Here is a 57,671-nt window from a genome sequence, read left to right as displayed (position 1 = left end):
TGATCCGGACCAAGCAAATTAGACCAGAATTCTGTTGCACTAGATAGTTTTTGCATTCAAAAATGCCCTCCACAGCCAAACTGAGGTTCCATCCTGAGGGGTCTGTCAAGAAAATGAATGAAAACGTCACCCCCGGCACAGACCTGCTTTACGAGGTCCGCGACGGCATCGGCCGGATCATCTTCAACCGGCCGCAGGCGAGAAACTCGCTGACCTTCGGCATGTATGAGCGGCTGTCGGCGATCTGCGAAGCCGCCGCCGGCGACCGCAGCCTCAAGGTGCTGATCCTGAGCGGCGCAGGCGACAAGGCTTTTGCGGCCGGCACCGACATCAACCAGTTTCGCGCGTTCAAGACTCCGCAAGACGCCATCGGCTACGAGGCCCGGATCGACCGCGTGCTGACCACGCTCGAACAATGCGCCGTGCCGACCATTGCGGCGATCAACGGCGCTTGCACCGGCGGCGGCGCCGCGATCGCCGCGTGCTGCGACCTGCGCATCGGCACCAGGACCGCGAAATTCGGGTTTCCGATCGCGCGCACGCTCGGCAACTGCCTGTCGGCATCCAGCATCGGCCGGCTCTCGGGCCTGATCGGGGCGACGCGGCTCAAGGAGATCATCTTTACCGCGCGGCTGATCGAAGCCGAAGAGGCCGCCGGCATCGCACTGCTGCACGAAGTCGTGGAGGATCTTTCCGCCCTCGAACGGCGGGCCGATGATCTGGCGCGGCTTGTCGCCAGCCATGCACCGTTGACGCTGCGCGCCACCAAGCAGGCGCTGCTTCGCGCGCAGCCGAAGCCAGCCGAAGACGAGGACCTGATCCTGATGTGTTACCAAAGCCGGGATTTCCGGGAAGGCATGGACGCGTTCCTGGGTAAGCGCCAGCCGCAATGGACCGGCGACTAAGCAACAAAAACAACAACAAAAATTGCGGGAGAAACAATGGGTCCGCTGAGTGGATTGAAGGTTGTCGATCTGACGCACGTCATGGCAGGCCCGACCTGCACGCTGATGCTCGCCGACATGGGCGCCGAGGTCATCAAGATCGAAAAGATTCCGGCCGGCGACGACACCCGCTACATGGTTCCTCCCAAAATCGGCGACGTCGCGGCCTCGTTCCTGATGATGAACCGCAACAAGAAGGGCATTGCGCTGGATCTGAAGACAGCGGGCGGCGCAAAGGTGCTGCGGCGCCTGATCGGATCTGCGGACGTGCTGGTTGAGAATTTCGGCCCCGGGGTGATGGACAAGCTCGGTTTCGGTTACGCCGACATCAAGAAGGCGCACCCTGCCCTGATCTACTGCTCGCTGTCAGGCTTTGGCCGCACCGGCCCCTACAAGCATCGCCGCGGCTTCGATCTGGTGGCGCAGGCGATGAGCGGCATCATGAGCTTCACCGGCGAGCGGTCCGACGGACCACCGGTCAAATGCGGCGCGCCGCTGTCCGACATCACCGCGGGAATTCTCGCGGCCATGGGCATTCTCGCCGCCTATGCGCACCGTCTCAAAACCGGCGAGGGGCAATGGGTCGAAACCTCCCTGTTCGAGGCCGCCCTCGTTCAGACCTACTGGCAGGCTGCGATTGCGATGGCCACCGGCGTGGCGCCGCAGGCGATGGGTTCGGCCCATCCGCTCAATGCGCCCTACCAGGCGTTCGAAACATCAGACAAGTGGATCGTGGTCGGCGGCGCCAACCAGAAAAACTGGATGCGCACGCTCGAAGTGCTTGATGCAACCGAACTGGCGCGGGATCCGCGGTTTGCGACCGGCGCCGATCGAATGGGGCATTTGAAGGAACTGGAAGCCGTCCTCACGGCGCGCTTCAAAACCAAATCCGCCGAATACTGGCTGGCTGCGCTCGAGGAGGCCGGCGTCCCCTGCGGGCCCGTCAACGACATGCTGCAGGCGCTCGCCGACCCGCAGACGATCGCGCGTGAAATGGTAGTCGAGGTCGGGCATTCCACGCTCGGCCAGGTGAAGACGATCGGATTGCCGATCAAGTTCTCGCAGACGCCCGGCAAGGTGCGGTCGGGCGCGCCGCTCTACGGCGAGCATACCAATGCAATCCTCGGCGCATACGGCTTTGACGCCGACGAGATTGCCGCGCTTCACAAGGAGGGCGCAATCGCCGCGCCGGAGTTTGCCGGGGATGAAGTAGGCTGACGCAAAAGCCCCGCAAACGCCAAGACCAAGAAAACAAAAATCAAAAGACACATGGCAAAACATTTGGGAGGACTAGATGTCTCAGAAGCCGACATTCGCTGCGATTGCCTTCGGTCTCGCAATCGCCTTCACGGGAGCGGCCAATGCCGCCTGGCAACCGGCCAAGCCGATCGAATTCATTGCAACGGCAGGCCCGGGCGGCGGCACGGACAACTTCGCACGTGCCGTCCAGAACATCGTCACCAAATACAAGCTGGTCGAGCAGCCGATCGTCGTCGTCAACAAGGCCGGCGGCAGCGGCGCAGAAGGCTACACCTACACCAAGGCGATGGCGGGCGATCCCTACAAGGTCGTGTTCGGCACATCGAACGCCTGGAACCAGCCGATGGTCTCCAAGGTCGCCTATAACTACACCGACCTGACGCCGATTGCCGCGATGGTGCAAGACGAATTCCTGCTCTGGGTGAAGCAGGATGCGCCCTACCAGAACGTGCAGGATTTTCTCAAAGCCGTTGCCGCCAAGCCGCCGGGCGATGTCAAGATGGGGGGCGCGCAGTCAAAGGACACCGATGAAACCCTCACCCGCATGATCGACAAGGCGGCCAAGGTGAAATTCGTCTACATTCCCTTCAAGAGCGGCGCCGAAGCCGCGGTGCAACTGGCCGGCGGCCATATCGACGCCCATGTCAACAATCCCAGCGAAAGCATCGGACAGTGGAAGGGCAGCACGCAGCGTCCGCTATGCGCCTTCAGCCCGCAGCGCCTGCCCGACGGGCCGAAGGTCACGGCAACGCAGAACTGGCACGATATCCCGACCTGTGTTGAATCCGGCCTTGCCATTCCGCAATTCCAGCAACCGCGCACGGTGTGGCTGCCGGGAAAGGTGACATCAGATCAGACCGCCTTCTATGTCGACCTGATGAAGAAAGTGCAGGCCACGCCGGAATGGAAGGAATATATCGAGCGGACGTCGCAAACCGACACTTTCCTGATCGGCGACGCCTTCAACAAGTTCATCAAGGAAGACATCGAACGCACCCGCAAGGTTGCGGTCGATGAAGGTTGGCTGATCTCCAACTAGAGTTTTGGTCATGGTCTCTGGACGCAGCCTGGAAGCGGCGACGGCGCTCATTACCGGGGCGTTCGGCGCCGCCGTGATCGTCTCCAGCCTCGACAACGGCATCGGCTGGTCCGCAGCCGGCGTCGAGTCCGGCACCTTTCCGTTGATCGTCGGCGTCGTCATTTTGGCCGGCAGCCTGTTCAATCTCGTGCAGGGATGGCTGCACGCCCGCGCCGTCATCCTTGGTCCAAGCGAACTCCGGCGACTAGCGATCCTGTTCGTCCCGGCCGCGGTCTTTGTCGGGGTCATTCCGCTGATCGGGATGTATGTGGCGGCGGCCTTGTACATTTTTGGTGCGATCGCCTGGAACAAGCGCGGATCATTGCTGCTTGCGGCGGCCGCCGCGATCGGCACGGCGCTGGCGCTCTATCTGATGTTCGAGAAGACATTCCAGATCTCGTTGCCGCGCGGCGCGCTCGGCACCTGGCTCGGCTTCTAGGGGAGCGCTTCGTTGGAAAATCTCGAAGCCCTGATGCACGGCTTTGGCATCGCGCTGTCAGGCAATCATATTTTCCTGATGGTGATCGGCGTGCTGCTCGGCATTCTCGTTGGCGTGCTGCCCGGCCTCGGCGCCCCCAACGGCGTTTCGCTGCTGCTGCCGCTCACCTTCGGAATGCAGCCGGTATCGGCCATCATCCTGCTCTCGTCGATGTATTGGGGCGCCTTGTTCGGCGGCTCGGTCACATCAATCCTGTTCAACATTCCCGGCGAACCCTCCTCGGTCGCGACCACGTTCGACGGCTATCCGATGGCGCGCGACGGCAGGCCGACCACGGCGCTGGCGACGGCGTTCGGCTCGGCTGCCTTTGGCGCGCTCGCCGGTGTCGTTCTGATTACGCTTGCGGCGTCATGGGTGGCGCAAGTGGCGCTGGCGTTTGGACCACCGGAATACTTCGCGGTCTATTTTCTGGCGTTTGCGAGTTTCATCGGCATGGGCGGCTCGCCGCCGATCAAGACGCTGGTGTCGCTCGCGATCGGCTTCGCGCTGGCGGCCGTCGGGATCGACACGGTCTCCGGCAGCGTGCGGCTCACCATGGGCATCGACGAGATGGTGAAGGGCGTCAGCTTCGTGGTCGCCGTCATGGGGCTGTTCGGGATCGGCGAGTTGATGATTGCCGTGGAAGAGGAATTTCACGTCAAGGCGATCTCCTCCAAGGTGGAGTGGCGCGAAGTCTTCCGTACGCTCGTGGGCCTTCCAAAACATGGCTGGGCGCTGCTGCGCAGCGCGGCGATCGGCTGCTGGATGGGTATCACGCCGGGAGGCCCGACCGCCGCATCCTTCATGAGCTACGGCATCGCCAAGCGTCTTTCGCCCCGGCACGCGAATTTCGGCAAGGGCGAGCCGGAAGGCATCGTCGCTCCGGAAGCCGCGGATCATGCCGCCGGCACCAGCGCCCTGCTTCCGATGCTGTCGCTGGGCATCCCGGGATCGGCGACCGCGGCCGTCATGATGGGCGGCCTGATGATCTGGGGCCTCAATCCCGGACCGATGCTGTTCGTCGAGCAAAAGGACTTCGTCTGGGGACTGATCGCCTCGATGTATCTCGGCAACGTCGTCGCCGTGGTGCTGGTGCTGCTGACGGTGCCGATCTTCGCGGCGCTGATGCGCGTGCCGTTCTTCATCATCGCGCCTGTGATCGTCATCATCTGCACCGTCGGAGCGTACTCGGTTTCCAATTCCTACCTCGACGTCATGTTGATGATGGGATTCGGCGTGCTCGGATATCTGTTCAAGAAGCTTCATTATCCGCTGGCGCCACTGGTGCTCGCGATCGTGATTGGCGACAAGGCGGAAGACGCATTTCGCCAATCCATGCTGATGTCGAAGGGCTCGCTTGGAATATTTTTTGCCAAGCCGCTGGTGACAACGCTGATCCTGCTTGGCGCGGCGCTGCTGCTGATGCCGACAATCTGGCGAACGATCGGCCGGATGATGCCGCGATCGGAAGTAAAGCCATGATCGTCGCACCGAACAAATTGACCGCAGATAAGGCCCGGAGATCCTGATGAGACCGATCATAGCGCTTGCGATGGGCGACCCCGCCGGCATCAGCCCGGAACTGACGGCCCGGCTCCTCGCCCTCGATGACGTCGCGGCCCGGGCCCGGATCGTCGTCATCGGCGACCGCCGCGTCCTCGATGATGGCGCGCGCGTTGCCGGCGTGAAGCTCGACCTGGTAACCGCGTCGCCCGACGCCGACCTGTCGAAGGAAGAGCGGGCCCCGGTTTTCATCGATCTCGGCCACCTCGATCCGGCATCGGTCGCGCGAAGCACCGCGACAGCCGAAGGCGGCCGGTTTGCGCTGACGAATTATCGTCAGGCGCTGACGATGGCACGCGACGGCCGGGCCGACGCCGTTTGCTTTACGCCATTCAACAAGAACGCCATGCGGCTCGCACATCCCGTCTATGACGACGAGATCAGCTTTTCGGCCGACGTGGTCGGGCTCGACGGCCCCGCAAGCGAATTCAACGTGTTGGATGGGCTTTGGAACGCCCGCGTCACATCGCATATCCCGCTTGCGGAGGTCGCTTCGCACATCACCCGGGAACGCGTCCTGCGTGCGCTGCGGCTAACGGATGCCTCGATGCGGTCAGCCGGGTTCAATCGTCCGCGCATCGCGGTCGCCGGCCTCAACCCCCATGCCGGCGATGGCGGGAATTTCGGGCGGGAAGAGATCGACGCGATCGGCCCCGCGGTAGATGAGGCCCGCACAGACGGGATCGCAACCGAAGGCCCGTTTCCCGCAGATACCGTGTTCCTCCGCGCCAAAGCCGGCGCATTCGATGCGGTGCTGACGATGTATCATGACCAGGGCCAGATCGCGATGAAGCTGATGGGCTTCGATCGCGGCGTGACGCTGCTGGGCGGCTTTCCGTTTCCGATCTGCACGCCGGCCCACGGAACGGCCTACGACATCGCCGGGAAGGGAATCGCGGGGATCGGAGCCGCCCATGCGGCGATCCTGCTTGCGGCGGAAATGGCGCAGAGAAAGCTGCAGGCTTGAATCAGTGTTGGGCAACCAACTCGTACGGGAGAAGCCACGCGCCAGCGGCTAGCGTCTGGTCACGACGCGAGGCCTATGCGCGTTCGCCGTCGTTCTGCAGTTCCCGGAATATCTGCTGATCTTGCAGGATGACATCAGCCGTTTGCTGGTAATGCGTCGTGAGCAGGGCCACGGCATCGTCCGCCTCCTTGCTCAATACGGCTGTCATGATCGCCTGATGTTCGTCGCTCACGTGCCTCGATGGAAAGGCCCTTTGGATCGACAGGCGCCGATACCGGTACAGCTGGTCGGCAAGTTGTCCGCAAAAGGCCATCAGTGACTGCGACCCGCAATTTCCGATCAGGGTCCTGTGGAAGACGCGATGCAATCTCTCCCACTCCGGATTGTCTTCGAAATGCTCTGACTTGAGCGAACGAGGTGTCCTGGCGAGACGGTGCTGCGCGAGCAGCAGCAGCTCTTCCCATTGCGGCGTCGAGGCCGCCATGGATTCCCGCAGCGCAAGGCTTTCGACCCAGCACCGGGTCTTGGTCAGTTCGATCAATTCGTTCCGGCTGATATCCGCGACGTAAAACCCGCGCTGTTCGCGGCATTCGACCAGGCCATCGGCGGTCAGGCGATTGAGCGCCTCGCGCAAAGGCGTCTGGCTGGTCTGATACGTCTCGGTCAGGAAGCGCATCTGCAACTTCCGGCCTGGCTCAAGCCTCCCGGAAAGCAGGTCTTCCCTCAGCCGATCATAGACCGTGCTCGCTTGCGTGGAGGATGGCGTAACTGACGCCAAGCGAAGCGCTGATGTGGTGACCACGCCCAAATTCTCCTTTCGGTCCTCAACCCGGTGACCGATTCTTTCTATATACACTCTATCGCATTTCCAAGAAATATATAAATTATTGTTGCCAAGATCATTTTTTATAGGTTAGGAGTCTCCGAGAACCTAGGAAACGGCCAGCGGGACCGAAAGCCACGCGGTTTACGACAACGCTCATCGTTTCCAGGATTTGGGAGCACGCTACGGAATGACCCATTTTCCCGTCACGGCATTGCGCAGCGTCGAGCTCGAAACGCCTGAGATCGGCCGGTCGGAGCAGTTCTACACGTCCGTCTGGGGGCTTGATCTCGTGACGCGCCATGAGGGCGTGACGTATCTGCGGGCCAGCGGCACCGATCATCATGTGGTCGCCTTGCGGCAGGGCGATCGCCCTGCGCTCAGGGCTGTCACCTTCCGACTCGATTCCGATGCGGAGTTCGACTCGATCGTTGCGGCATCACAGCAGCAGGGCGCGACACTGCTGCACGGTCCCGTTCAAAATCCCGCTCCCGATGGTGGGACGGTCATGGCCATTCGGGCACCCGGCGGCGGCGTGCTGCGCTTCGTTTACGGAGACCTGCAGCATGCCGCATCTCTTCCGTCCTCGAACCGGCCGACGAGACTGGCTCACGTCAACCAGAACGCCGCAGATGTCGACGGCCTGGCCTCGTTCTATCAGCGCGCGCTTGGCTTTCGCCTGACGGATCGCACCAAAGCCATGGCGTTCGTCCGCTGCAATGACGACCACCATGCGATCGTCATCGCCGATGCCGCCGTGAACGGACTCAATCACGTCGCCTTCATGATGCCGGACCTGGAAGCTGTGATGCGGGGCTCGGGCCGCATGATCGACGCCGGATTTCCAATCGCCTGGGGCGTCGGCCGCCACGGCCCTGGCGACAACGTCTTCGCTTACTTCATCGATCCGGTCGGGATCGTCATCGAATACACCGCCGAAGTTCTGCAGGTCGACGACAACTACGTGGTGCGCGGACCGTCGGAATGGGTCTGGCCACCGGGCAGGACAGATCACTGGGGCATCGCCCCTCCCAAGGCCGATCACGTCAAGGCGGCCCAGACGGCCGTGCCCTACGCCGATGCTTAACCGCGCGATCCGCTTCGTCTTAAAATCTCGACTGGAGTCCTGAGTGACGCTTTCATCGGAGCAACACCGCAGCGATTACAGCGTTGTCGTGGTCGGTCACGGCCCGTCGGGCGCGATCGCGGCCAGCCTGCTCGGGGACAGGAATATCCGTACCCTCGCGATCGACCGCCAGCGCGACGTCTACGACAAGCCGCGCGCGATCGCGATCGACCATGAGATCCTGCGCCTGCTCGACAACCTCGGCGCCGCGGAGCGCGTGCTGCCTTTCATCGCACCGTTTCCTGCCTCCCAGCATTTTGGCGCCAAGGGTCAGTTGATACGCCGGATCGATATGGTCCCCGAACCTTTTCCGCTTGGCTACACCCCCAGCATGGTCTTCACGCAGCCGCCGGTCGAGGCGGCGCTGCGCGCGCACGCCGCGGCCTATGACAGTGTCGACGTCGAACTCGGAACAGAGCTAGCCGGTTTCGATCAATCGCCGGACCGTGTGACGCTGCAGCTGCGCGACGACAAGGGAGCGACACGCGTCGTCACCGCCGACTATATGATCGCGTGCGACGGCGCCTCGAGTGGAACGCGCCAAGCGCTTGGCATCACCTTCGAAGACCTCGTATTCGACGAACCCTGGCTTGTCGTCGATCTCCGGGTCAACGATGCCGCACTCGGCAAGCTGCCGGAGACGGCGGCGCAATTCTGCGATCCGTCCCGGCCGACGTCCTTCATCGTCGGCCCCGGCAATCATCGCCGGTTCGAGATCATGCTGCTGCCGGGTGAAGATCCCCGTGAGATGGAAGCGCCTGATCAAGTCTGGCGGCTGCTCAGCCGATGGATCGGGCCTGATGACGCTACGCTGTGGCGTGCCGCGAGCTACCGGTTTCATGCGCTCGTCGCCGAGGAGTGGCGGCGGGGCCGCATATTCCTGGCCGGCGATGCCGCGCATCAGCAGCCCCCCTTCATCGGCCAGGGCATGTGCCAGGGCATTCGCGATGTCGGAAATCTGGTCTGGAAGCTCGATCGCGTCCTGAAAGGACAATCCGGCGCCGCGCTGCTCGACACCTATGGCGAGGAGCGAAGTGAGCATGTTCGCCAACTCACCACCCGGATCAAGGCGATCGGGCACGTGATTTGCGAGCGCGATCCCGTCGCGGCCGCAGCGCGCGATATCCGCATTCTTGCCGAAGGCGGCGGTGTTCCCCGCACCTTCACCCGCCAGGAGATCGTCCCGCCGCTTCAGAAAGGCCTGCTGGCGTTCCCGCTGCATCCGGCGCACGGCACGCTGTTTCCGCAGCCCTGGATCAGAACGGCAGAAGGGCGGCGCCTGCTCGATGTTGCCGCAGGGACCGGATGGCGGCTCGTGCTGGACCAGCGCTACGCGCCGGACCTGACCGCTGATCTGCGGGCGCATCTGACCGGGCTCGGCATGCGCCTGATCCGAATCCGTCCTGCTGACGCGGCGGATCAGACCGGGCACGACGCATTCGCTGAAGAAGATGGCGTTCTCGCCGCCTGGTTCGACCGCCACGGCTGCCGCGCCGCGATCGTCCGGCCGGACCATTACGTCTTCGGTGTCGCGAACGACGAAGGTGAGCTCGGCAGGATGCTGTCAGAGCTTGCGACGCGGCTTCAATGATTTCATCGGGGTTCAAACACTCACACCGTTACGCGGTTCCAAAAGCGAGGACATCACAATGAAATTAGCCAGTTTCAAAATCGGCAACAGCCGCACCTGGGGCGTGATCGAGGGCGAGGAAGCGATTGACGTCGGCGCGCTGCTTGGGGATCGCTATCCCGATCTCAAATCGGCGATCGCCGCCGACGCATTGCCGGCTGTGCGCGACACCATCCGCACGGCAAAGCGCACCCCCACGGCCGAGATCATTTGGCTGCCGGTCATTCCAAATCCCGACAAGATTCTCTGCATCGGCCTGAACTACGAGATGCACCGCAAGGAAACCGGACGTGCCGAAGTCGAGAACCCCACCGTGTTCGGCCGCTTCGCCAACAGCCAGACCGGGCACCTCGCCAACATCATCCGGCCAAAGCTCTCACACGATCTGGACTTCGAAGGCGAACTCGCGATCATCATCGGAAAGCCCGGACGCCATATCGCGCGTTCTGACGCGTGGAACCACATCGCCGGCTATGCCTGCTACAACGAAGGCAGCGTGCGCGATTTTCAACGCCACACGCATCAGTTCACGCCCGGCAAGAACTTTCCGGAGACCGGCGCTTTCGGTCCCTGGATGATGACGCCGGACGAACTCGGCGACGTTGCGCCGCTGCGGCTGCAGACGCGCGTCAACGGTCAGATCGTCCAGGACGCGACGATCGATCAGATGATTTTCGATATCCCGCGTCAGATCGAATACTGCTCGTCCTTTACGCGCCTCGAACCGGGCGATGTGATCGTAACGGGGACGCCCGGCGGTGTTGGCGCCAAGCGAACCCCGCCGCTCTGGCTGAAGCCGGGCGATACCGTCGAGGTCGAAATCGATCGCCTTGGCGTGCTGCGCAATGGCGTCGCCGACGAAATTTGATTTGTCCGAGAGAACGCCGCCTCAAGCGATCAGAAATCGCAGGCGAATATTTCAGGGAGGATCACCATGCCAAAACTATCCCGCCGCGTGCTGTTGACCGGCATTGCGCTTTGCCTCTCGGTCCCTGTGTACGCGCAATCATGGCCGCAAAGGCCGGTGTCGGTCGTGGTGCCGCAGGCGGCGGGCAACAGCCCGGATGTGCTGTGCCGCCTGATCGCCGAAAAACTCTCGCGGGCGCTCGGGCAGCAGTTCGTCGTCGAGAACCGCCCAGGAGCTGCGAACCTCGTTGGCACGCAGGCCGTCGCCCGCGCCGCCCCCGACGGATACACCTTCCTGTTTGCCACGTCGGCCGCGCTGGTCACCAACCCCTATACGTTCAAGAAGCTTCCCTACGATCCGATGAAGGATTTTGTGCCGGTCGCGATGATGGCCCGCAGCAACCACGTCCTTCTCGTCAATCCCGAGGTCAAGGCGAAGACGCTCGCAGAGCTGATCGCGCTGGAAAAGTCGGCACCGGGTTCGCTGAGCATGGCGGTCGACGGCCCGCGCAACCTCTCGGGCCTGATCGCACAATCCATCAACAAGCAGGCCGGGACCGGCTTTGTTCTGGTCCCCTACAATACGACCACGAACGCGGTGCAGGACAGCATCACGGGACGGGTCCAGGTGACGATACAAGCCGCATCGATCGCAGAATCCTTCATCGCGGCGGGCACGCTTCGACCTGTTGCCGTTGCGGGCAGCAAGCGCATCGGTTCGTTGCCGGACGTGCCGGCGATCGCGGAAACGTTGAAGAGCGTCGACCTGCAAGGCTGGTTCATGTTGATGGCGCCTGCCGGCACGCCCACCGACATCATCCAGAAACTCAGCTCCGAGATTGCGGGCGCACTAAAGTCCCCCGAGGTACAGGAGCGCGCTCCCGCCCTCGGCTTTGATGTCGGCATTGGTGACGCGGTGACGCCTGCGGGTGCGAAGCGCTTTCTCGATGCCGAGCATGCGTCCGCAGGCAAGGTCATTCAGGACCTCGGCATCCAGCCTGAATAGCAAGCAATTGGGGTGCGGACTAGCGCGCAGCATGAGCCGCCCGGTCAGGAGATGAAATCAGGTCTGACTCCGGGCGAAAGCGGACACCGGACCTGCCTGGCGGCAAGCACAGGTTAAGCGATTGACCCAACCCGGACATTGGGCCTAGCGGCCGTGTAGCCATTCATGCTTTGATGGATTTGGCTGAACCTACCAAGTTCGAGGCTCTTTTGACCGACGAGCGTGTAGTACGGCGGCTGGCGGCGGTGCTGGCGGCGGATGTCGCCGGCTACAGCCGTTTGATGGGACGCGACGAAGAACGTACGCTTGCTGACCTGAAGTCGTTGCGGAAGATCCTCTTCGATCCGGCCATCACTGCGCATCACGGCCGTATCGTCAAAACCACCGGCGACGGCATGCTGGTGGAGTTTGCCAGCGCTGTCGATGCTGCGCGCTGTGCGATCGAAGTTCAGCGTGGCATGGCCGCCCAGAATGCTGGCGTCTCACAGGACGTCAGGATCGAGTTTCGCATCGGCATTCACGTCGGCGACATCATCATCGACGATAACGACATTTTCGGCGACGGCGTCAATATTGCCGCGCGTGTCGAGAATGAGTGCGAACCGGGCGGTGTTTACGTCTCTGGAAATGCCTTTGAGCAGATTAGAGGCAAGACCAAGTTCGAATTCGATGATTTGGGCGAGCGCACACTGAAGAATATAGAGCGCCCCGTGCGGCTATACTCTGTACGAGGCGCGAGTATATCTGCGACAACGACCACCGAAGCAGCTTCGACGATGCCGTCGAATGCCAATGATCCTTTGCCGCTTCCTGACAAGCCATCTATCGCCGTCCTCCCGTTTCAGAACATGAGCGGCGACCCCGAGCAGGAGTATTTCGCTGACGGCATGGTCGAGGACGTCATTACTGCGCTGTCGCGGTTCAAGTCGCTGTTCGTCATCGCGCGCAACTCATCGTTTTCCTACAAGGGAAAGTCTCCCGATATACGACAAGTGGGTCGCGAGCTCGGTGTGAGGTACGTTCTCGAAGGCAGCGTGCGTAAAGCCGGCAGCCGAATAAGAATCACCGGCCAGCTTATCGACACCAGCACCGGCGCGCATCTTTGGGCGGACCGCTTCGACGGCGCCCTCGAAGACGTCTTCGAATTGCAAGACAAGGTCACAGAGAAAGTCGTCACGGCGATTGCGCCGCGTCTCGAGCAAGCCGAGATCGACCGTTCGAAGCGCAAGACGGCTGGAAACCTCAGCGCCTACGATTGCTACCTTCGAAGCCTCCCCTATCTGCGGCTTCCATCAAAGCAGAGCCTTGAAGAGGCGATGCCGCTGCTGAGGCAGGCCATTGAGCTCGGCCCGGAGTTTGCCCCCGCCTACGGCCTGCTTGCTCAGTGCTATGCCTACCGGAAGGGCGCCGGGCTAGTGTCGAGTCCCGACGAGGAGAACGCCGAAGTCGCCCGCCTGGCCCGAATCGTTTTGCGTATTGGCCAGGACGATGCGGCCGCTCTCAGTAGCGCGGGCTGGGCCATCGCTTACGTTCTGCGCGACCTTCCTCATGCGCAATCACTCGTTGATCGGGCTTTATCAATGAATCCCAATCTGGCGCATGCCTGGGGAATCAGCGGATGGCTCAATGTGTGGTCAGGAAATCCGGCCGTGGCGGTGGAGCATCTGACCCGGGCCATGCGGCACGACCCACTGCACGGCCGTCATCATGTATCCATGCAGAACGCCATGGCGCATGCCCTTTTCTTTCTCGACAAGTACGACGAGTCGATGGCCTGGGCTGAAAAAATTCTTCGGGAGAATTCGGAATCGCATCCAGGGCTTCGCATCTTCGCCGCGAGCGCCGCTTTTGCCAACATGACAGACACCGCTGTGAAAATGTGTGCGCGATTGCACGCCATCGATCCGGAGTTTCGCATGTCGCGTGTGGCGTCCTACCTCGGCCCCTACCAGAAGCCGGAATTTGTCGAAAAGTATGCCCAAGGACTGCGGCTCGCGGGCTTGCCAGAATGAGCAGCTGTTCCTTTCGAACGCAACTGCCGGCTGACGAATTTTCGCGACGATGAATTCGATCGCGGCCTAAATATTTGATGACAGTTTTATGACAGCGGCGTCCATCGGCGCCGGCAAGACCGATTCTTCAAGCGCAGAGCGCCGACGCGCTCTGCATCACCCCGCAAGACTCCTGACGCACGCATATTTTTGTCGTGATTCGCTGCGATTCATGACAGAAGTAAAACAATCAGATGTCAGTTCGATTAAATGCGGAGCGGTGAATGAGCTTGGAATGGCGCGCGCAACCAGCCTCCCTGGCCTGGTCTAACCCGGTGATCCGGTGGTGGGGCATGCTGACGTTGGTCAGCGGCGCCAATATCGCGGTTTGGTTCGTGCTGTACCGCCAGCTCCACGGACAGCCGATTGGAAGTCCAGCCAGCGCGTCCGGCGTCGAGCTGATGCTCGCGCTCAGCGCCGCCTATGTGTTCGGCTGCGCCTTCCGCTCGATCCTGCCGCGCGCCGACGTGCAGCGGATCTGCCTGTTCGACACCTGGCTGTCGAGCGTGTTCGTCGGCCGCTCGGTCGCGACCGTGGCCGAGATCGCCTTCGCGGCGCAATGGGCTGTTATCTTGCACCAGCTCGGCACCGTGACAGGCGCGGACACCACCGTGAACGCCGCCTGGGCGATCGTGCCGCTGATCGTGATCGCCGAGTGCTACTCATGGCACGCGGTGCTGACCACCAAATATCTAAACAACGCGATCGAGAATTCGATCTGGGCCGTCGTCTTCTTCATCATCGGCGTCGGCCTCTGCCGCCTGCTGCCGGAGTTCGACGGCGCGGTGCGCGCGATCCTGGTCGTCACGATCGTCGGGATCGCGTTCTATCTGGCGTTCCTGATGACCGTCGACGTCCCGATGTATCTGAACCGGTGGCGGGCCGATGTCGCCGACGGCAATACGCTGCTGCACCCGCTCGAGGGTCTGCGCGACGTGCGCACGCGCTGGATCGTGACGCACGACATTGCCGAGTGGAAGGAAGAGATCGCCTGGATGTCGCTCTATTTCAGCCTGGCGGTCTGGTCGAGCCTGGCGCTGTGCGTGTTCTACTCGCTCGAGGATCATCTGCCGCGCTATCGCACCCCGGCGCCCGTCGCGAGCATTTCGTCGCAGGCGCCTGCGGTTGTCGCCGGGCTTGATCCCGTCATGGTGCACCACCGCAATTAGTCGCTGACGCCGCTTTTCCCAACGAACATGCGCGGCTGCGGCGGATAGCCGGTCGTTTGGCGTAGCCGTTCGCCTGATCAGCCGGGTCAAGCCGGACTTTTGGTCAAGACGGTTTTGGCGAAGCGTGGCCCAGTTCCTGCTTTGACAGTCTGGTACTAACCTGATCCATTTCCTTGGCGATCCAATCATTTGGGTCCAGCCCCCGCGGCGGCGGGGGCGCCAGGGGGCGCAAGTCAGGCATTCAGCACCAGCCGAGGAGTCAATCCGATGCAAGAACGGGAACTTCGAGATCTCATTGCAGACGTCAAGACCGGACGCTTGTCGCGGCGGTCCTTTGTCCAGCAGATGATCGCCGTCGGCCTGACCGCGCCGATGGCCGGCATGATGCTGGCCCAATCCGGGGTGGCGATGGCCCAGACTACGTTCCCCTACAAGCCGACCAAGGCCGGCGGCGGCGGGCTTCTGAAGCTGCTCTATTGGCAAGCGGTGACCCTGCTTAACCCGCATTTCGCCATCGGAACCAAGGATCAGGAAGGCTCCCGAATCTTTTACGAGCCGCTGGCGGGATGGGACGCCGAGGGCAATCTGGTACCCGCGCTCGCCGCCGAGATTCCGAGCAAGGAGAACGACGGGCTCGCCGAAGACGGCCGCTCGGTGGTGTGGAAGTTGAAGCGCGGCGTCAAATGGCATGACGGAAAGCCGTTCACGGCTGACGACGTGGTCTTCACCTGGGAATACGCGCGAAACCCGGAGACCGCCGCGGTCTCGATCGCGAGCTACAAGGACGTCAAGGTCGAAAAGATCGACGACTTCACCGTTCGCGTCGTGTTCGCCAAGCCGACGCCGTACTGGGCCGATGCCTTTGTCGGCAATTACGGCCCGATCCTCCCAAAACACGTGTTTGCGGATTATATCGGCAGCAAGTCGCGCGAAGCGCCGGCCAACCTGAAACCCGTGGGCACCGGCGCCTACATGTTCGTCGATTTCAAGCCGGGCGACATGGTGCTGGCCAAGCGCAATCCCGACTACCACGTCCCCAATCGACCGCAGTTCGATACGCTGGAAGTCAAGGGCGGCGGCGATGCAGTGTCGGCCGCGCGCGCGGTGCTGCAGACCGGCGAATATGATTACGCCTGGAACATGCAGGTGGAAGACGAGATCCTGCTCAGGCTCGAGGCTGCGGGCAAAGGCAAAGTGACCATTACGCCGAGCGGCAACGTCGAGTTCATCCAGCTCAACGCGACCGATCCATGGACCGAGGTGGACGGCGAGCGCGCCAGCGTCAAGACCAAACATCCGCTGTTCAGCGACCCGGCGGTGCGCCAGGCCATCGGCCTCCTGATCGATCGCACCTCGATCGAGAAGTTCATCTACGGCCGGACCGGTACCGCCACCGCGAACTTCCTCAACAATCCGGAACGCTTCCGGTCGAAAAACACCAAATTCGAATTCAACATCGAGAAAGCCAACGCGATCCTGGAGGCCGCCGGCTGGAAGAAGGGCGCCGACGGCATTCGCGCCAAGGACGGCAAGGCGTTGAAGTTCGTCTACCAGACCTCGATCAACGCCCCGCGGCAGAAGACGCAGGCCATTATCAAGCAGGCCTGCCAGAAGGCCGGCATCGACGTCGAGCTGAAGTCGGTGGTGGCATCGGTGTTCTTCTCCTCCGACACCGCCAACCCGGACACCTACCCGCACTTCTATTGCGACGCGCAAATGTACAACACCACCATGCCGCAACCCGATCCGCAGCTGTTCATGAACCAGTACGTGTCGTGGCAGATTGCGAACAAGGAGAACAAGTGGCAGGGCCGCAACATCTGCCGCTGGCAAAACAAGGAGTACGACGAGCTTTACAAGCAGGCCGAGCAGGAGCTCGATGCGGTGAAGCGGGCGGCAATGTACATCAAGCTCAACGACATGGTGGTCGGCGACAATTACATCCAGCCGATCGCCGCCCGGTCGAGGGTCTCAGCGGTAAAGGGCGGCGTGACTGCGCATTTCAGCGGTTGGGACAACGACCTGTGGCAGCTTGCAAACTGGTACCGGGAAGCGTGAGATCAGACGTGAGATTTGTGATGCGCAAAAACTGAACGGGCGGCAGCAGGACGAACAATGGGAAAATATATTCTCAGACGCCTGACTATCGCCCTTCCCAGCCTGCTCGGCATCAGTGTCATTCTGTTTGTGCTGCTGGCGCTGGCGCCGGGAGATCCGTTCGGCGAACTCGCTACCAACAGCAACATTCCACCCGAGGTGGCCGCGGCGCTGCGGGTTAAGTTCGGGATCGACGATCCGATCTACATCCGTTATTTGCGCTGGCTCGCCGCGATGCTGCAGGGCGACTGGGGCTTTTCGTTCGCCAGCCGCATCGACGTCGACCAACTGATCCTGCAACGCGTGCCGACCACGCTGTTCGTGGTCGGCTCGTCGCAGATCCTGGCGTTGGCGGTGGCGCTCCCCGTCGGCGTTTATGCGGCGATGCGGCCCTATTCGATCTTCGACCAGATCGCCAACACCTTTGCGTTCGTCGGCTTCTCGCTGCCGACGTTCTTCACGGGCCTGCTGCTGATCCTGGTCTTCAGCGTCAATCTCGGCTGGCTGCCGTTCGTGTATCGCGCCGACATAGCAGCCACCGGCTGGCAATGGGCCTGGGAATACTTCAAGCAGGCGATCATGCCGATTTCGGTGCTCGGCCTGTTTCAGGCCGCCTCCTATACCCGTTACGTGCGCTCGGCCGTGCTCGACGTCATCAGGCTCGATTATGTCACGACGGCACGCTCGAAGGGCCTCAATGAAGGCAAGGTCGTCATCAAGCACGTGGTGCGCAACGCCTTGATCCCCGTGGTGACGCTGGTCGCGCTGCAGATGCCCGCGGTGTTCGGCGGCGCCATCGTCACCGAACAGATCTTCCGTATCCCCGGCATTGGTTCACTGCTGATCAGCGCCATCCTCGCCAACGACACGCCGGTCATCATGGCAGTGACCTTCGTGTTCGCCTGTCTCGTCGTCCTCTTCAACCTTTTGGCCGATATCATCTATGGCTGGCTCGACCCACGCATCTCCTACCGCTGACGTCGTCGTTCCGCTCGAGGGACGCCCGCGCCACATCTCGCCCGGCTTTGACGCCTGGCGAAAATTTCGCCGCCATCGCATGGCGGTCGCGAGCATCGGCATTTTAACGTTGCTGACCGCGGCCGTTCTGTTCGGGCCGCTGATCTGGCGGATACCGATCAACGAAATCGATTTCACCGCGCGGCTCGCTCACCCGTCGTGGGATCATCCGTTCGGCACCGACGATCTCGGACAGGACCTGTTGGCGCGCATGCTGTATGGCGGCCGCATTTCGCTGGCGGTCGGGTTCGCGGCGATGGCGGTCGCCATCATCGTCGGCGTCCTGATCGGGGCGATCGCGGGCATCTCCCGTGGCAGCGTCGACGCCGCGCTGATGTGGATCACCGATCTGTTCCTGGCACTGCCGCAACTGCCGCTGCTGCTATTGGTGATCTATCTGTTCCGGGATTTTCTCAAGAACTGGGTCGGCGCCGAAGGCGGCGTCTTCATCCTGATCGTGCTCGTGATCGGCGCGTTTCGCTGGATGCCGGTGGCGCGATTGGTGCGCGCGCAGTTCCTGTCGCTGCGCGAAAAAGAGTTCGTCGAGGCGGCGCGCGCGCTCGGCGCCACCACGCCGCGACTGGTGATCAGGCACATCCTGCCGAACTCGCTCGGGCCTGTCATCGTGGCCGGCACCATCGACGTCGCGGCGGCGATCATCGCGGAATCGACGCTGTCGTTTCTCGGCCTCGGCTTTCCGCCTGACATTCCGACCTGGGGGCGGCTGTTGTTCGACGCCAAGGACTATCTCGACATCGCACCGCACTGGGCGCTGTTCGCGGGCGCCGCGATTTTCCTGACCGTGCTCACCATCAATTTCATCGGCGACGGATTGCGCGACGCGCTCGACCCCCGGAGAGTCATGTAATGTTGCGTCCGGAGGATACCGCGAGCGTGGGTGCGAAACCGACCGACGAAGCGCCGATGCTCGACATCAGGGGCTTGAAGACGCATTTTGCGACCGATGACGGCATTGTGCAGGCGGTCGACGGTGTCGATATTGCCGTCCGGCGCGGGGAGACGGTCTGCGTGGTCGGCGAGTCCGGTTGCGGCAAGACGGTCACGGCGCTTTCCGTGCTCAAGTTGATCGCCATGCCGCCCGGGCGGATCGCCGGCGGGCAGATCCTGTGGCAGGGCCGCGACCTGGTGCCGATGGCGGCGGACGAGATGAACCAGATTCGCGCCAAGGAAATCGCCATCGTGTTCCAGGAGCCGATGACCTCGCTCAATCCGGTCTACACCATCGGCGATCAGATCGGCGAAGTGATCGCCCTGCATGAGGGCTTAGGGCGCCGCGCCGTGCTGGAGCGGACCATCGACATGCTGGCGCTGGTCCAGATCCCGAACCCGGCGCGCCGCGTCAACGACTACCCGCACCAGTTTTCCGGCGGCATGCGCCAGCGCGTGATGATCGCGATGGCGCTGTCGTGCCATCCGAAACTCTTGATCGCGGACGAGCCGACCACGGCGCTCGATGTCACGATCCAGGCGCAGATCCTCGATCTGCTGCAAGACATGAAATCGCGCCTCGGCATGTCGATCATGCTGATCACCCACGCCATGGGCGTCGTCGCCGAAGTCGCCCAGCGCGTCGTGGTGATGTATGCGGGCAAGGTGGTGGAGGAAGCCGCGGTCGATCAGCTGTTTGGAAACCCGCGCCATCCCTATACGCAAGGCCTGATCCGCTCGATCCCGCGCGTCGACAGGGGCGGCGGCCGCAAGGCCCGGCTGCAGACCATCGCCGGCACGGTGCCGAAGCTGATCAACCCGCCGCAGGGCTGCCGCTTCGCACCGCGCTGCGGTTTTGCCACCGATGAATGCGTGCGCGCGCAGCCTGCCTTGCGCGAGCTCGAACCTGGCCACAAGGTGGCCTGCATCCACGCCGAAACGACGGTGGTTCAATGAGCGAGCCGCTGCTCAAGGTAACTAAACTCACCAAGGAATTTCCGCTCAAAGGCGGGCTGTTCAGCGGTCAAGTCGCCAGCGTTCATGCGGTCGACGGCGTTGACTTCCACGTCGACCGCGGCGAAACGCTTGGGCTGGTCGGCGAATCCGGCTGCGGCAAGTCGACCACCGGCCGCTGCGTGCTTCGCCTGATCGAACCGAGTTCGGGCGAAATCCATTTCGACGGCAAGGATGTCCGCTCGCTCAGGGCTGACGACCTTCGCATCCTGCGCCGCGACATCCAGATCATCTTTCAGGACCCCTACGCGTCGCTCAATCCGCGCATGAATGTCGGCGCGATCGTCGGCGAAGCGCTGATCATCCACCAACTGACCAAGACCAAACAGCAGTTCGAAGAGCGCGTGGTGGACCTGCTGGAAACCGTCGGCCTGCGGGCGGACCATATGGGCCGCTATCCGAACGAATTCTCCGGCGGCCAGCGCCAGCGCATCGGCATCGCGCGGGCGCTTGCGGTCGAGCCCAAGCTGATCATCTGCGACGAGCCGGTCTCGGCGCTGGACGTTTCGATCCAGGCCCAGGTCATCAACCTGCTTGAAGATTTGCAGGAGAAGTTCGGGCTCGCCTATCTCTTCATCGCCCATGATCTGGCGGTCGTCGAGCATATCTCCAAGCGCATCGCGGTGATGTATCTCGGGCGCATTGTCGAGATGGCGTCGGCCCACGAACTCTATGCCTCGCCGCGCCACCCCTACACCGAGGCGCTGCTGTCGGCGGTGCCGATACCGGATCCGAAAGTGAAACGGCAGCGCGTCCGGCTGTCGGGCGAAGTGCCGAACCCGATTTCTCCGCCGACCGGCTGTCACTTTCACACCAGATGCCCGATCGCGCAGTTTCCGCTGTGCAAGAGCGAGGCCCCACCGCTCAAGCAAAGCGCCGACGGCCACTGGGTCGCCTGCCATTTCCGCTGAAGGCTAGTCTGCGCGAAGCACCGTTCCACCGAGTTGATCCGCCGATGGGCCCCATCCGGGCGACGCCGCAAAGCGCACGCTCATTCCTGTTTCCAGAACCGGTCGTTTGGCATTACCCCGGCTGGATCAGAGGAAAACTCGGGCCTGATGCGGTTGAGATAATACATATTCACCAAACCCTGGTGCTTCACTTCAACGGCGCCACGGGCGTCGGTCTCGAAGCGCGTCTTGATGTGCTGCCAGGTCGATTCGGCGATGCTGATGCGGCCGGGAACGCCGGCAGCCTCGACCCGCTGCGCGATATTCACGGTATTCCCCCAGATATCGTAGGTGAATTTGTGTTTCCCGACGACGCCGGCGATGACTGGTCCGGTATTGATTCCAATCCTCACCTGCCACGCCGGCAGGTGCAGCTTCTCGCGTTGCCGATTGATCCTGGCCAGGTGATCGATGACCTGCAGCGCAGCCAATGCGGCATCGACGGCGTGCGAGCGGTTGGGCTCCGGCACGCCGCCAACGGCGAGATAGGCATCCCCGATCGTCTTGAGTTTTTCCAGGCGATGCTTGGCCATGATGTCGTCGAACACGGTGAAGTGCTGGTCGAGCTGGTCAATGACGCTCGCCGGCTCCATGGTCTCGACCAGTCGGGTGAAGCCGGTGAAATCGATCAGGATCACCGTTGCAGAGTCGAAGAAGCGCGGCTGAATGCGGTCATTTGCCTTGAGCTCGGCTGCGATGGATGACGGCAAGATGTTCAGGAGCAGTTTGTCCGATTCGGCTTTGCCGGCAATTGCGAGGTCGCGCGCCCGCTCCAACTCACGCAGCATCTCGTTGCGCACGAGCAATTGCCGACGCAGTTCGAGATGAACCATCGTCTGCCGCGCCAGTCGTCTGAGGGCCTCCTGCTGCTCGAAGGTAAGCTCTCGCGGCTCGAAGGCGATCACGCACAAAGTGCCCAGCGCATGGCCATCCTGCGTGATGAGTGGAACGCCGCAGTAGAAGCGGATGTGCATATCGCCCGTCACCAGCGGGCTGGTATTGAACCTTTGATCCTTGCTCAGGTCGGGAACGTAGAGGATGTCATTGTTGCAGATCGTGGCCGTGCAGATCGAAATTTCCCGCGGGCATTCGGAAAGATCTGCTGGAAGCGGGCCATACTTTGCCTTCATCCATTGCCGCGAGGCGTCGAGGAAGCTGACCAGGGCGGCGGGGCAGCCGCAGATCTGCGCCGCCAGTTCGGTGATTTCGTCGAAACCGGCTTCCGGAAGCGTGTCGAGGATTGCGTAATTTGTCAGCGCGACAAGGCGTCCGGACTCGTTGGCTGGCAGCGTCTGGTTCATGACAAGCCCTTCGCGTTAGCCGGGTCATCAAGTCTGGTCGCGACTCCTGGAGCTATCCTTGTTGGCTCAAATTAGCACAATGGGGTCTGGAAGACGAGCGATGGGAAGAGCGCAGCGGGAACGCGCGTGGCCGACATCGCCATTCGCCGATTCCGGATTGCGCCGCGAGCGGATCTGCACAGACTGGACGTGAAGCCTGGCCGCCAGCATGATCCCGTGAGAGCTGGCCCGTGCCGGCACGGGAAGCCGCATGGCCGCCCGCCGGCGGAATTTCGCCCCACCAAGGAGACCAACATGTCCGATCCGCAACGCCGGGAGTTTCTCGCCGCCGCGGCCGCCATCGCCTCGATGGCGACGCTGGCCGGAACGCAAGCGGCGGTCGCCGGCGATCCCAGCTTCATGAACAACGTCCCCGATCCCGCAGTGTCGGGAAAGGACCTGCCGACGTTCAAGTTCGCGCTGGAGAAATCGGGCGGCAAGGTGATCGGTAACAGCTACGGTAAGGAAGCCACCGTTACGCAGCTGCCGATCTCCAAGGGAATCGCCGGGGTTTCGATGCGGCTCGAGCCAGGCGCGATGCGCGAGATGCACTGGCACGCCACCGCGGCCGAATGGGCGTTCGTGTTCGAGGGGCGCGTCCGCACCACGGTCGTCGATCCCAACGGTTTTGCGGAGACCAACGATTTCGATCCGGGCGACGTCTGGTACTTTCCCCGCGGTCACGGCCACATGCTGCAGTGCCTTGGCGACAAGCCCTGCCATTTCATCCTGATCTTCGACAACGGCTATTTTTCCGAGTTCGGCACCTTCAGCATCACCGACTGGATCGGACACATCCCAAAAGCGCTGTTGGCGAAAAACTTCGGCGTGCCGGAATCGGCGTTCGACAACTTCCCAAAGGAAGAAGTGTATTTTGCCCGCGGCAAGCCGCCATCCACCGAGCCGTCGGTGCCGCTGCAGGGCTGGAAGCTGCCGCCGCAAACGCACAAATACCGCCTGCTGGCGCAGACGCCGAACGGCACCTTTCAGGGCGGCCGCGAATGGCGCGTCGATTCAAGTCGCTTTCCGATTGCGAAAACCATCACCGGCGTCGTGCTCGATCTCGATCCCGGCGCGTTGCGGACGCTGCACTGGCATCCGAACGCCGACGAATGGCAGTATGTGCTCGACGGCACGGTCAGCGTCACCCTGTTCGGCTCGCACGGGCGCACCAGGACCGAGCAACTGCAGCAGGGCGACGTCGGCTATATCCCCCAAGGCTACGGGCACTCCATAGAAAACGTCGGCGACAAGCCCGCGCGCATCCTGATCGGCTTCAATTCCGGAATCTACGAGACCATCGACCTGTCACAATGGATCGCGGCCAACCCGGCCGACGTGCTCGCCACCAATTTCAGCCAGCCGCCGGAATTGTTCGGGAAGTTTCCCCATCGCGACGTGTTCGTCACGGGCAAGGATGGACCCGGCAAATAGGCCGGGAATCGGAAAGCTCACGCCGGCAGGGGTTTTGGCACAGGCGCGCCGTTGAGCAGCTTGCCGATCTCCGGCTTGCATGCCCCACAATTGGTGCCGGCCTTTAATCGTTGACCAATGGCTTCGACGTTTCTCGCGCCTTTGTTGATTTCGGCCGCGATTTGCCGTTGCCCGATGCCGAAGCACGAGCAGACGATCGGCCCGATATCTTCGCCGGCTTCCAGCGGCTGCCCTGTAAGCAGCGACATCCGCGCCTTTGGCGAGAGCGTGTTTTCCGCGAACAGATTGGTCAGCCATGAACGCGACACCAGCCTGTGGTCCGAGGCAATGAAGATGCATCCCTCCAACCGTCCGTCGCGAATGCTCGCGTAACGATACCGGCCGATGCTCGGATCGCGATAGGCGAGCCACTCAATATCGTCCTGCTCGGCGCGAAGCTGCGCGCGCGCCCAGTCGCGCCAGCTCGCCGGCCGTTCCTCGATCGCCAGCTCCATGCGCCAGCACATGCCCGACCGTCCGGAGACCCAGTACCCCTTCTTCGGGCGCTCGATCTCGTGACGGCTGAGAATGAAGGCATGCCATTTCGGCAAGTATGGCTCGGCCTTCACGGGCGTATGCTTGGATTCCGGCTGTCCGGATATCGGGTCGGTCGCGGGATTGACCAGCGCGTTGATCAGGCCGTCGCCGGCATACTCGCCATTCCAGTGCATCGGCACGAACACGCAGCCGCGCCGCTGTTCGGCGGTGACGGTCACGCGCGCCACCATCTGGCCCCACGGACTGGTCAGCCGGGCGAGCGCGCCATCTTCGATACCGGCCTTGCGCGCATCCTCGGGGTGGAATTCCGCACAGGGCTCGAACATGTGCAGCATCAGTCGCGGCGATTTCCCGGTCCGCGTCATGGTGTGCCACTGGTCGCGAATCCGGCCGGTGTTGAGAATCAGGGGGTGCTCGCGACTGGTCGGGTTCTTGGGCGGGCGTGGCGTGACCGGAATGAAGCGCGCCTTGCGATCGGGGGTGAAGAACCCTCCGGTCTCGAACAGCCGCGGCGTGCCGGTCGGATAATCCCGCGTCACCGGCCATTGTACCGGGGCCAGCGTCTCGTAAGCGCGATCATCGAGCGTGCTCAAGGCGGAGAGATCGAAGTCCCGCGCACCATTATTCTCAAAGCCCGAGAGGCTGGCATGCTCCCGAAAGATCTCGGCCACGCTCGTATAGTCGAAGCCCGAAAACCCCATGCGGCGGGCGACGTCGCAGACGGTCCGCCAATCTGGACGCGCGGCGCCGGGCGCTGGCATGAACGGCCGTTGCCGGGAGATGCGGCGCTCGGAATTGGTGACCGTGCCGTCCTTTTCGCCCCACGCCGTCGCTGGCAGCAGCACATGGCCGTGACGCGTCGTATCAGTGTGGCGCATGCAATCCGACACCACGACGAGATCGCAGGCATCCAGCGCGGCGCGCGCGCGCGTAACATCCGGCAGGCTGACCAGCGGATTGGTGGACATGATCCAGACCGCCTTGATGCGCCCGTCGGCCATCGCGTCGAACATCTCGACCGCCTTGAGCCCGGTCTTGTCGGCGATGACGGGCGAGCGCCAGAACCGCTGCACGATGTCGCGATGGCGCGGGTTCTCGATCTCCATATGGGCGGCGAGCTGATTGGCGAGACCACCGACCTCGCGTCCGCCCATCGCATTGGGCTGGCCGGTGAGCGAGAACGGCCCCATGCCGGGTTTTCCGATCCGGCCGGTCAGCAAATGGCAGTTGATGATCGCATTGACCTTGTCGACGCCGCTGCTCGACTGGTTGATGCCCTGCGAATAGAGCGTGACGACGCGCTCGGTCTTAGCGAACCAGCTGAAGAACTGCTCGACCGCACCGCCCGTCAGCCCGCAGACATCCGCGGTGTGCGCCACGGTCTGGCCGGCGACTTGCGCCAGCGCCGCCTCGGCGCCGGTGGTGAAATCGCCGACGAACGCGCCATCGGCCGCCTCGTTCTTCGCAAGATAGGCCAGCAATCCGTTGAACAAAACGGAGTCGCTGCCGGAACGAACCGGCAGATGCAGATCGGCGCCCTCGCAGGTCGCCGTCCGGCGCGGGTCGATGACGACGATGCGGCAAGCGGGATTTTTCGCCTTCGCCGCCAGCATGCGCTGGTGCAGGATGGGATGGCACCAGGCGGCATTCGAGCCGACAAGGACGAGCAGGTCGGCCAGTTCCAGATCTTCATAACAACCCGGAACGGTGTCGCTGCCGAAGGCGCGCTTGTGACCGACCACGCTGGAGGCCATGCACAGCCGCGAATTGGTATCGATATTAGCGGTGCCGACAAAGCCCTTCGCGAGCTTGTTGACGACGTAGTAGTCCTCGGTGAGAAGCTGGCCCGAGACGTAGAAGGCCACGGAATCCGGCCCGTGCTCCCGGATCGCCTTGCTGAATCCATCGGCGACATGGCCGAGCGCGGCATCCCAGGTCGCGGCTTGGCCGTCGACCATCGGCTCGAGCAGGCGTCCTTCCAGATCGATTGTTTCAGCCAGCGCCGATCCCTTCGCGCACAGCCGCCCGAAATTTGCCGGATGCACCGGATCACCCCGGACCGTGACCGCCCCCGCCTGATCCCTGTCGGCCACGACGCCGCAGCCGACGCCGCAATAGGGACATGTCGTCTTGACTGGCACGCGTCGTTACCCTCAATCGGCGGAAGCGGTGACTGCCTCACGAACGGACAGCCACACGGTGCCGTTCTCCACCTTGGCCGGATACGAGTGCGCGCATCCCTCGTCGGGAGCGACCGCCTCGCCGTTCGCAAGCTCGATGACGAAATTGTGCAACGGACAGGTGACGCGCTTGTTGTGCACGATGCCTTGCGACAATGGTCCGCCCTTGTGCGGGCAACGGTCGTCGAGCGCGAATACCTCGTCGTCTTCGGTCCGGAATACCGCGATGTTTCCCGACGCCGTGCGCACCACGCGGGCGCCGAGGCGCGGAATCTGGTCCAGCGCTCCGATTTCAATCCAGTTTGTCATGCGAGCTCCGGTCATGCGAGTTCGAGCTCCGCCATCGGCGCAAACTCGTTGCGATCGACACCGCGTTGGGCGCGTTCCGCCCACGGGTCGCTTTGCGAGAATTGCTGCGAATACACGAAGCGGTCGTACAGCGCCTTGCGGTTGGTGAGATCATCGACCACCTGCTTGCGGATGGCATCGAGCCCGACACGATCGCACCACTTGTACATCCGCTCCAGATACCAGCCCTGCTCGCGATAGAGCTGCGTCAGTGCCGCGATCAACTCCAGCGTCTCCTCCTCGCTCGCCACCTTGGCGAGGAATTCGGTTCCCTTGATGTGAAGGCCGGCGGCGCCGGCGAAATGGATCTCGTATCCGGAATCGACGCAAATCACGCCGACATCCTTGCAGGTCGATTCGGCGCAGTTACGCGGACAACCCGACACCGCCATCTTCACCTTGGCCGGGGCCCATGACCCCCACATGAATCTTTCGATCTTGATGCCGAGCCCGGTCGAGTCCTGGGTGCCGAAGCGGCACCATTCCGAACCGACGCAGGTCTTCACCGTGCGCAGCCCCTTGGCGTAGGCATGCCCTGACACCATGCCGGCGTCGTTGAGGTCGGCCCATACCGCGGGCAGATCCTCCTTCTTGACGCCGAGCAGATCGATGCGCTGGCCGCCGGTGACCTTGACGGTCGGAATCTTGAACTTGTCGGCGACGTCGGCGATTGCGCGCAATTCGTTCGGCGTGGTCACGCCACCCCACATCCGCGGCACCACCGAATAGGTGCCGTCCTTCTGGATGTTGGCATGGACGCGTTCGTTGATGTAACGCGACTGCTGGTCGTCGCGATATTCGCCGGGCCAGGTGGCGAGCAAATAATAGTTCAGCGCCGGCCGGCAGGAGTGGCAGCCGTTGGCGGTCTTCCAATCCATGAACTTCATGACATCGGGGATGGTCTTCAGCTGCTGCTCGACGATGACGCGGCGCGCGTCGTCATGGCTGTGATCGGTGCACTTGCACATCGGCTTGACCTTCGGCGCCGTCGAGTAGTCACCGCCGAGCGTGAACGCGAGCACTTGCTCGACGAGGCCGGTACATGAGCCGCATGACGATGATGCCTTGGTGTGGGCGCGCACGTCATCGATCGTGAACAGCTTCTTTTCGGCAATCGCCTTGACGATGGTGCCCTTGCAAACGCCGTTGCACCCGCAGATCTCCGCCTCGTCGCCCATCGCGGCGACCGAATTCTGGCCGGCGTGACCGCCGTCGCCGAGATTGGCCGCGCCGAACACCAGGCGCTCGCGCATCTGCGAGATATCGGTGCCGTCGCGCAGATGCTGGAAATACCAGGGCCCGTCGACCGTATCGCCGTAAAGCACGGCGCCGACGATCTTCTTGTCGCGCAGGACGATCCGCTTGTAGACGCCGCGCGCGGCGTCCTGCATCACGACTTCTTCCTTGTCCGCGCCGGGCGCGAAATCGCCGGCGGAGAACAGGTCGATGCCCGTCACCTTCAGCTTGGTCGAGACCACCGATCCCGAATAGCTGGCAAAGCCCTTCATGGCGAGCTGATTGGCGCAGACCTTGGCCTGGTCGAACAGCGGCGCGACCAGGCCGTAAGTCTGGCGACGGTGCTGCACGCATTCGCCGACCGCATAGATGCGCCCGTCATAGGTCTGCATGGTGTCGGAGACGACAATGCCACGCTCGCAATAGATGCCCGCCTTCTGCGCGAGCTCGATGTTCGGGCGGATGCCGACGGCCATCACGACCAGATCGGCCGGCAGCTCCACGCCATCGGCAAAGCGCACGCCCGTGACGCGGTCCTCGCCCAGGATGGCCTGCGTCTGCGCCGGCATCTTGAACACCATGCCGCGCTCTTCCAGCGACTTGCGCAGCATTCCGCCTGCAACCGGATCGAGCTGCCGTTCCATCAGGCAGTCGAGCAGATGCACGACGGTGACGTTCATGCCGCGCTTCATCAACCCGTTGGCGGCCTCGAGGCCGAGCAAACCTCCCCCGATCACGACGGCGTTCGGATGGCTCGTCGAGGCTTCAACCATGCGCTCGACGTCCTGGATATCCCGAAAGCCGATGACGCCGGGGAGGTCCTTGCCGGGAAGCGGCAACATGATCGGATTGGAGCCGGTCGCAATCAGCAAGCGGTCATAGGGAACGCGCGCGCCCTCGGCCGTGACGACTTCGCAGGTACGCCGGTCGATCATGACGATCGTCTCGCCCTTGCGCAGCGTGATGCCGTTGTCGTCGTACCATTGCTCGGTGTTGAGCATGATGTCATCGACGGACTTCTCGCCGGAGAGAACCGGCGACAGCAGGATACGATTGTAATTACCGTAAGGCTCGGAACCGAACACCGTGATGTCGTAGAGATCGGGCGCACGCTCCAGCAGCGTTTCCACTGTGCGGATGCCGGCCATGCCGTTGCCGATCACCACCAGCTTCTGCCTGCTAACTTTCTCGAGCATGATCTGCCTTTCGCATTCCGACGACACCGCGCGTCGACGCGACATGCGCCGTCGATCGGTTGAATTAGTGGTTGGGAGTTTTGAGGAGCCCATCCGCGGGCAGCTGACCATCATCAATGACGATCGATATCTGCTTGAATACAAAACGCGTGCCAACTCGGGCACAGCGATTCCGCCAGCGATATCAATAGCTTTATCGGCCGCCGCGAATTCAGGCGTTTGTGCGCACCGCACAAAAAAGCACCACCCTGCGCGTTTCAGTGGCGCGGTTTGCTGCCCGCGGCAGCAGACCGGGTCTTATTCCCTGGCGGTGGAATAGCGGTCAACGCGTTGCGATTAAAGGCAAAGTGCCGCTCGCAATCGAATGGCACGGTTATTGCTGCCTTTAGAACCAATCGAGACCGTCTCAATGACGAGTACGGCTCTCGCTTTCACCACATTCCATCAGATGTGCCGAGACCTGCCGCACCTGTGCGCATGCTCGGCCGCATGATCGCGAGGCTGTCGCAATGAAGTTTGCTGAGTTCAAGAAGGCTGGCCATTGGCCGACGCTGCTGGCTGCGTTTCTTTACTTCGACATCAGTTTCATGGCCTGGGTCGCGCTCGGCCCGCTGATGGTCTACATCGCGCACGACATGAACCTTGCGGTCAGCGAGAAGTTTACGCTCGTGGCCATCCCGGTTCTGGCCGGCGCGCTGCTGCGCGTCCCGATGGGCATCCTGGCCGACATCATCGGCGCCAAGCGAACCGGCATTATCGCGCAGCTCATCGTCACCGCGGCAACGGCCTGGGTATGGCGGTACGGGCTCGACAGCAAGCTTGCGATCATCATCTTCGGCCTGGTGCTCGGCATTGGCGGCGCGTCCTTTGCCGTCGCCCTGCCGCAGGCGAGCCGCTGGTACCCGCCGCAATATCAGGGCGTGGTGATGGGCATCGCAGGCGCCGGCAATATGGGCGTCGTCATCGATACGATGCTCGCACCGACGATCGCCGAGCATTTCGGCTGGCAGGCCGTGTTCGGTTTCCTGCTGATTCCGATGGTGCTGGTGCTCGCATACTACGTCTTTGCGGCCAAGGATGCGCCGGGCGAGCGCAAGCCGATCTCGCTGAAGGCCTATACCACGCTGCTGCGCGACCCTGATAGCCGCTGGTTCATGTTCTTCTACTTCATCACTTTCGGCGGCTTCGTCGGCCTCGCCAACGCGCTGCCGCTGTATTTCACCGTGCAGTATCACGTCTCCGGCGTCGCGGCAGGTCTGCTGGTCTCGCTGATCGTCGCGTTTGGCTCCGGCTTCCGCCCGGTCGGCGGGCTGATTGCCGACCGCATCGGCGGCATCCGCTCGCTGTCGGTGCTGTTCGCGGTTGTCATCGCGGCTTATCTCGTCATCGCCTTCATGCCGGAAGGACCGGCGGCGCCATCAGCGGCGGGCTGGTCGCTGCTGCAGATGCCGCGCATCGCATGGATGTCGGTGCTGCTGTTCTCGATCGGCACGCTGGCACTCGGCATGGGAAACGGCGCGGTGTTTCAACTCATCCCGCTCCGCTTCCGGCAGGACATCGGCCTGATGACCGGCCTGGTCGGTTGCGCCGGAGGCGTCGGCGGCTTTTTCCTGGCCCAGGCGCTCGGCACCGCCAAGGCCGCAACCGGCGGCTTCGGGGCCGGCTTCCTGTTTTTCGGGGCGCTGGCATTGCTTGGCTTTATCGGACTTGCCATGGTCAAGGTCCGCTGGCGCACCACTTGGGGCGCGGTTTCGGGGGCGCGGGTCTGACGACGCGCGCTTCCAGAGCATGATCCGGAAAAGTGAGGCGCGGTTTTCCGTAAGAATCATGCTTAAAAAGAAGGAGCTAACGCGATGACGATTCGAGTCAATCTCATCGCGCCGTGCTGCTCGGCAGGTCGCTGACGTGACGATCGGATCGCAGAGGAATCTTCAGGTTCGCGTCGGTTTCGTCAGCGAGACCGGCAAGCGGGCGACCAACGAAGACTACGTCGCGGCCTGCCTCGGTCAGACCGGCACATTCAACCGCGACATCGTTGCCGCGGTGGCGGATGGCGTCGGAGGCCACAAGGGCGGACGGGAAGCCGCCGAACTGACCGTGCGTTGTTTTCTCGACGCCTATTATTCGCTTCCCGAAACGCTGGGCGTTCGGCGCATCGCCTCGCGGGCGCTGGAGGCCGCCAACAGCTGGATCCATGCGCAGGGCCGCGTCGATTCCAGGCTCAGCGGCATGAGCTGCGCGTTCTCATCGATCATCCTGTCGCGGCGCACCTGTCACATCGTTCACATCGGCGACACGCGCGCCTACCGTTTGAGCGAAGGCCGTCTGGAGCGGCTGACCAAGGATCACGTCGCTGGACGCGGCGACCTCGCACACGTGCTCAACCGTGCCATCGGCTTCGAGGATTTCGCGCGCGTCGACCATACCGCGGTCGGGCTGCGGCAACACGACCGGTTGCTGATCTGCAGCGACGGCATTCACGGCGTCCTCGACGACGGCCGCCTGCAGGTACTGCTCGACGAGCGCGCTTCGCCTGAGGAAACCGCGCGCAAGCTGGTGGACACGGCGCTGGCCGCCGGCAGCAGCGACAACATGACCGCGTTGGTGCTCGACGTCATCGACCTGCCGCCGGCCGACCGCAACGAACTCACCCACGCCATCGAAACCCTTCCCATCCTGGAACTGCCGTCGTCCGGCGAGACCATCGACGATTTCGTGCTGCAGGAGGTGCTGTCCGACGGCCGTTATAGCCGGCTGTTCGTCGCCACCGACAAGCGGCAGAACCGCAAGCTGGTGCTGAAATTTCCGCACCCGCGCGTCGCCAGCGAAGGTTCATATCGTCTCGCCTTTGTGCGCGAAGCATGGGTGGCGGCCCGCGTCAGAAGCCTGTGGATCGGCGAGATCATCGAGGTTCCCGCCGGGCGCCAGACGCGGCTCTATTCGGTGATGCCGCTGTACGAGGGCGAAACGCTCGAGCAGCGGCTGAACCGCTCGCCGCAGCTCTCGCTGACCGAAGGCATCGGGATCGCGACCAAGCTGTCACGCGCGATCGCGACCTTGCATCGTGCGGGCATCATCCATCGCGACATCAAGCCTGACAACGTCATCCTGCTGGCGGCCGGCGGATTGCGGCTGGTCGATCTCGGCGTCGCCCGCGTGCCGCTGCTCGAGGATTTCCCGGCGCAGGACATTCCGGGCACCGCGAGTTACATGGCGCCCGAACTCTTCAGCGGCCGCGCGGGTGACGAATTTTCCGATCTCTATGCGCTCGGCGTGACCGTCTACCGAATGTTCAGCATCGCTTACCCTTATGGCGAGATCGAACCGTTTTCGCGGCCACGCTTCGGCAAGCCGGTTTCGCTGTCGCGTTACCGTCCCGATCTGCCGGCCTGGCTCGATGCTGTGATCGGCAAGGCGCTCGCCGTCGACCCCACCCAACGCTTCGGCGACGTCATCGAATTTGCCCACGAGCTGGAAAACGGCGCGATGTGGGCCAAACCCGCCGCCGAAAAGCGGCGAGCGCTCTATGAGCGCAACCCGCTGGTGTTCTGGAAAGTATTGTCGGCGAGCCTCGTCATCCTGGTCGCGATACTTCTGGCGTGGCGCTAACGCTCAGCGACGGCATCCGCCGGAACTGGCGTCCGAACCCCGACGAGTGGCAATGCGTCGTTTACTGCCGGTATTCCTGATGGCTATAATTTAAGAGGCTGCAAACTTGCCCTGACGTTTGGATACACAAGCGAGACCGTTCCGTGCAGATCCTTGAGCAACTGGGTTCCGGCGAGGGCCTGCCGACCGAGGCGATCCGCACCGCAACCGCCGATCGGACGATCGTGGCGCCGCTGCTGCTGGACGCCATCGATAGATGTGAGCCGAAAAGCGACGTCGAGGAGAATGGCCTCTTCATCGCGTTCCATCTTCTTGGCCAGTGGCGGGAGAAATCAGCGTATCGCACGATCGCGCGCTTTTTGCGCCGGCCGGACGTCGAATTGATTCTCGGCGACGCCACAACTGCGACCAGCCACAAGGTACTGGCAAGTGTTTTCGATGGCGATCCAGGTCCGATCTACGACATCATTCGAGATCCCAAGGCGGATGAGTTCGTGCGCTGGAGTGCCCTCGACGCCCTCGTGATACTCGTTTTTCGCGGCGAACTCGACCGGGCTGCGGTCGCCGATTTCTTGCGGTCGGCCTTCGACGATTTGCAGCCTCGGGATGTGTGTGCCGTGTGGGACGGCTGGCAGGGCACGATCGCTGTGCTGGGGCTGGTCGAGCTCGAGCCCCTGGTGCGCAAGATATTCCGGCTCGGCTTCAATGACCCGATGCTGAAGGATTTGAAGGATTTCGAGGATGATTTGAAGGAGGCCTGCGCCGGCGGCCCGCTTCCGCCATGGCGGCGCAAGGAGTACGAGCCGTTCGGCGACGTCATCGAGGAATTATCGGGCTGGGAGATGGTCAATCCGCAGGAATATCAGGATCAGATCGCTGACGACCCGAGCCTCGATCCGTGGCCGATAACGCCGGCGCACAACCCGCTCCGCAATGTCGGCCGCAACGACCCCTGCCCTTGTGGCAGCGGCAAGAAATTCAAGAAGTGCTGTATCGGCAAAGCCGAAACGCCGCAGATCGCGCCAAGCAGCGATCCTGTCGACATCGACGAGGTGTATGAATTCGACGGCACCGCAGACCGGATCCGAGACTACGATCCGCTGGTCTATCCTGATCCGGACGACTGGCTCGCGACCGACGAGCAACTGCGTATTGACGTGGTCGAACGCTACCACCGGCGCAAGGGTATCAAGGTGGAGCGCGCAGCAGCGCATGCGGCCATGCACGTGGTCGTTGAAAACCAGATCGCGGAAGGAGATCGATGGCCGGTACGCGGCACCCTGCTGCGGCTGATCGCCGAGGGACTCGATCGTCACGACGCGATCCATGCGATCGCCTCGGTCCTAGCCGTTCACCTCAACGAGCAGCTGCGCGACGTGGGTTCGCAGGCACGGCGGCCCGAGCAGCAGTCCGACCGCGATTTCACGGCCCGGTATTTTTCCGAGCTTGAAAAGCTGACGGCTGAAAGCTGGCTGCGCTCCGGATAATATTCGTAGGGTAGGTCGTGCTTGGGCAGCGTTACCTGCCTTACGTCTCGATCCCCCGGTCGAAATCGTCCTCGAAGCGCAGATGCTTGACGCTGCGGCCCCGGCGGCGCACCAGCTTCAGGGCCTCGATCCCGATCCTGATGTGGATCTCGACATAGTTCTCGGTCACCGTCCGGTCCGACGCTTCGGTCTTGACGCCCTCGGGGATCATCGGCTGATCGGACACGAGAAGCAGCGCGCCGGTCGAAATATGGTTGGCGAATCCTGCCGCGAAAATCGTTGCCGTCTCCATGTCGATCGCCATGCTTCGCGTGCGGCGCAGGATTTCCTTGAAGCGATCATCGTGTTCCCAGACGCGGCGATTGGTGGTGTATACGGTGCCGGTCCAGTAGTCGCGACCGAGATCGCGGATCATCGTCGACACCGCGCGCTGCAACTCGAACGCAGGAAGCGCGGGAACCTCCGGCGGCAGATAATCATTCGACGTCCCCTCGCCGCGGATGGCGGCGATCGGCAGAATCAAATCGCCGATCTGGTTTTTGCGCTTCAACCCGCCGCACTTGCCGAGAAACAACACGGCCTTTGGCGCGATGGCGCTGAGCAGATCCATCACGGTCGCGGCGTTCGGGCTTCCCATGCCGAAGTTGATCAGCGTGATGCCGTCGGCCGTCGCGTTGGGCATCGGCCGGTCGATGCCGTTGACCGGAACCCCGTTCCCTGCGGCGAACCATTCGACGTAATTGTCGAAATTGGTCAGGAGCACATAGTCCCCGAATTCGGAAAGCTGTGTGCCGGTGTAACGCGGCAGCCAGTTTTCCACGATGTCCTTTTTGTCTCGCATTGCCCTTCGACTCACCTCGCGGCGCCCAACAAAGCCAAGACTATCACGCCGACAACGACCGTGCCGCCGCCTTCGGCATCAAATTGCGAGGTAGCCATTCAAATCACGAAGAAGCCATGGCTGGCGTCGCGCCGGAGCTGGTCGACCAGGCCATATTCCCAGTCGAGGTAGGCCTGCATTGCAGCGGTCGAGACATCGGTGCCCTCATAGGGACGCCGGTAGCGGTGCGACGGATCGGGCTTTGGCAGGACCACGGGCGGGCCGACTTCCAGCGCGCCGTCATAGCCGCCATCGAGCACGTAGGTTTCCCATCCCATCTGCGCGAGCCAGGACGCGGTCATGTCGGCGCGGGCGCCGAGATTATCTGACAGAAGAATCCGCGCGCCGCGCACCGGCGCTGCCATGTCGATCTCCTGCACCAGCTGCCCACCGGCATAATGGCGGAAGCCCGGGAGGTGACCGGCGGCATATTCCTCGGCGCCGCGGACGTCGAAACGATAGAGTGTGCGGCTGGTCTGCGCCTGAAGCGCCCGCGTCTCTTCCGGGCCGACACGCCGCACGCCGGCGCGATACGCGACATCGCGCGCATTGGCTTTTGCATTCTCGGAAGCGCCGATGGCACCACGACGGCCAGAGCCGTGTTCGAGATCCTGCTTTGCCAACGTCCAGCCGATGGTGCCGTTGCGCAGCGCCACCACTTTGTTGGCGACGCCGGCATTGATCAGCGACTGGGTGCCGATGATCGAGCGGGTGCGGCCGGCGCAATTGACGATGATGGTGGTTTCCGGATCCGGCGCCGCCTCGCCGGCGCGCAGCACCAGTTCGCCCCCGGGCACGCTGATCGAGCCCGGGATGTTCATGGTCGCGTATTCATCGAAGCGGCGAACGTCGAGAATCCGGATATTGGCCTTGCGCGCAATCAGGCTTGCCACCTCTTCCGCCGCCAGCGACGGCGTGTGGCGGCGATGCTCCACCAGTTCGCCGAACGCCTTGGCGTAGGAGTTGACGTCCTGAAACAGCTCATAGCCCGCCGCCTGCCAGCCTTGCAGCCCGCCTTCGAGCGCGCGGACGTTGGTGTATCCCAGCGTTTTGAACTGATCGACCGCCTGCGTAATGAGGCCTTCGCCCGAGTCATAAACCACGACCGGCACGTCCTTGCGCGGCAGCCGTATCTCGGCTTCGAGCACGATGCGGCCGGCCGCCATGTTGGCGGCAAACAGCGGATGGCCGGTGGCGAAAGCCGCCTCGTGCCGCAGATCGAGCAACGCGATTTCGTCGCGCAGCAGAAGCGCGGTGCGGACTTGCGAGGGTGTGACGGTGGATTGGGTCATGGCAGGGCGGGTCTGGAGGTGGCGTTGCTGCCGTCATCGCACAATGCGGCCAGTAATTCACCAGCAAATAACGAATGGCGCACTACCCTTCACCATGCAGGAGTCTTGATTTGACGCGTTCTCTTGACGCGAACCGGTGTCCACCCCGGATCAAGTCCGGGGCAGGCTTTCGCTGGAAAACGCTCTTAGAGATAGACTTCGTCAATATTGACGGACGATTCGACGCCGAGCTTGACGAAATGGTTCGTCAGCCAGTCGTTCGCGCATTTCCGGCCCTGGTCGCGAAGAAAAACCAGAAAGTCCCAATCGGCGTTGTATTTGCTGGTCGGGCTGAGCGCCCCCATGAATTCATCGTCGGCGATGCTATGGATGAACATCTGCCGAATGTCTCCGCCCACGATACGGTTCTGCTTGACCAGCCTGGTGATGAAGCTGACCGCCCGCATCTCCCGCATCAGCGATGAATTGAAACTGATCTCATTGATGCGGTTCAGGATGTCGACTGCCGCACGCGGCAAATCCTTGCGGAACAGCGGATTGATATGAACGATGACAATATCGGAGCTCTTGCAGTTGTAGATGAGCGGGAACAGCGCCGGATTTCCCATGTAGCCGCCGTCCCAATAGGCCTCACCGTCGATTTCGACGGCGTGAAACATGGTCGGAACACATGCCGAAGCCATCACGGCCGAAGCTGAAATTTCAGTCCCCGAGAAGATCTTCACCTTGCCGGTGCGAACGTTGGTCGCAGACAGGAACAGCTTGACCGGACAATCCGGACGCCTCAGCACCTCGAAATCGATCGACTGTTCAACCACTTCACGCAACGGGTTATAGTCCGACGGGTTGAACTCATAGGGCGACAGCACGCGCGTCACGAAGCCGAGCAGCGAGAAGACCGGTGACCAGGTCAGCCTGTGGTTTCCCAGCAGCCGGTCGATCGGGCTTGGTTGCAACGGTCCCAACCTCGCGGCGTCACTGACACGCTTCCAGTAGTCGGTCAGCGCCTTGCGCGCCCCTTCGCGACCGCCGACGGAAAGCCCGTAGGCAAAGACCGCCGCATTCATCGCGCCGGCACTGGTCGCACTCACTCCCTCGAAGGCAACGTCCTTTTCGTCGAGCAGCCGGTCGAGCACGCCCCAGGTAAAGGCGCCATGGGCGCCGCCACCCTGAAGGGCCAGATTGATCGTCCTCACCTGGTTGGAGAGTGCCGGTCCGTCGCCGGCGCCCCCTGCCTCAGGCATTGCTGCCGAATAGCGCCCCGAAGCCGCTTCCATCGCAGAACTCCAGTTTCAATGGTGTTCGCAAACAGTCAGGAAGAAATGTGGCTCCCGAGGACGGCATCCGCAAGCAGACCCTGGTCAATAGATGTAAAACAGCCGCACCGCGCGGGGACGCTCCACGTCAAGACACCGCTTCTTCCGGGAGATCGGAAGGAAACTCGCCGAATGCCGCGACCATTTTTTCGGCATGCGGAGCACCTGCCACGGCCTCGACCAGTTCGAAGAACAGCGTCTTGTAGGACAGGATGATCACCCCCTCGGACCTCAGCCTCACCAACGCAGCATCGACATTGCGCGCCGACGAAAACAGCAGCTCCTCGACCGCGAAAACCTCAAAACCCATTTCGAGAAGGCCGAGGCAGGATTGCAGGACGCACACATCGGTCTCGCAACCCGCAACGATGATTTGCGTCTTCTTCAGCCGCTTCAGATGGGCCCGGATCGGCTTCTCCTTGGTGAGGTCGAAGAAATCCTTCTCGAAAACCTTTGCAGCGCTGCCGAGCGGCGCCTTGATATCCTGCGGCACCGCACCTTTTCGGTGAATTGGCCGCTCGAGCGTGACGACCGTCGGAATGCGCATATACGCAAGTAGGCGCGCGAAGTTGCGCATGTTCTTGCGCAGGCGAGAGCGGTTGCGCGGCTCGAGCTGCGCCAAAAAGAAATCCTGATAATCGATGATCGCGCCGCAACACTGATCGGCGTGGACGCGCTTTGGGGCTGACATGCCGCGACGATAGTTCGTCCGCCGCCGTTTGGCCAGAGACGGGCCGCGCGTGAACGCCGCAATCAGGGCGCTCCCGCGTAACGCGACTCATTCGCGGTGATACTTCCATGTCGGCTAGGTGAGATAGATCACGGTCCTATGTGGCCTGAGTGAGGTTGATCATTCGGCGACACGATCGGCACGGGCCGAATGTGCGACTGCATTTTCAGGTCACACTGCGCAACGCGCCTGCGGAGGTTCGACGATGAGACCGGTTTCGACGATCGTGGCAGCCGTGGTGCTGATGACATTTATGGCGGCTTCCACGCCCGGCCTGACGCAAGCCGGACCTGCCTCGCCACCAGACCACCCGGCCCTGCTCGAAGAAATCACCTTCCTCGATATTCGCGCGCCGGGTGGAAACTACCGGCTGGAAACCTTGATCGTACGGTTGGCTGCCGCGAAAGGACGGCTGCCGGTCGCTTTGCTCACGCATGGCAAGCCACGGCTGCCGTCCGAACTCGTGAACATGCGCGCCCCGTTGATGGCGCCGCAGGCCCGCGACCTCGCCTATCGCGGCTATCTCGCTGTCGCCGTGGTACGGCGAGGTTACGGGCTGTCGGGCGGGACGACGGGCCAGCCCGCCAATGCGGCCTATGCCAAATGCAATGATGCCGACCTGCGCCGCTACTTCTCGGTGGAGGCCGATGATCTCGAACGCGCGTTGCGCGTCGTGGCCGGACGCGGCGATGCCGATGCCACGCAGGTGATCGCGATCGGCGGCTCCGTGGGAGGCGGCGCCGCGCTCGCGCTAGCGGCGCGCAATACGCCGGGGCTGAAAGCGGTCGTGAATCTCGCCGGCGCCATGCGGATTACCGACGCCCAGGGACAGCTCGCCTGTCCGCAGGACATGCCGATCGCGGCGCTGGCGTCCTTCGGCAGCCAGACAAGGACGCCGACACTGTGGGTCTATTCGGAGAACGACGGCAATTTCGGGCCCGATGCCGCACGCAAGGTGCATGCGGCCTATGTCGCGCAAGGCGGCGTCGCCACTTTGAAAATCGCTCCGTCGCTGCAACCGGCCGACGGTCACAACATCTTCGAGCTTCCGGCAGGGCGGCAGCATTGGCTGGCGGCGCTCGATCCGTTCCTGCGCGCGCAGAACCTGCCGACCTGGAGCGCGCAGCAGCTCGATGCCTTGATGCGGAAATACAATATGCCGGCGACCCGCCGGCCGTGGCTCGAAGGATATTTCTCGCTCTACACCCCCAAAGTGCTGGTCCGCGCGCCGAACGGCGTCCCGAGCTATTCCGCGAGTACCGGCGGGCTTGAACCCGCGCAGAGATCCGCTTTGGAAAGCTGCGAGAGGGCGGCCAGGATGGCCTGCAATCCGGCGATGAAAAATTTCGATATCGTGGCGAACTGAGGGGCGTCGCCATCGCGGCATCAACACCGTCGCCTGAGTTTGCGGCGCGCGCAGCGCATGTGACGTCACGCGCGACGATCACGTCTTCCGCGCGCCGCTGCAATCAGCCGCGATCAGAGATCGGTTCGTTCCTCGGAGATATCGCGGCGCTTTTCCATGTTGAAGCGCCCGGCATAAATGGGTCTGCCGCCGGTGGTTGGTCCCGGATATTGCACGATCAGGATATCGCCACCCGTCGCCGTTTCGAACTTGCCTTCGAAATGCGGATCGGGATGAAAGATCATCGTTCCCTGCGTGTAGATGACGTCGTCGATCTTGAATTCGCCGGACAGGATGTACCAGACCTGCGCGAAATCGTGGTTGTGAATCGGATGATGGGCGCCAGGCTCCAGCCGCAAAATTCCGGCGTTCGGTTCGGTCGGCCGTTCCGGCCGCGGGTGAAACAGCATCTTGCCGGTTTCGCCCGGCCAGCGGATGGTCTCCCACTCGAAATCGTCGATGTGCTTGGCCTCGTACGGCAAATGCTTGCCGCCGGCTGAACTGGCCGCTGGTTGCATCGTCATTCTCCCTGGCTGGTTTTGGTCGTTTTTCGCGTGCTGGATGTTGTCGGGGCCGCGGCACCGGCCACGCGCCACCAGTCGAAATGCTCGGAAGATTTGCCGTGCGAGGATTTGGCAACCACCATCAATATCCGCGCTTCGTCGTCACCGATATTGTCGGCGCGGTGCGGCAGTTCGGAGTTGAGTAAAATGCCTTCGCCCGCTGCAAGCTCGAAGATTTCGGCGCCGACATGAAACCGGATGCGGCCTGAGAGCACGTAGCAATATTCCTGCCCCGGATGCGACACCATCAGATCCATCCGGTTCTTGCGCGGGAACGATAGATGAAAGACCTCGATGTCGTCGTTCGGCATGCCGCCGGCAAACAGCCGCCAGCGATAGCCGGTGCTCGGAATATCATGGTCTTCGCCGCCGTCGCCGTGGCGATGCACGGTGATATCGCTGCGCAGCCGGTCTGGCGGATCGGCGAACAGTTCACTGACGCCGATGTCGAGCGCCTGTGCAATCTGGATCAGGTTGGCGACAGAGCTTGAGACCTGGCCCCGTTCCAGACGCGACACGAACGCATCCGAGAGCCCGGTGGCATCGGCCAATTGCTTCAGCTTCATGCCGCGCGCCTCCCGCAACGTGCGGATCCGACCACCCAGCCTGACCAAGGCTTCGTCCTGGATTTTCATGGCATGGAGCATTTCCCGAATTTGCCTTGTCGTCAACAAAAATTGCTTCACGAGCAATTTTAGTTGCCAGCAGCGGTCATCTCAGGCCCGGCGCGAAGTGCGGCCTTCAGCGCTTGCGCTGTCGCGGCCGACGCTCCGTCGGCCGCATCGGCGCGTAGAGGCGGACGAGTTCCTGCACCATTGCGACCAGCCGCGCGCGCAGTTCCGCGGGTTCGACGACCTCGATGTCGGCGCCGAGCGCGATCAGACCGGTCGCGGCCCGCTCAACCGACTCGATCGGGATCGTGACGCTAATCCAACCGTCGGCATCAACAGGCGTTGCCGTCTCGGCCGCCGCCTGAGCGACGCGTGAGCCGAGCACGTCGAGCCTGGCGAGGCCGCGCGCCGTCACGCGCAGCGTGGCGTTGGAATGATAGACGCTGGTTTCGAACGCGCGTGACGAGGTGACCCAGAAGCGCGCCAGGTCAAAATTCTTCCGCCGTTCGAACGACTCCTCGGTCACGGCGAGATCGATGAAATTGGAGACGCGATAGGTGCGCGGCTGATCGCCGACCTGCGCGACGAGATACCAGATGCCCGCCTTGAGCACGAGACCGAGCGGCTGCAGCCGGCGCTCAACCGCGCCCTCGGCGCGCTTATAGTGCACGTCGAGGCATTTCTCGTTCCACACCGCGTTGGCGATTGCCGGCAGCAGCCTGGCGTCATCGGCACCGCGGAACCAGCCAACGGGATCGAGGTGGAAGCGTGCGGCGACGCGGCCTGCATTGGCGCGCGACCGTTCGGGCAATGCCGCGCTCAATTTCAGTTGGGCCGCCGTGAGCACGTCGGCGAGCCCGAGTTGCGCTGCGGGTCCCGGCAGGCCGGCGAGCGACAATGTCTCGGCCTCGGCGGGCGAAAGGCCCGTGAGCTTGGTGCGGTAGCCGTCGAGCAACTGAAATCCGCCGCTTGGGCCGCGATCCGCATAGATCGGCACGTCTGCGGCGCTGAGCTGATCGACGTCGCGATAGATGGTGCGAACCGAAACCTCGAACTCGCTCGCCAGCTCTTCGGCCGTCATCCGGCCGCGGGCTTGCAGAAGCAACAGGATCGACAACAGCCGGCTCGCGCGCATTTCCGCAGCCTAACAGAAAATACCTGACACATCCTGTCAGGTATGGCGGCGCATAATGAGACCAGCAATCGCCGACGCCGTCACGGGTCGACGAAACACTAAATAATACACTGAAATTACGACGATATTTCCTCGAATGGCCGCAACACAGAGAACAGGAGACGATCATGTCGACATTGGTGTCTGAACGCCGTCAGCCGATCATCACGCCCAAACTTCTGGACCGGGTACCGGCGCAACGCTCGACCCCGCGGACACCGGCCACGCACGAGCCGGCAGCCGCGGTCCCCGCTCACGCGGTGGTGACGCCGCGCTCAAGCTGGAGCCTGATCCTTGAATTGATCGTCGCAACGCTGCACGTGTGGCATTGCCGCCGCATGGCGCGCCGCGAACTCGCCAGCCTCGACGAGCGAATGCTCCGCGACGTCGGCCTCGATCCCGGCACCGTCTACTACGAGGCAAGCCAGTCGTTCTGGCGGACCCCTCGCGATTGGCGGAGTTGATAAGCGTAATCTTTGCTCATCCGTGATGGGCTGGTTTCATCGGCAGCTTGGCACGATCCATTTCTCTTGCGATGTCGCCGACACCGGTTTTTTGAGGACGGGAAACGGGTGGCTGCGCTGCGTCCCCAACTGTTAGAGCGCCCTGACACAACCTTCTGGAGCGCTCGTCATGGAACTGAAAAACAAGTCGATCATCGTCACTGGCGCAAGCAGTGGGATAGGCGCAGCGGCGGCTTTGCTGTTCGCAGCCGAGGGCGCCAAAGTGGTCCTTGGCGCGCGCCGATCGGCGGAGATGGAAACGCTTGCCGGGCAAATCAATCAAGGCAATGGCAGGGCTGTATTCCTTTCCGGCGATGTAAGGGATGAAAACTACGCCAATGCTCTCGTCGATCTCGCCATGAGGGAGTTCGGTGGGTTGGATGGCGCATTCAATAATGCCGGCATCGTGGGAGAGATGGGGCCGGTCGCCGATATGGGAATCGCCAATTGGAACGATGTCGTGTTGGTCAATCTGACAAGCGCGTTCCTGGCCGCGAAGGCGCAGATACCGGTCATGAAAAAGCGAGGGCAAGGTTCGATTGTCTTCACGTCTTCCTTTGTCGGATTCAGCAACGGGGGAATGCCGGGAATGGGGGCCTATGCGGCGTCCAAAGCCGGGTTGATCGGCCTGGTGCAATCGCTGGCATCCGACCACGCCGCAGATGGCGTCCGGGTCAATTCACTGTTGCCGGGCGGCACGATTACGCCAAGCGGCGGAGAGGGAAATCCTGCCGCTTTGGATTTCATCGCAAATCTTCATCCAATGAAACGAATGGCGAATGCAAAGGAGGTGGCGCAGGCAGCCCTTTTCCTGCTTTCCGATCGCTCGACCTTCATGACGGGAAGCCCGATGATCGTGGATGGCGGCATCTCCGTTCGACTGACATAAGCCACACGTCGTCCGAATGGCCAGGACGGCCGAGACGCATTCGGCCCCGCCTACGACAACGGATTGCTGCCGTCATCTTCTGGAGTGGCCGCTCGCGGGGAGGTCGTAGATTTGGCGAAGAAGAAATGGCGCGCCCGAAGAGATTCGAACTCCTGACCCCCAGATTCGTAGTCTGGTGCTCTATCCAGCTGAGCTACGGGCGCGTTTTTCGCTAGGGCCATCGTGGGCTGGTCGCCCCGATGCATCCGAATGGTGTCGGAAACGTCGCGAAAGAGCGCTTTAGCTACCCGCTCCGCGTCCGATTGGCAAGCTCCGGAACGCGGGTTTTGGCAAACGATTTGGCCGGGGCAAACCGGCCAGATCGGTCACAAAATGCAGCAAATAGCGTGATTTACGCCCGTGCCCGCTCGTTGCGGACGGTTTGCAGTTCCACCGGGCGGTCCGGAATCGAGATCCGGAAGGTGGCGCCGATGGTGCCTTCGACCAGATGAATATCGCCGCCATGGGCGCGAACCAGCTCGGCGGCGATGGCGAGGCCAAGCCCGCTGCCGCCGGGCCGGCCGGAGGTCTGGAAGGCCTCGAACAAATGCTCGCGCGCCCTCGCCGGCACGCCCGGGCCGGTATCGGAAACCTCGATGATCGCAACCGCGCCTTCGCGGCGGCCGGTGATGCGAATCTGCAGCGCCGCCGCATCGCCCTTCGGCCGGGACTCCAGCGCCTGCGCGGCGTTGCGCACCAGATTGAGCAGCACGCGAAACATCTGATCGGGATCGGCGTCCACGGTGAGCCCGCGCTCGATCGCGCTGACCCAGGCGATCGAGGCATCGGCGGCAAGGCCCGCGGATTCGCGCACTTCGGCCACGACAGGCTCGACCAGCATCATGCGGCGGTCGGGGGCGGCTTCCTGCACGCGGCCATAAGAAAGGGTCGACTGACAGAAATCGATGGCGCGCTCCAACGAGCGCATCAGTTTTGGCGCAAAGCGCTGCACCCGCGGATCGGGCACGCTGGCGAGCTGGTCGGACAATAATTGCGACGACGCCAGAAGATTGCGCAAATCATGGTTGATCTTGGAGACCGCAAGGCCGAGTGCGGCGAGCCGGCTCTTTTGATGCAGCATCGACACCAGGTCGCGCTGCATGTCGGACAATTCGCGCTCCACGACCCCGATCTCGTCGCCGCGCTGGCTCGGCACGATGATGCGCGCCGAACTTTCCGGGTTTTCATGGAAACCGACCAGGTTCGCGGTCAGCCGCCGCATCGGCCGCACGAACAGATGATGCATGGCGAAATAGACCAGCGCGGCCGTCAGCATGGCGATAGCCAGCGAGACCAGGAGCGTGTTGCGCGAGAAGCGGTACATCGCCTGCCGCAGCGGCGCCTCGTCGACGACGACCTCGATGAATTGCCCGCCGCTGGGCGCAGGTCCCACCACGCGGATCACATGGTTGTCCGTCTCCAGCATGGTTTCGATGGAATCGACGATGGCGGACCATACCGTGATGGTCCGCATGTCGATGTCGTGGTCGATCGCCGTCGGCAAATCGGCGCTGGCGAGCAGACGGCGCTGCTGCCCCATCTTGATGGCGACCGCGCGGGCGCCGACGCTCTTCAAAATCTGCCGCGCCAGCGATTCCGGGACCATGCCCGAGGGGGCGGCGTCCAGCACCAGCGCCGCGGTGCTCGCCGCGGCAATGCGGTCGTTCAGGCGGTTGATGCGGAAATTCGCGATCGCGGGCACGTAGATCATCAGGCCGGCGATCATGACGAGGGGAATGGTGAGCAGCAGCAGCTTGCCGGACAGGCCGAGCCGGCGCGGCGTCGGGGGCCGCGGCGCTTCAATGGTCGGCTGGTCGTCGGTCGCTGACACGAAATATCCGCCTTGATAACCTTGTTTCACGCGCACGACAGCAGCTCAAGATCGGCTTCATGGCCGCCGCCCGCGCGCTGATTTGCGAGGATGCGTTCCGGCCACCGACCGGTCAAATTACCGATCGCTAATGTCGGCCGGTTCCGATGTCAGGGGCGAGTTGCCGTCCCGTCCCTAAAAACCCCGCGAAAACAATAATATTCGCTCCAATTGTGCCATTTCAAAGAAGCCCGATTGTGGCACCGCGCAACATTGACGAAAACAGGTCGCTCCCGTATAAGCCGCGCAATTGTCCGCTATGGCCCGGTCTGACCGGGGGCGGCTCATTTGGGGCCGTCAATGGCCCGTCTTGGGCCGGCCAGCATTACCGGACTTACCATCAATTCAGCGGCAGTTTGCAATTCAGCGGCAGCTTGCCAGGTTAGCGGAGAACTACCCGTGAAGCGGACTTATCAACCCAGCAAACTGGTGCGCAAGCGCCGTCACGGCTTCCGCGCCCGTCTCGCCACGACCGGCGGCCGCAAGGTTCTCGCTGCGCGCCGTGCGCGTGGCCGCAAGCGTCTGAGCGCCTGAGCCGGACGTCTCCGGAGACCTTATTATGGATCGGCTAAGGCAGCGGGCGGACTTCCTCGCCGTTGCCAATGGCGCGCGAGCCAACAGCGCCGCCTTCGTGGTGCAGGGACGCTGCCGCGACGATGATGGCCCGATCCGGATCGGTTTTACCGTTACCAAAAAGAACGGTACCGCTACCGAGCGTAATCGTATCCGGCGCAGGCTTCGCGAACTGGTGAAGCGGCTGGACGTCATACCGATGCGACCGCACCATGATTATGTGCTAGTCGGGCGGCGCGCGGCGCTGCACCGCGACTTTACGACCATGCTCGACGACCTTCGCCAGGCGCTGCTCCGCCTCGACCGGCAGCCGGCAAAAGTGGCCAAAGCGCTTCCGCGTCAAGACAACGCGTCCAAAGACACCGAATAACGACGACGGCGCGAGCCGGAACCCGAGTTGAATGACGAGACCTTGAAACGATGACCGACAATCGCAACACCATCCTCGCCGTCATTCTGTCCGGCCTCGTGCTGATCGCGTGGCAATATTTCTACAACGCGCCGCAGATGGAAAGGCAGCGTCTGCAGTCGCAGACCCAGGCCGAGCTCGCAAAGTCCTCGTCGCAGCCAGCGCCGGGTTCCGCCACGACCACGCCGACGCCAGGTTCGACCCCGTCCGCCACCACGCCCGCCCAGCCGGGCGCGGCTGTGCCCGTCGTCAGCCGCGAGGCTGCGATTGCCGCAACCCCCCGCGTCAAGATCGACACGCCGCGGGTGACGGGCAGCATCGCACTGAAGGGCGCCCGCATCGACGATCTCGCACTGGTGCAATACCGCGACACGGTCGACCCGAAATCGCCTGCGATCGTGCTGTTCTCTCCGTCGAACACCGCGCATCCCTATTATGCCGAGTTCGGCTGGGTCGGGGCCGCAGGTTCGACGGCGCGGCTTCCCGACCGCGATACGGTGTGGCAGCAGGAAGGCTCCGGCGCGCTGTCGCCGACCCACCCGGTGACGCTGAAATGGGACAACGGCGAAGGCCTCACCTTCCGCCGCACCATTTCGATCGACGACCGCTATCTGTTCAGCGTCAAGGACGACGTCACCAATGTCGGCACCGCGCCGGTCACGCTCTATCCGTTCGCCCTCATCTCTCGTCACGGCACGCCTGAGGTCTCGGGCTACTACATCCTGCATGAAGGCCTGATCGGCTATCTCGGCGACAAGGGCCTGCAGGAACACGGCTACAAATCCGTCGCCGAGGCGCCGGTTCTGGGCAGTGGCGGCCGGGGCTTCGAGTTCAATGTCACCAATGGCTGGCTCGGCATCACCGACAAGTACTGGGCTGCGGCGCTGTTGCCTGACACGTCGGCGCGCCTGAAGGCCCGCTTCCTCGCCGAACCGGGCGCCAAGGTCCGTTATCAGACCGACTATTTGCAGGATCCGCAGACCGTCGCGATCGGCGGCACCGGCAGCACCAATGCGCGGCTGTTCGCCGGCGCCAAGGAAGCCAACGTCGTCGGCATCAACTTTCCCTTCGCCGGCCACGGCGGCTACAACAAGCAGCTCGAGCTCAACCATTTCGACCTGTTGATCGACTGGGGCTGGTTCTACTTCATCACCAAGCCGATGTTCCTGGCGCTGGATTACTTCTTCCACCTGGTCGGCAATTTCGGCGTCTCGATCCTGCTGGTGACGGTGCTGGTGAAGCTCTTGTTCTTCCCGCTCGCCAACAAATCCTACGCCTCGATGGCCAAGATGAAATCGGTGCAGCCGCAACTGGCCGCACTGAAGGAGCGCTATCCCGACGACCGCCAGAAGCAGCAACAGGAGATGATGGAGATCTACAAGAAGGAGAAGATCAACCCGGTCGCCGGTTGTCTTCCCGTCCTGTTGCAGATCCCGGTGTTCTTCTCGCTCTACAAGGTGCTGTTCGTCACCATCGAAATGCGCCACGCGCCGTTCTACGGCTGGATCAAGGACCTTTCGGCGCCCGATCCGACCACGATCTTCAACCTGTTCGGGCTGATCCCGTGGGATCCCATGGTGCTCGGACCGCATGTCGGCCCGTATCTGATGCTCGGCGTCTGGCCGATCATCATGGGCATCACGATGTGGTTCCAGATGAAGCTCAACCCGACGCCGCCGGATCCGACCCAGAAGATGATCTTCGACTGGATGCCGCTGATCTTTACCTTCATGCTGGCCGGATTCCCGGCAGGTCTCGTGATCTACTGGGCCTGGAACAACCTGCTGTCGGTGCTGCAGCAGAGCTTCATCATGCGCAAGAACGGCGTGAAGGTGGAGTTGTTCGACAATCTCAAGGCGACGTTCGCCAAGAAGGCCGATTCAAAAACCTGACGACCGGCATCTGGTTGTTGGACGCGAATACTCCCAACTCGTCATGCCCGGGCAGAAGCGCGAAGCGCGTCTTCGCGCTAGACGTCCCGGGCATCCACGTCTTTGGGTCCGAGAAAGCAAGTCGTGGATGGCCGGGACAAGCCCGGCCATGACGGAGAATAGAAAGCCTTCGCATGACCGCGGAAACCGATGCGAAGCTGATCGAAGAGGGGCGAAAACTTTTCGCCGGCGAATGGCAGTTCGTCTGGGCGTCGCCGTCGATCGAAACGCTGCCGCCGATGGCCAGCGTGGAGGTGGCGTTTGCCGGCCGTTCCAATGTCGGCAAATCGAGCCTCATCAACGCGCTGACCGGCCGCAACGCGCTGGCCCGCACCTCGCACACGCCCGGACGCACCCAGGAACTGATCTTCTTCGAAGGCCCTGAGAACGCCGGGCTGCGCCTGGTCGACATGCCCGGCTATGGCTACGCCTCGGCGCCGAAGGCCAAGGTCGCGTCCTGGACCAAGCTGATCCATCAATTCCTGCAGGGCCGCGCCACGCTGGCGCGGGTCTATGTGCTGATCGATGCCCGCCACGGCATCAAGGACGTCGACCAGGACGTGCTGAAGACGCTGGATAAATCCGCCGTGAGCTATCAGGTGGTGCTGACCAAGGCCGATCAGGTCAAGCGCACCGAGCTCGAAAAGCACATCGAAGAGACCACAACCGCACTCGCCAAACATCCCGCCGCGTTTCCGGACGTGCTGGTGACCTCCTCGCGCGATGGCAGTGGCATGCCGGAATTGCGCGCGGCGATGGTGCGTCTGCTCGGTGAGCGCAGCTGATGTCACGCGCCTGTCGCGTCCTGATCGTGCTGGCCGCCATCATGGGCGCCGATGGCGTGATGCTGGCGGCCGCCTCCGCGCATCAGGCCGATGCGTCGCGGCTGGCGTCGGCGTCATCGATGCTGCTGTTCCATGCCACCGCCGTTCTCGCTGCGGTGGCGTTGGCCGAACGTGGCCTCATCCATGTCAGGATCGGCATCGCGGCCGCCTTCGGCTTCGTCATCGCGGCCGGCCTGTTCGCCGGCGATCTGACGCTGCGGCAATACGCCGGACACGGCCTGTTTCCGATGGCAGCCCCCACGGGTGGGACGCTGTTGATTCTGAGTTGGCTGGCTGTCGCCGTGGCTGCGGCGTGGCCGAGGCGAAATTGAAGCGCGGCTAGTTATTCCGTGTCCCGGACGCGGTGCAGCGGCCCACCAGCGCGTTTACGCGCTGCTCCGCAGAGCCGGGACCCATTTTCGCTTCTCGATGGACCCCGGATCAGCAGCCCACCACGCCGCAAGAGCGGCGCGCTGCGCAGCATCCGGGGAACGCCCGGCACAAGCGGAGCAAAAGAGGGCAAGTGGTACTTTGCGCCCTGCCCGCCAATCAGCTAGAACCCGGCCCGACATCTGGAAATGACGAGAGCCGCTTCATGACCGACTCGCAACATATCAGCCCACTCGATCAGGCCCGCATCCTGTCCGAGGCGCTGCCGCACATGCAGCAATATGACGAGGAAACCATCGTCATTAAATATGGCGGCCATGCCATGGGCGCCGAGGATCTCGCCAAGGCTTTCGCCCGCGACATCGTGCTCCTGGAGCAGACCGCGATCAATCCGGTGGTGGTGCATGGCGGCGGGCCGCAGATCGCGACCATGCTGAAGCGGCTCGGCATCCAGTCCGAATTCGCCGCGGGCCTCCGCATCACCGATGCGGCGACCATCGAAATCGTCGAGATGGTGCTGGCCGGTTCGGTCAACAAGCAACTGGTCGGCTACATCAACGAAGCCGGCGGCAAGGCCGTCGGCCTCAGCGGCAAGGACGGCAACATGGTGAAGGCGTCGAAGACGACGCGCACCATGGTCGATCCGGATTCCAACATCGAAAAGGCCGTCGATCTCGGTTTCGTCGGCGACCCCGACAAGGTTGACCTGACCTTGTTGAACCAGCTGATCGGCTATGAGCTGATCCCGGTGCTGGCGCCGCTGGCGACCTCGCATGACGGGCAGACGCTGAACGTCAACGCCGACACCTTTGCCGGCGCGGTAGCCGGCGCGCTGAAGGCAAAACGCCTGCTGCTGCTGACCGACGTTCCCGGCGTGCTCGACAAGTCCAAGAAGCTGATTCCGGAACTGTCGGTGAAGGATGCGCGCAAGCTGATCGCCGACGGCACGATTTCCGGCGGCATGATCCCCAAGGTTGAGACCTGTATCTATGCGCTCGAACAGGGCGTGCAGGGCGTCGTCATCATCGACGGCAAGACACAGCACGCCGTGCTGCTCGAATTGTTCACCAATCAGGGCACCGGCACGCTGATCCACAAGTGACAAGCGCGATCTCCCCGCCCGCGAAGTTCACGCGCCGCTTTCGCGCCAGAATGCGGCGGTATGGGAGGCGCACGGTCCTGGCGCTGCCGGCCGCCGCGATCTCGCTGTTCGTCTCGTCGCTGCCGGCGCTGGCCGACCTGAAGCTCTGCAACCGCATGAGCTATGTGGTCGAAGCCGCGATCGGCATCGACGACAAATCGGCGACCGCCACAAGGGGCTGGTTTCGCATCGATCCCGCCGCCTGCCGCGTCGTGCTGCAGGGCGCGCTGACCGCGGATCGCATCCTCCTCAATGCGCGCGCGCTCGGCGTCTACGGCGCCTCGCCGATCCCGCAGGGCGGCAACGACACGCTGTGCATCGCGCCGGAGAACTTCATCATCGCCGCGGCGCGCCAGTGCCGGACCGGACAGACCCCGGCGCCGTTCACCCAGGTCACGCCGACGCGGACCGATGACGGCAATCTGGTCGCTTATCTCGCCGAGGGCAGCGAGTATGACGACGAACAGGCGCGCCTTGCCGGCATCCAGCGGCTGCTGGTGATCGCGGGCTATGACGCCGCCCCGATCGACGGCGTCGATGGCCCGAAGACGCAAGCCGCGCTGAGCGCATTCCTGAAGAATCGAGGGCTTAGCCCCGACATCGTGCAGTCGCCGAACTTCTTCACCACCATGATCGACGCGGTGCAGTCGCCGTCCGCGACGGGGCTAACCTGGTGCAACGACACCCCGCACAAGATCATGGCCGCGGTCGCCACCGACGACGGCAAGGCCGTGACCAGCCGCGGCTGGTATCGGATCGATCCCGGCAAATGCCTGCATCCCGACGTGATCGGCCAACCGAAGCAGGTGTTCAGTTTCGCCGAGGCCGTCGACGGCGAGAACCGCACGGTCAGGCTGAAGGACAAGCCGCTGAACTGGGGCGGCACCAAGGAGCTCTGCACCCGCGAGAGCAAATTCGAAATCAACGAACAGGGCGATTGTGGCAGCCGCGGCCTCAGCCCGATCGGCTTTGCCGTCGTCGACATGACGGGCGGCGGCAAGACGCTAAGGTTTGCAATGCCATGATGCAGTCTATCGTCGTCCCGGCGAAGGCCGGGACCCATAACCACCGATCCCAGCCTTGGCCACCGACTACACTACAACCAAAGGCAACTCACAGCGTGCACACCAATAGACTACTCGGCGTATGGGTCCCGGCCTTCGCCGGGACGACGGTGGAGAGCGAGTCATGACAACACCCCGCACCTTCACCCACATCGACACCTGGGTGTTCGACCTCGACAACACGCTGTATCCGCATCACGTCAATCTGTGGCAACAGGTCGACGCCCGCATCGGCGAGTTCATCGCCAACTACTTGAAAATATCGGCGGAAGAAGCGCGGGTGCTGCAGAAGGATTATTACCGCCGCTATGGCACCAGCATGCGCGGCATGATGACCGAGCATGGCGTGCACGCCGACGATTACCTGGCTTACGTGCACAAGATCGATCATTCGCCGCTGGAGCCGAACCCGGCGATGGGATCAGCGATCGCCAGGCTGCCGGGGCGCAAGCTGATCCTGACCAACGGCTCGACCGACCATGCCGGCGCGGTGCTGGCGCGGCTCGGCATTGGCGACCATTTCGAGGCGGTGTTCGACATCATCGCCGCCGAACTGGAGCCGAAGCCGGCGCTGCAGACCTACCAGAAATTCCTCCGGGTTCACGGCGTCGATCCCACGAAATCGGCGATGTTCGAGGATCTCGCCCGCAACCTCGTGGTGCCGCACGAGCTCGGCATGACCACGGTGCTGGTGGTGCCTGACGGCGCCAAGGAAGTGGTGCGCGAGGACTGGGAACTGGAAGGCCGCGACGCCGCCTATGTCGATCATGTCACGGATGATTTGACGGGGTTTTTGGAAGGGTTGCCAAAAGGCTAGGGCACGCATGCGCCACACGCGCAGTCGTCATACCCCGCGAAAGCGGGTACCCAGTACGCCGCAGCCTCTCGGCTCAATCACGAACGTCTCTGGAATACTGGGTCACCCGCCTCCGCGGGTGACGACAACAGAGCAAGCCTTGACTCTCCGCCGCCAAATCCCGAAAAAGCCTCCCAATTCACGTTACAACTGGCCCGATGTCCTAAGGAAATCCCGATGTCCCTGTCCGCGCTGGAATCCACCGTCAATACCGCGTTCGATGCCCGCGACGGCATCTCGACGTCGACCAAGGGTGAAGTTCGCGAGGCTGTCGATCATTCGCTCGAACTGCTCGACAAGGGTGAAGTGCGCGTCGCCGAGCGTGCGGCCGACGGCAAGTGGAAAGTCAATCAGTGGCTGAAGAAGGCGGTGCTGCTGTCGTTCCGCCTCAACGACATGGGCGCGATCCCGGGCGGCCCCGGCAAGGCGACGTGGTGGGACAAGGTGCCGTCAAAGTTCGATGGCTGGGGCGAGAACCGTTTTCGCGACGCCGGCTTCCGCGCGGTGCCCGGCGCGATCGTGCGCCGCTCGGCCTTCATCGCCCGCAACGTCGTGCTGATGCCGTCCTTCGTCAATCTCGGCGCCTATGTCGATGAAGCCACCATGATCGACACCTGGTCCACCGTCGGCTCCTGCGCGCAGATCGGCAAGCGCGTGCACATTTCCGGCGGCGTCGGTATCGGCGGCGTGCTGGAACCGCTGCAGGCCGAGCCTGTGATCATCGAGGACGATTGCTTCATCGGCGCGCGCTCGGAAGTGGCCGAAGGCGTGATCGTCCGCAAGGGCGCGGTGCTCTCGATGGGCGTGTTCCTCGGCGCCTCTACCAAGATCGTCGACCGCGACACCGGCGAGACCTTCATCGGCGAAGTTCCGGAATATGCCGTTGTGGTGCCCGGCAACCTGCCGGCGCGTCCCCTGAAGAACGGCCAGCCCGGCCCGTCCACCGCCTGCGCCGTCATCGTCAAGCGCGTCGACGAGCGCACCCGCGCCAAGACCAGCATCAACGAGCTGCTGCGCGACTAGGATAGCGGGCTGATTCTCAGCCATGCCTGAGGCACGCACGCGCTCCCACTCCCTGCGCGACATTCCGGGCGGGGTGTGGGCGCTCGGCTTCGTCTCGATGCTGATGGACATCTCATCGGAGATGATCCATGCGCTGCTGCCGATCTATCTTGTCACCGTGGTCGGCACCTCGATGGTGACCGTGGGCGTGATCGAAGGCATTGCGGAAGCGACCGCGTCGATCACCAAGATATTTTCCGGCGCGCTTTCCGATTGGCTCGGCAAGCGCAAATGGCTCGCGGCGTTTGGCTACGGCCTTGCGGCGCTGACCAAGCCGATGTTTCCGCTGGCGCCGACGGTCGGCTGGCTGGTCGCGGCGCGCTTCATCGACCGGGTCGGAAAAGGCATCCGGGGCGCGCCACGCGACGCGCTGGTGGCGGACCTTGCGCCGGCGCATCTGCGCGGAGCCAGCTTTGGCCTGCGCCAGTCGCTCGATACGATCGGAGCTTTCGCCGGCCCCTTGCTGGCCATCGGCCTGATGTGGCTGACCGCGGACAATTTCAAGGCGGTGTTCTGGTTTGCGGTCATCCCCGGCTTCCTGTCCCTGGCCTTGATCATCTTCGCGGTGCGCGAGCCCGACCGCCCCGCAGGCTTGCGCAAGGTACGCAACCCGATCAGCCTTGCCGAAATCAGGAATCTCGGCGCGGCCTATTGGTGGGTGGTGGCGGTCGCGACGGTTTTCACGCTGGCGCGCTTCAGCGAAGCCTTCCTGATCCTGCGCGCGCAGGGCGTCGGCATGCCGCTCACCCTCGTGCCCGTGGTGCTGGTGCTGATGAACGTGGTTTACGCCGCCGCCGCCTACCCGGCCGGCGTATTGTCGGACCGCGTCAATCGCGTCACCGTTCTGGCTGTCGGCATCCTGGTGCTGGTGGCCGCCGATATCGTGCTCGCCTTGCTGCCTTCGCTCACGGGGGTCGCGCTCGGCGTCGCGCTGTGGGGGCTGCACATGGGATTGACCCAGGGGCTGCTGGCGACGCTGGTGGCGGATACCTCGCCTCCCGAATTGCGGGGCACGGCCTTCGGATTTTTCAACCTGCTGGGCGGCTTTGCCATGCTGGCGGCCAGCGTCATGGCCGGGGCGTTGTGGGATCGTGCAGGGCCGGAAGCCACGTTCTTCGCCGGTGCCGGCTTTGCGCTGGTGGCGCTGGTGGGCCTGCTGGCGGTGCAGGGCCGAACCAAAGCAGGCCGAATCGAACCAAAATAGGTGGGAACGCGACCAATATTCCGGAACCGCGGCGTTTTTCTGCCGTCCGGAGGTTGTGATGGACTACGCCCGTTTACTGCTTGGTTTCAATGGCCGCATCAACCGCGCCAGGTACCTTGCTGTCCAGCTCGCACTCCTGACCTTCTGGCTGGTGCTTTGGCTCAAATCCCCGTTCGGGCAATGGGAGGTTTTGCAGGCCGGCGCCGTCATCGCGATGCTCTGGATCAACGCTGCCACGACCGCCAAGCGGCTTCACGACCGCAACAGGAGCGGCTGGTGGGCGATTGCGGTGCTGATCGTCAACCCTCTCTCCTACGTTTATTATGCTCTGTTCTTCGGGCTCTATTTCGGCGTTGATGTTTCGGCCGCGCGGGAGATGCTGCTCGTGATGGGTGCTGTGGCGCTATCGGTTCTGCAAACCTGGATTGTCATCGAGCTGTTTTTCCTGATCGGAACCGACGGCCGCAACCGGTTCGGAGCCGATCCGACGCGTGCTCCCAAATCGCCCATCATGTCGCACCCGCAGTCGTTCGGCGTTCCGGATTTTCTCCTGCACCGTGCCGGTCCGGTCGCACGTGGTTGATACCTGGCTGTTAGCCCGGAGTTTCGTGCATGAAATACGTCTGGTACCTGTTCAGCTTCGAAGGCCGCATCAACCGCGCCAAATGCTGGCTGGCGATGCTGATTGTCATCAGCTGGATGGTATTCCTGGCTGTGGCGGTGTCGAGCGTCGCCCATCTGTTCGGTGCGGTCACGCCAAAATCGTTCCACATTGGGACCGACCAGATCTTCAGCGTCATCGATCCCGAAGCCTGGCGGTCGTTGTCGTCAGCCAATCGCATCAGCCTCTTGATCCAGGTGATCGGAATGCCGCTGTTCCTGTGGGTCTATCTTGCGACCTCGGTCAAGCGGCTGCATGACCGCAACAAGAGCGGCTGGTGGATGCTGCTGTTCTTCGTGATGCCCGGTCTTTACAGCCAGTTCGGTACCCGGCTCGAGGATTTGCTCGGCGATTCCTACTTCGTGATACCGCTGAGCCTGAACGCGTTCGTATTCACCGTGTGGGGTTTCGTCGAGCTGTATTGCCTCAAGGGCACCACCGGGACCAACGCCTACGGCGCCGACCCGCTGGCGCCGGTCGATACGCGGCCCGCATGGGACCAGCAAAGCGAGATCGAAATGGTGCCGCACAAGGCTGGCCCGCCGCCGGTTTGGCGTGTTAAGCCGGGGTATGAATGATGCCGTTTCCATTGCCCGCAACCTCGTCCGCTGCCCTTCCGTCACCCCGGCCGATGCCGGCGCGCTCGGTGTTCTCGAAAACCTCCTGAAGGCCGCCGGCTTCGAGGTGCATCGCGTTACATTCGGCGAGCCCGGCACAGCTGACATCGACAATCTCTATGCCCGCATCGGCGATAGTGCCCCGCACATCACCTTCGCCGGCCATACCGACGTGGTGCCCGCCGGCGATGAGGCGGCGTGGAGCCATGGCGCTTTCTCGGGCGACATCAAGGACGGCTTTCTCTATGGCCGCGGCGCGGTCGACATGAAGGGCGGCATCGCCTGCAGCGTCGCGGCGGTGTTGCAATATCTCGCTGACCATGACGGCAAGCCAAAGGGGTCGATCTCGTTCCTGATCACCGGCGACGAGGAAGACATTTCCGTCAACGGCACCATCAAGCTGCTGAAATGGTGCGCCGAGCGCGGCGAGAAATTCGACCATTGCGTGCTCGGCGAACCCTCGAATGTCGAAGTGTTAGGAGACTGCATCAAGGTCGGCCGCCGCGGCTCGCAATCCGGCACGCTGTTCGTCGACGGCGTGCAGGGCCACGTCGCCTATCCGCATCGCGCGGCCAATCCGGTGCCGGATATTTCGCGGCTGATCGTGGCGCTCTCCGACGAGCCGCTCGACCATGGCAGCGCCCAGTTCCAGGCCTCCAACCTTGAATTCACCTCCGTCGATGTCGGCAACACCGCGAGCAACGTCATCCCCGGACAGGCGCGCGCGAAATTCAACATCCGCTTTAACGACAACCACACGCAGGAAACGCTGCGGGCGCTGGTCGATGAGAGACTGGCGAAAGCCTGCGGCAACCGCATCCGCGCGCACATCAAATGGGAGCCCTCGAACTCCAACGTGTTCGTCACAAAACCCGGCGCCTTCACCGACCTCGCGGTCAGCGCCATCGAAGAGGTGACGGGACGCAAGCCGGAACTGAGCACGAGCGGCGGCACCTCCGACGCACGCTTCATCTCGAGCTATTGCCCGGTGATCGAATTCGGCCTGGTCGGCCAGACCATGCACCAGGTCGACGAACGCACGCCGGTCTCGGATATCGAGAAGCTGACGAAGGTGTATCGCGGGATATTGGATCGGTACTTTGCGTGAACCACCAGTGTCATCGTCCGCGAAGGCGGACGATCCAGTACTCCGTGACCTGTCGATCAACGACTGCGGCCGCGGCGTACTGGATACCCCGCCTTCGCGGGGTATGACCCAGACTATGGCGGGCCGGCTATTCCGGGATAGAGGTCGTCCCAGTTCGGATTGTGC

Annotated in this window: 51 protein-coding genes and 1 tRNA gene (1 of these 52 cut by a window edge); 37 read left to right on the top strand and 15 right to left on the bottom strand. The window is 62.9% G+C overall.

Translation table 11 applies throughout. From position 1 onward, the window contains the following. The first annotated feature begins 113 nt into the window (after positions 1–113). The 6 genes from JQ641_RS30930 (at position 114) to JQ641_RS30905 (ending at position 6,290) form a co-directional block, all read left to right on the top strand. A complete protein-coding gene (locus tag JQ641_RS30930; protein ID WP_211999643.1) occupies positions 114–905 on the top strand; it encodes an enoyl-CoA hydratase/isomerase family protein in 792 nt (263 codons plus the stop codon). Positions 906–941: 36 nt separating this feature from the next. After that, entirely contained in the window at positions 942–2,162 is a 1,221-nt protein-coding gene (locus JQ641_RS30925; RefSeq protein ID WP_211999641.1) for a CaiB/BaiF CoA transferase family protein, read from the top strand. A gap of 76 nt (positions 2,163–2,238) precedes the next feature. Further along, positions 2,239–3,243, top strand: coding sequence for a Bug family tripartite tricarboxylate transporter substrate binding protein (locus JQ641_RS30920; RefSeq protein ID WP_211999639.1), 1,005 nt, complete (start codon positions 2,239–2,241; stop codon positions 3,241–3,243). A 10-nt stretch (positions 3,244–3,253) separates the two neighbouring features. Next, positions 3,254–3,721 carry a tripartite tricarboxylate transporter TctB family protein gene (locus JQ641_RS30915; protein ID WP_211999638.1) on the top strand — a complete coding sequence of 156 codons (468 nt, stop codon included), beginning with the start codon at positions 3,254–3,256 and terminating at the stop codon, positions 3,719–3,721. Between the two features lie 12 nt (positions 3,722–3,733). After that, positions 3,734–5,242, top strand: coding sequence for a tripartite tricarboxylate transporter permease (locus JQ641_RS30910; RefSeq protein WP_211999637.1), 1,509 nt, complete (start codon positions 3,734–3,736; stop codon positions 5,240–5,242). Positions 5,243–5,288: 46 nt separating this feature from the next. After that, positions 5,289–6,290 carry a 4-hydroxythreonine-4-phosphate dehydrogenase PdxA gene (locus JQ641_RS30905; protein ID WP_211999636.1) on the top strand — a complete coding sequence of 334 codons (1,002 nt, stop codon included), beginning with the start codon at positions 5,289–5,291 and terminating at the stop codon, positions 6,288–6,290. Positions 6,291–6,363: 73 nt separating this feature from the next. Here the strand turns inward: JQ641_RS30905 and JQ641_RS30900 are convergent, their stop codons facing one another. Next, a complete protein-coding gene (locus tag JQ641_RS30900) occupies positions 6,364–7,068 on the bottom strand; it encodes a GntR family transcriptional regulator (protein ID WP_211999674.1) in 705 nt (234 codons plus the stop codon). Between the two features lie 235 nt (positions 7,069–7,303). Between JQ641_RS30900 and JQ641_RS30895 the strand changes: the two genes are divergently transcribed. The 11 genes from JQ641_RS30895 (at position 7,304) to JQ641_RS30845 (ending at position 20,988) form a co-directional block, all read left to right on the top strand. Continuing rightward, the gene (locus JQ641_RS30895) at positions 7,304–8,200 is read left to right on the top strand and encodes a VOC family protein (protein WP_211999635.1); all 897 of its coding nucleotides are present in this window, start codon (positions 7,304–7,306) and stop codon (positions 8,198–8,200) included. A 43-nt stretch (positions 8,201–8,243) separates the two neighbouring features. Then, positions 8,244–9,830, top strand: coding sequence for a bifunctional 3-(3-hydroxy-phenyl)propionate/3-hydroxycinnamic acid hydroxylase MhpA (gene mhpA / locus JQ641_RS30890; RefSeq protein WP_211999634.1), 1,587 nt, complete (start codon positions 8,244–8,246; stop codon positions 9,828–9,830). A 58-nt stretch (positions 9,831–9,888) separates the two neighbouring features. Then, complete coding sequence (locus tag JQ641_RS30885) at positions 9,889–10,737, top strand: fumarylacetoacetate hydrolase family protein (RefSeq protein ID WP_211999633.1); 849 nt, start codon at positions 9,889–9,891, stop codon at positions 10,735–10,737. A gap of 66 nt (positions 10,738–10,803) precedes the next feature. Continuing rightward, a complete protein-coding gene (locus JQ641_RS30880) occupies positions 10,804–11,781 on the top strand; it encodes a Bug family tripartite tricarboxylate transporter substrate binding protein (protein ID WP_211999631.1) in 978 nt (325 codons plus the stop codon). 173 nt (positions 11,782–11,954) lie between these two features. Next, a complete protein-coding gene (locus tag JQ641_RS30875) occupies positions 11,955–13,793 on the top strand; it encodes an adenylate/guanylate cyclase domain-containing protein (RefSeq protein ID WP_211999629.1) in 1,839 nt (612 codons plus the stop codon). 263 nt (positions 13,794–14,056) lie between these two features. After that, on the top strand, positions 14,057–15,001 hold the full coding sequence (locus tag JQ641_RS30870) for a hypothetical protein (protein ID WP_211999628.1): 945 nt from the start codon (positions 14,057–14,059) through the stop codon (positions 14,999–15,001). Positions 15,002–15,268: 267 nt separating this feature from the next. Continuing rightward, on the top strand, positions 15,269–17,059 hold the full coding sequence (locus tag JQ641_RS30865) for a peptide ABC transporter substrate-binding protein (protein WP_211999627.1): 1,791 nt from the start codon (positions 15,269–15,271) through the stop codon (positions 17,057–17,059). Positions 17,060–17,116: 57 nt separating this feature from the next. Then, positions 17,117–18,076: an ABC transporter permease gene (locus JQ641_RS30860; RefSeq protein ID WP_211999626.1), complete on the top strand. Its 960-nt coding sequence runs from the start codon at positions 17,117–17,119 to the stop codon at positions 18,074–18,076. Next, a complete protein-coding gene (locus JQ641_RS30855) occupies positions 18,042–18,983 on the top strand; it encodes an ABC transporter permease (protein WP_211999625.1) in 942 nt (313 codons plus the stop codon). Before JQ641_RS30860 ends, JQ641_RS30855 begins: the two co-directional genes overlap by 35 nt. A 56-nt stretch (positions 18,984–19,039) precedes the next feature. Beyond that, complete coding sequence (locus tag JQ641_RS30850) at positions 19,040–20,020, top strand: ABC transporter ATP-binding protein (protein ID WP_249150864.1); 981 nt, start codon at positions 19,040–19,042, stop codon at positions 20,018–20,020. After that, positions 20,017–20,988 (top strand): ABC transporter ATP-binding protein, encoded by a 972-nt coding sequence (locus JQ641_RS30845; protein ID WP_211999622.1) that lies wholly within the window; start codon positions 20,017–20,019, stop codon positions 20,986–20,988. The genes JQ641_RS30850 and JQ641_RS30845 overlap by 4 nt, the downstream gene beginning before the upstream one ends. 80 nt (positions 20,989–21,068) lie before the next feature. Here JQ641_RS30845 and JQ641_RS30840 read toward each other — a convergent pair whose 3' ends face one another. Continuing rightward, entirely contained in the window at positions 21,069–22,328 is a 1,260-nt protein-coding gene (locus JQ641_RS30840; protein ID WP_211999620.1) for an adenylate/guanylate cyclase domain-containing protein, read from the bottom strand. A gap of 294 nt (positions 22,329–22,622) precedes the next feature. On the opposite strand from JQ641_RS30840, the gene JQ641_RS30835 reads away from it, so the two are divergent. Continuing rightward, positions 22,623–23,801, top strand: coding sequence for a cupin domain-containing protein (locus JQ641_RS30835; RefSeq protein ID WP_249150855.1), 1,179 nt, complete (start codon positions 22,623–22,625; stop codon positions 23,799–23,801). A 17-nt stretch (positions 23,802–23,818) separates the two neighbouring features. Here JQ641_RS30835 and JQ641_RS30830 read toward each other — a convergent pair whose 3' ends face one another. The 3 genes from JQ641_RS30830 to nirB are packed head-to-tail and all read right to left on the bottom strand — an operon-like array spanning position 23,819 to position 29,298. Next, positions 23,819–26,479, bottom strand: coding sequence for a nitrate reductase (locus JQ641_RS30830; protein WP_211999618.1), 2,661 nt, complete (start codon positions 26,477–26,479; stop codon positions 23,819–23,821). A 12-nt stretch (positions 26,480–26,491) separates the two neighbouring features. Next, entirely contained in the window at positions 26,492–26,827 is a 336-nt protein-coding gene (gene nirD, locus JQ641_RS30825; RefSeq protein WP_211999616.1) for a nitrite reductase small subunit NirD, read from the bottom strand. An 11-nt stretch (positions 26,828–26,838) separates the two neighbouring features. Then, the gene (gene nirB, locus JQ641_RS30820) at positions 26,839–29,298 is read right to left on the bottom strand and encodes a nitrite reductase large subunit NirB (protein WP_211999614.1); all 2,460 of its coding nucleotides are present in this window, start codon (positions 29,296–29,298) and stop codon (positions 26,839–26,841) included. Between the two features lie 509 nt (positions 29,299–29,807). Between nirB and JQ641_RS30815 the strand changes: the two genes are divergently transcribed. The 3 genes from JQ641_RS30815 (at position 29,808) to JQ641_RS30805 (ending at position 34,394) form a co-directional block, all read left to right on the top strand. Further along, positions 29,808–31,067, top strand: coding sequence for a nitrate/nitrite transporter (locus JQ641_RS30815; protein WP_211999613.1), 1,260 nt, complete (start codon positions 29,808–29,810; stop codon positions 31,065–31,067). A gap of 136 nt (positions 31,068–31,203) precedes the next feature. Continuing rightward, positions 31,204–32,907 carry a bifunctional protein-serine/threonine kinase/phosphatase gene (locus JQ641_RS38775; protein ID WP_349628648.1) on the top strand — a complete coding sequence of 568 codons (1,704 nt, stop codon included), beginning with the start codon at positions 31,204–31,206 and terminating at the stop codon, positions 32,905–32,907. A 143-nt stretch (positions 32,908–33,050) separates the two neighbouring features. Then, on the top strand, positions 33,051–34,394 hold the full coding sequence (locus JQ641_RS30805; RefSeq protein WP_211999612.1) for a DUF1186 domain-containing protein: 1,344 nt from the start codon (positions 33,051–33,053) through the stop codon (positions 34,392–34,394). 40 nt (positions 34,395–34,434) lie between these two features. Here the strand turns inward: JQ641_RS30805 and JQ641_RS30800 are convergent, their stop codons facing one another. The 4 genes from JQ641_RS30800 to JQ641_RS30785 form a co-directional block, all read right to left on the bottom strand. After that, positions 34,435–35,235 carry an AMP nucleosidase gene (locus JQ641_RS30800; protein WP_211999611.1) on the bottom strand — a complete coding sequence of 267 codons (801 nt, stop codon included), beginning with the start codon at positions 35,233–35,235 and terminating at the stop codon, positions 34,435–34,437. 98 nt (positions 35,236–35,333) lie between these two features. After that, positions 35,334–36,566 carry a rhodanese-like domain-containing protein gene (locus tag JQ641_RS30795; RefSeq protein WP_211999610.1) on the bottom strand — a complete coding sequence of 411 codons (1,233 nt, stop codon included), beginning with the start codon at positions 36,564–36,566 and terminating at the stop codon, positions 35,334–35,336. A 185-nt stretch (positions 36,567–36,751) separates the two neighbouring features. After that, complete coding sequence (locus JQ641_RS30790) at positions 36,752–37,843, bottom strand: patatin-like phospholipase family protein (RefSeq protein WP_349628647.1); 1,092 nt, start codon at positions 37,841–37,843, stop codon at positions 36,752–36,754. A gap of 127 nt (positions 37,844–37,970) precedes the next feature. Next, positions 37,971–38,573: an isochorismatase family protein gene (locus JQ641_RS30785; protein ID WP_211999609.1), complete on the bottom strand. Its 603-nt coding sequence runs from the start codon at positions 38,571–38,573 to the stop codon at positions 37,971–37,973. A 244-nt stretch (positions 38,574–38,817) separates the two neighbouring features. On the opposite strand from JQ641_RS30785, the gene JQ641_RS30780 reads away from it, so the two are divergent. Continuing rightward, positions 38,818–39,978, top strand: coding sequence for an alpha/beta hydrolase family protein (locus tag JQ641_RS30780; RefSeq protein WP_211999608.1), 1,161 nt, complete (start codon positions 38,818–38,820; stop codon positions 39,976–39,978). A gap of 113 nt (positions 39,979–40,091) precedes the next feature. Here JQ641_RS30780 and JQ641_RS30775 read toward each other — a convergent pair whose 3' ends face one another. The 3 genes from JQ641_RS30775 to JQ641_RS30765 all read right to left on the bottom strand — a co-directional run bounded on the left by JQ641_RS30775 (position 40,092) and on the right by JQ641_RS30765 (position 42,326). Next, entirely contained in the window at positions 40,092–40,535 is a 444-nt protein-coding gene (locus tag JQ641_RS30775; RefSeq protein WP_211999606.1) for a cupin domain-containing protein, read from the bottom strand. 2 nt (positions 40,536–40,537) lie between these two features. Next, positions 40,538–41,215 carry a helix-turn-helix domain-containing protein gene (locus tag JQ641_RS30770; protein ID WP_211999604.1) on the bottom strand — a complete coding sequence of 226 codons (678 nt, stop codon included), beginning with the start codon at positions 41,213–41,215 and terminating at the stop codon, positions 40,538–40,540. A 106-nt stretch (positions 41,216–41,321) separates the two neighbouring features. Further along, a complete protein-coding gene (locus tag JQ641_RS30765; RefSeq protein ID WP_211999602.1) occupies positions 41,322–42,326 on the bottom strand; it encodes a helix-turn-helix transcriptional regulator in 1,005 nt (334 codons plus the stop codon). Between the two features lie 167 nt (positions 42,327–42,493). On the opposite strand from JQ641_RS30765, the gene JQ641_RS30760 reads away from it, so the two are divergent. Further along, positions 42,494–42,829 carry a DUF1127 domain-containing protein gene (locus tag JQ641_RS30760; protein ID WP_211999600.1) on the top strand — a complete coding sequence of 112 codons (336 nt, stop codon included), beginning with the start codon at positions 42,494–42,496 and terminating at the stop codon, positions 42,827–42,829. Between the two features lie 169 nt (positions 42,830–42,998). Continuing rightward, the gene (locus tag JQ641_RS30755) at positions 42,999–43,757 is read left to right on the top strand and encodes an SDR family oxidoreductase (protein ID WP_211999598.1); all 759 of its coding nucleotides are present in this window, start codon (positions 42,999–43,001) and stop codon (positions 43,755–43,757) included. A 126-nt stretch (positions 43,758–43,883) separates the two neighbouring features. On the opposite strand, the gene JQ641_RS30750 is transcribed toward JQ641_RS30755, so the two are convergent. Together JQ641_RS30750 and JQ641_RS30745 are read right to left on the bottom strand one after the other, a co-directional pair. Then, positions 43,884–43,960 (bottom strand) — tRNA-Arg (locus JQ641_RS30750). A 188-nt stretch (positions 43,961–44,148) separates the two neighbouring features. Beyond that, positions 44,149–45,627, bottom strand: a complete 1,479-nt coding sequence (locus JQ641_RS30745; RefSeq protein ID WP_349628646.1) for an ATP-binding protein — start codon at positions 45,625–45,627, stop codon at positions 44,149–44,151. Between the two features lie 438 nt (positions 45,628–46,065). Here JQ641_RS30745 and rpmH point away from each other — a divergent pair, with 438 nt between their 5' ends. From rpmH to dapE, 13 genes are all read left to right on the top strand, one after another. Beyond that, a complete protein-coding gene (gene rpmH / locus JQ641_RS30740; RefSeq protein WP_006609582.1) occupies positions 46,066–46,200 on the top strand; it encodes a 50S ribosomal protein L34 in 135 nt (44 codons plus the stop codon). Between the two features lie 25 nt (positions 46,201–46,225). Further along, positions 46,226–46,609 (top strand): ribonuclease P protein component, encoded by a 384-nt coding sequence (rnpA, locus tag JQ641_RS30735; RefSeq protein WP_211999597.1) that lies wholly within the window; start codon positions 46,226–46,228, stop codon positions 46,607–46,609. 50 nt (positions 46,610–46,659) lie between these two features. Next, positions 46,660–48,540, top strand: coding sequence for a membrane protein insertase YidC (gene yidC, locus JQ641_RS30730; protein WP_211999596.1), 1,881 nt, complete (start codon positions 46,660–46,662; stop codon positions 48,538–48,540). Between the two features lie 173 nt (positions 48,541–48,713). Beyond that, positions 48,714–49,364 carry a ribosome biogenesis GTP-binding protein YihA/YsxC gene (gene yihA / locus JQ641_RS30725; RefSeq protein ID WP_211999595.1) on the top strand — a complete coding sequence of 217 codons (651 nt, stop codon included), beginning with the start codon at positions 48,714–48,716 and terminating at the stop codon, positions 49,362–49,364. Then, on the top strand, positions 49,364–49,735 hold the full coding sequence (locus JQ641_RS30720; protein WP_211999594.1) for a DUF423 domain-containing protein: 372 nt from the start codon (positions 49,364–49,366) through the stop codon (positions 49,733–49,735). The genes yihA and JQ641_RS30720 overlap by 1 nt, the downstream gene beginning before the upstream one ends. A 263-nt stretch (positions 49,736–49,998) precedes the next feature. Beyond that, positions 49,999–50,895 carry an acetylglutamate kinase gene (gene argB / locus JQ641_RS30715; protein WP_192739163.1) on the top strand — a complete coding sequence of 299 codons (897 nt, stop codon included), beginning with the start codon at positions 49,999–50,001 and terminating at the stop codon, positions 50,893–50,895. 77 nt (positions 50,896–50,972) lie between these two features. Then, positions 50,973–51,959: a DUF1036 domain-containing protein gene (locus JQ641_RS30710; RefSeq protein WP_211999664.1), complete on the top strand. Its 987-nt coding sequence runs from the start codon at positions 50,973–50,975 to the stop codon at positions 51,957–51,959. A gap of 163 nt (positions 51,960–52,122) precedes the next feature. Beyond that, a complete protein-coding gene (locus JQ641_RS30705) occupies positions 52,123–52,815 on the top strand; it encodes a pyrimidine 5'-nucleotidase (protein WP_211999593.1) in 693 nt (230 codons plus the stop codon). 216 nt (positions 52,816–53,031) lie between these two features. Then, positions 53,032–53,877: a 2,3,4,5-tetrahydropyridine-2,6-dicarboxylate N-succinyltransferase gene (dapD, locus tag JQ641_RS30700; RefSeq protein WP_211999592.1), complete on the top strand. Its 846-nt coding sequence runs from the start codon at positions 53,032–53,034 to the stop codon at positions 53,875–53,877. A gap of 22 nt (positions 53,878–53,899) precedes the next feature. Next, positions 53,900–55,120, top strand: coding sequence for an MFS transporter (locus tag JQ641_RS30695; protein WP_211999591.1), 1,221 nt, complete (start codon positions 53,900–53,902; stop codon positions 55,118–55,120). A gap of 58 nt (positions 55,121–55,178) precedes the next feature. Next, positions 55,179–55,703 carry a DUF805 domain-containing protein gene (locus JQ641_RS30690; RefSeq protein ID WP_249150859.1) on the top strand — a complete coding sequence of 175 codons (525 nt, stop codon included), beginning with the start codon at positions 55,179–55,181 and terminating at the stop codon, positions 55,701–55,703. Between the two features lie 29 nt (positions 55,704–55,732). Then, complete coding sequence (locus JQ641_RS30685; RefSeq protein ID WP_211999588.1) at positions 55,733–56,359, top strand: DUF805 domain-containing protein; 627 nt, start codon at positions 55,733–55,735, stop codon at positions 56,357–56,359. Further along, complete coding sequence (dapE, locus tag JQ641_RS30680; protein WP_211999586.1) at positions 56,352–57,506, top strand: succinyl-diaminopimelate desuccinylase; 1,155 nt, start codon at positions 56,352–56,354, stop codon at positions 57,504–57,506. The genes JQ641_RS30685 and dapE overlap by 8 nt, the downstream gene beginning before the upstream one ends. A gap of 113 nt (positions 57,507–57,619) precedes the next feature. Here the strand turns inward: dapE and JQ641_RS30675 are convergent, their stop codons facing one another. After that, a protein-coding gene (locus tag JQ641_RS30675) for a GIY-YIG nuclease family protein (protein ID WP_211999662.1) crosses the window boundary here: on the bottom strand, positions 57,620–57,671 show its final stretch. Its footprint extends 251 nt past the window's final position; 52 of the gene's 303 nt are visible here — the last part of the coding sequence; its start codon lies beyond the right edge, outside the window; the stop codon is at positions 57,620–57,622.

Source organism: Bradyrhizobium sp. JYMT SZCCT0180 (assembly GCF_018130165.1).
GTDB lineage: Bacteria > Pseudomonadota > Alphaproteobacteria > Rhizobiales > Xanthobacteraceae > Bradyrhizobium.
The sequence above is the reverse complement of the archived record's forward strand: the minus strand, read 5'-3'. Positions and strand labels throughout refer to the sequence as shown.

Bases quoted from the DNA above. Each gene is read 5' to 3' on its own strand.
- JQ641_RS30930 (WP_211999643.1), top strand. From the start codon at position 114: ATGAATGAAAACGTCACCCCCGGCACAGACCTGCTTTACGAGGTCCGC.
- JQ641_RS30925 (WP_211999641.1), top strand. From the start codon at position 942: ATGGGTCCGCTGAGTGGATTGAAGGTTGTCGATCTGACGCACGTCATG.
- JQ641_RS30920 (WP_211999639.1), top strand. From the start codon at position 2,239: ATGTCTCAGAAGCCGACATTCGCTGCGATTGCCTTCGGTCTCGCAATC.
- JQ641_RS30915 (WP_211999638.1), top strand. From the start codon at position 3,254: ATGGTCTCTGGACGCAGCCTGGAAGCGGCGACGGCGCTCATTACCGGG.
- JQ641_RS30905 (WP_211999636.1), top strand. From the start codon at position 5,289: ATGAGACCGATCATAGCGCTTGCGATGGGCGACCCCGCCGGCATCAGC.
- JQ641_RS30895 (WP_211999635.1), top strand. From the start codon at position 7,304: ATGACCCATTTTCCCGTCACGGCATTGCGCAGCGTCGAGCTCGAAACG.
- JQ641_RS30885 (WP_211999633.1), top strand. From the start codon at position 9,889: ATGAAATTAGCCAGTTTCAAAATCGGCAACAGCCGCACCTGGGGCGTG.
- JQ641_RS30880 (WP_211999631.1), top strand. From the start codon at position 10,804: ATGCCAAAACTATCCCGCCGCGTGCTGTTGACCGGCATTGCGCTTTGC.
- JQ641_RS30875 (WP_211999629.1), top strand. From the start codon at position 11,955: ATGGATTTGGCTGAACCTACCAAGTTCGAGGCTCTTTTGACCGACGAG.
- JQ641_RS30870 (WP_211999628.1), top strand. From the start codon at position 14,057: ATGAGCTTGGAATGGCGCGCGCAACCAGCCTCCCTGGCCTGGTCTAAC.
- JQ641_RS30865 (WP_211999627.1), top strand. From the start codon at position 15,269: ATGCAAGAACGGGAACTTCGAGATCTCATTGCAGACGTCAAGACCGGA.
- JQ641_RS30860 (WP_211999626.1), top strand. From the start codon at position 17,117: ATGGGAAAATATATTCTCAGACGCCTGACTATCGCCCTTCCCAGCCTG.
- JQ641_RS30855 (WP_211999625.1), top strand. From the start codon at position 18,042: ATGGCTGGCTCGACCCACGCATCTCCTACCGCTGACGTCGTCGTTCCG.
- JQ641_RS30850 (WP_249150864.1), top strand. From the start codon at position 19,040: ATGCTCGACATCAGGGGCTTGAAGACGCATTTTGCGACCGATGACGGC.
- JQ641_RS30845 (WP_211999622.1), top strand. From the start codon at position 20,017: ATGAGCGAGCCGCTGCTCAAGGTAACTAAACTCACCAAGGAATTTCCG.
- JQ641_RS30840 (WP_211999620.1), bottom strand. From the start codon at position 22,328: ATGAACCAGACGCTGCCAGCCAACGAGTCCGGACGCCTTGTCGCGCTG.
- JQ641_RS30835 (WP_249150855.1), top strand. From the start codon at position 22,623: ATGTCCGATCCGCAACGCCGGGAGTTTCTCGCCGCCGCGGCCGCCATC.
- nirD (WP_211999616.1), bottom strand. From the start codon at position 26,827: ATGACAAACTGGATTGAAATCGGAGCGCTGGACCAGATTCCGCGCCTC.
- nirB (WP_211999614.1), bottom strand. From the start codon at position 29,298: ATGCTCGAGAAAGTTAGCAGGCAGAAGCTGGTGGTGATCGGCAACGGC.
- JQ641_RS30815 (WP_211999613.1), top strand. From the start codon at position 29,808: ATGAAGTTTGCTGAGTTCAAGAAGGCTGGCCATTGGCCGACGCTGCTG.
- JQ641_RS30800 (WP_211999611.1), bottom strand. From the start codon at position 35,235: ATGCGAGACAAAAAGGACATCGTGGAAAACTGGCTGCCGCGTTACACC.
- JQ641_RS30795 (WP_211999610.1), bottom strand. From the start codon at position 36,566: ATGACCCAATCCACCGTCACACCCTCGCAAGTCCGCACCGCGCTTCTG.
- JQ641_RS30790 (WP_349628647.1), bottom strand. From the start codon at position 37,843: ATGGAAGCGGCTTCGGGGCGCTATTCGGCAGCAATGCCTGAGGCAGGG.
- JQ641_RS30785 (WP_211999609.1), bottom strand. From the start codon at position 38,573: ATGTCAGCCCCAAAGCGCGTCCACGCCGATCAGTGTTGCGGCGCGATC.
- JQ641_RS30780 (WP_211999608.1), top strand. From the start codon at position 38,818: ATGAGACCGGTTTCGACGATCGTGGCAGCCGTGGTGCTGATGACATTT.
- JQ641_RS30775 (WP_211999606.1), bottom strand. From the start codon at position 40,535: ATGCAACCAGCGGCCAGTTCAGCCGGCGGCAAGCATTTGCCGTACGAG.
- JQ641_RS30770 (WP_211999604.1), bottom strand. From the start codon at position 41,215: ATGAAAATCCAGGACGAAGCCTTGGTCAGGCTGGGTGGTCGGATCCGC.
- JQ641_RS30765 (WP_211999602.1), bottom strand. From the start codon at position 42,326: ATGCGCGCGAGCCGGCTGTTGTCGATCCTGTTGCTTCTGCAAGCCCGC.
- JQ641_RS30760 (WP_211999600.1), top strand. From the start codon at position 42,494: ATGTCGACATTGGTGTCTGAACGCCGTCAGCCGATCATCACGCCCAAA.
- JQ641_RS30755 (WP_211999598.1), top strand. From the start codon at position 42,999: ATGGAACTGAAAAACAAGTCGATCATCGTCACTGGCGCAAGCAGTGGG.
- rnpA (WP_211999597.1), top strand. From the start codon at position 46,226: ATGGATCGGCTAAGGCAGCGGGCGGACTTCCTCGCCGTTGCCAATGGC.
- yidC (WP_211999596.1), top strand. From the start codon at position 46,660: ATGACCGACAATCGCAACACCATCCTCGCCGTCATTCTGTCCGGCCTC.
- yihA (WP_211999595.1), top strand. From the start codon at position 48,714: ATGACCGCGGAAACCGATGCGAAGCTGATCGAAGAGGGGCGAAAACTT.
- JQ641_RS30720 (WP_211999594.1), top strand. From the start codon at position 49,364: ATGTCACGCGCCTGTCGCGTCCTGATCGTGCTGGCCGCCATCATGGGC.
- argB (WP_192739163.1), top strand. From the start codon at position 49,999: ATGACCGACTCGCAACATATCAGCCCACTCGATCAGGCCCGCATCCTG.
- JQ641_RS30705 (WP_211999593.1), top strand. From the start codon at position 52,123: ATGACAACACCCCGCACCTTCACCCACATCGACACCTGGGTGTTCGAC.
- dapD (WP_211999592.1), top strand. From the start codon at position 53,032: ATGTCCCTGTCCGCGCTGGAATCCACCGTCAATACCGCGTTCGATGCC.
- JQ641_RS30695 (WP_211999591.1), top strand. From the start codon at position 53,900: ATGCCTGAGGCACGCACGCGCTCCCACTCCCTGCGCGACATTCCGGGC.
- JQ641_RS30690 (WP_249150859.1), top strand. From the start codon at position 55,179: ATGGACTACGCCCGTTTACTGCTTGGTTTCAATGGCCGCATCAACCGC.
- JQ641_RS30685 (WP_211999588.1), top strand. From the start codon at position 55,733: ATGAAATACGTCTGGTACCTGTTCAGCTTCGAAGGCCGCATCAACCGC.
- dapE (WP_211999586.1), top strand. From the start codon at position 56,352: ATGAATGATGCCGTTTCCATTGCCCGCAACCTCGTCCGCTGCCCTTCC.